Genomic DNA, 57,671 nt, shown 5'->3' on the forward strand with positions numbered 1-57,671 from the left:
ACGTTTACGTACAAAAGAAGGTAAAGAATTATATGGAAAGCGAAAAATAGAGGTGGAACCTGTATTTGGTCATATTAAATACAATCGTTTCTTCCAACGTTTTTCCTTGCGGGGCCTTTCTAAAAATCGACTAGAATGGGGTCTTATTTGTGTTGCCCATAATTTACGGAAATGGACAACAACAGCCCAATTAAAAGCGAAAAACCCCAATCATAAGTAGAAAACCCATTGTTTTTCTACTTATGATTGGGGTTTTTATCCATATACAGGAAAAATAAAAGAAGTTGTCTCCAAAAGTTCGTTTTTAACGACCTTTTGGGACAACCTCTTTTTTATTTGATTAATTTACCTAATACGGGTAATCGTTGAATCTTATCACCGAGAATATGTGAAGCAAGTCCACTTGTTAATACGAATAAAAGGTAAACAATCCCTCCTGCAGCGCCACATATAACGACAATGAGAAGTGATTCGATATAAGATTGTCCAGGAATTAAACATGTTAAAATTGCTTTTAATGCAATTACAACAGCAGACATTGCTGCGGAGTAAATTGTAATAAGAAATACTGTTTTTGCTGTCTCACTAATTTTAAATTTCGCAAACTTAACGATGCAGTACAACATAATACTATTTGAAACGAGGTATCCAAGAATAGTTCCAAGTACAGCACCGTGTCCGCCAAATAAATGTAAGAGCGGTGTATTTACTACAACTTTAACGAGAATCCCGGCTGAGAATGCAATCATTGTTTTTCTTTGATAATCGATTCCTTGTAAAATAGCTGCTGAAACTGTGAAAATCGCACTTAATATAGCAGACGGTGCGAATGAAATTAAATATTGTGATCCACCAAGTGCAATTTCAGGATTTACATAAACCATACGGAATGCATCGTAAGCGATACTAGCAAGACCGAATGCAGCCGGGATCGTGAAGAATAACAAGACTTGAAATATCTTTGAAATTTGTTCTTGTAATTCTTCTAATTTCCCGCTTGTATAAGATTTCGTTATAGCCGGAATGATCGTTAAGGAGAATCCAGTTGCAAGTGAAGCTGGAATCATAATTAACTTTTGGGCATAGTTCGTTATATAAGCGAAAACTGCATTTGCTGTTTCTAACGGCTCTCCCATCGCTCTAAGGACATCAGCTACAGTATATTGATCTACTAACGTGTAAAGTGGAATTGCGATGCCGACAAATACAATTGGGATTGCATAGCGAAGTAATTCTATATAAATATTTTTTAATGGGATATTCGATGCTCTTGATTTTAATTCACCTTCGGGAGGTTTTAACCCATTATATTTTTTCCAGTACATCATTAAAATAGAGACGCTTGCAAGTGCTCCGATAACAGCTCCAAACGTAGCAACTGCAACTGAAGAAGCTACTGAACCCCCTAATAATTTTGAGACGATGAAGCTACCAACTAAAATGAAAACAACACGTGCAATTTGTTCCACGACTTGAGAAACAGCACTTGGTTTCATATGTTGAAAACCTTGGAAATAACCACGTGTAACACTCATAGCTGGTACGATAATAAGTGCAAAACTTAATGCTCGCATCGTAAGTGTTACGTCAGCGATAAATTGTGGATCTGGCGTTTTCGAGCGAATAATAAATTGTGATATGTACGGTGCTCCAATAAATAAAATTAAAAATCCTAAAAAGCCCATAAACAACATTAATTTTACACTAGAATTGTATAATTTTTTGCTTGTACTATAATCACCAAGCGCATTATGCTTTGCAACGAATTTGGAAACGGCAATAGGAATACCCGCTGTTGAAAAGCTTAATAAAATACCGTACCAAGAGTATGCATATCCATATAAAGCAACCCCTTGCGTTCCAACTAGTAATTGAAAAGGGAAGAAGTATATAAAACCTAATATACGTGAAATCATTGTGGCCCCGCTTAATAAAGCAGTTCCTTTTAAAACTTTTGACGTAGACAAAATTCTTTCCTCCTACTCTTGCTGTCTTGCATTCATCGTATACTACTATAAACCTGCTAGGGAAGTTAATACAGTATAAACCATAAATGTTCTAATACTATTCATTTAAAAGTCATATTTTGAATTTTTAAATAGAATGTAATACATAAAAATTCAAAATATAAGTTGACACTATTTTTAATGTATGATAAAAATGATAGTAATCAATTCGGAAAATAATATTTGGGCAATGAAAGGGTATAGTAGTGAATATCTCCCTATTTCAGAGAGCTGATGGTTGGTGTGAATCAGTATATAGATTATTCATGAAGTTCGTCCTGGAGCATCTTTCATAAATCTCACATTATGAGGAAATGAAAGACGGTAGTTTATACCGTTATCAAATAAAGTGGTGAAGATTGTTTCACAACTAGGGTGGTACCGCGATATTTATCGTCCCTACGTATTTACGTAGGGACGTTTTTTATTTAGGTCTTACTTTGTTGTGGCTTCATAACTAGGGTGGTACCGCGATATTTTATCGTCCCTACGTATTTGCGTAGGGGCGTTTTTTATTTAGGTCCTAACTTTGTTGTATCTTCATAACTAGGGTGGTACCGCGATATTTTTGTCGTCCCTACGTATTTACGTAGGGGCGTTTTTTATTAGTAGAGAGGAAGTGAACGTATTAGAAAAGAGTGTGGATAGAACAATATAAATACCGAATTGTAAAACAGAAAAAGATAAAGAGAGGAGATTAACAAATGAATTCACAGCAATGGACATCGAAATTAGGTTTCGTATTAGCTGCGGCAGGTTCAGCGATTGGTCTAGGGGCAATTTGGAAGTTCCCGTATATGGCCGGAATTGGAGGGGGCGGCGCGTTCTTCCTTATTTTCATCGGTTTCACATTATTAATTGGTTTACCGCTATTATTAGCTGAATTCGTAATTGGAAGAAGTACACAAAAAGAGGCTGTTGATGCGTATAGAGAAATCGCACCAAAAACATTATGGCCATGGTTAGGGAAATTAGGGATTGTAACTTGTTTCATATTACTTTCTTTCTACAGTGTTGTAGGAGGCTGGATTTTATTATATTTATGGAATGCAATTACAGGTAGACTATGGGAAGGAAATGGCGCATACGAAGCTACGTTTGGTGAAATCATTTCCAATCCGTATTTAGCCGTTGGATCACAGCTATTATTCATCCTTATTACTATTTTTATCGTAAGTAAAGGTGTACAAAATGGTGTTGAAAAAGTAAATAAATATTTCATGCCAGCACTATTCGTTTTATTCTTTGTATTAATCGTTCGTGCACTTACGTTAGATGGTGCTGGAGAAGGCGTTCGTTTCTTCTTACAACCTGATTTCTCACATGTAACATCAGAAGTTATTTTATATGCGATGGGACAATCGTTCTTCTCACTATCAGTCGGAGTAGCAGTAATGGTAACATATAGCTCATACTTACCGAAAGAAGAAAGTTTACCGCGTTCAGCATTTTCTATCGTAGCTTTAACGCTTGTGATTACATTACTTGCAGGACTTGCAATTTTCCCAGTAGTGTTCGCATTTGGAATGGAACCATCTCAAGGACCGGGACTATTATTTATCGTACTGCCAGCTATTTTCAGTAAAATGGCATTCGGAAAATTATTCTTCATCGTTTTCTTATTACTATTCTTCTTCGCTACTATTACATCAGCAATTTCGATGTTAGAAATTAGCGTTGCATCTTTAACTGCAAAAGGTAAAGGGAAACGTGAAAAAATGGCTTTAATCGTAGGATTACTAATCTTCGGTGTTGGAGTACCATCAGCATTATCATTTGGTATATTAAGTGACCTGAAAATTTTCGGAAAGACAGTCTTTGATTTAGCGGATTATGCAGTTAGTAACGTATTAATGCCACTTGGTGTTTTATTAGTTTCTATCTTTGTTCCTTTAAAAATGAAGAAAGATGTATTAATGAAAGAGCTTGGTGTAAGTAAAAATAAAGGCTATAAATTATTCGTATCATGGCTATTCTTACTTCGCTTCATCGCACCAATTGCGATTATTATCGTATTCTTAAATGTACTGGGCATTATTTAAACAGAAAGGTAGCGTATCATTGTATGATACGCTACCTTTCTTACTTTGTTCTTTTTTGTAGTTCGTTTACTGTTACGAACTGATAGCCCTTCTTAGATAAAGAGTCTAAAATACCTTCAATGGTCTGTAAACTTTCATTAGACTCATCATACATAGAGTGCAGTAAAATGATAGAACCTGGTTTTACATTTTTATTAACATATTCAATTTTATCAGCAGCAGATTTATAAAAAGTATCAGGTTCAAGATCCCATGTAATCGTTTCGATATTATTTTTATTTAAATAATATGGTAGTCCAATTAATTTTTTTCCATTAGGTGGTCTAAAATCAATTTCGCCTGTAAATCCTATTCGGCGGATTAATGAATTTGTTTTTTCTATTTCTTCTTTAATAAAAGAAGGTGTTTTAAAAACCATTCTGTTATGAGAATATGTATGGTTTCCAATTTGGTGTCCAGATTGTACGATAGATTCTCCAAACGATAGGTTTTTCTCTAATTCATTTCCAATTAAAAAGAAAGTAGCTTTTGCATTGTATGTATCTAGTAGCGGTAATATTTGTTTTACATTATTAGTAGGGCCATCATCAAAAGTTAAAGCAATCACCTTTTCATTTGTTTCTACTCTATTTGTTAAATCTCCAAATAATTGAAAGCTTCTTGCATTCATCAATTTGTATGTTCCGAATAATGCTACAGTAATAATGAATATTGTAAAGATTGTAATGATTTTTTTCTTCTTCATAACGCAACCTCACTATAGTTTTTGATTGGACTAAAAAGTATTATATCAAACTAAGTAATTTCATGCTTTAAAAAGGATGTGGATGCAAGGGGAAGGAATTTATCATATAATGTAATGAAAAAGGTATATTAGGAGGTGTTTACATGGCGATTATAATTCAATTGCCAGACACTGCAGCGTCTCATGCAAAGCCAAGTATGGAAACGGCGATACTTTGCGTGAGGTAGACAAGTAATATACAATTCATCGCCAAAATGAGCTTGTATCATTTTTTGTATTTGGCTTTGCACCTTATTGAAATGAACCATAAAAAATAAGGGGCGAGCAGAAATGAAATACGTAAAAGCTAAGGCAGTTTTACCAGAGAGTTTAATTACTGAAATTCAAAAGTATATACAAGGTGAAACAATTTACATTCCAAAACAAGAAACGAAACATTATAAATGGGGGACACGATCTGGAGGAAGAAAACAGTTAGATGAAAGAAACAAAGCCATTAAAGAAGCGTTTAAAAGTGGAATTGCTATTCATCAACTTGCAGAAGAGTATTTTCTTTCCGGAGAAACGATTAAAAAGATTGTGTATTCTAAATAAGAGGAAAAGAGTCTGATTCATATTACTTTGAATCAGACTCTTTTTGTTTTATATGTATTGGATATATGAGATGTGAACGGGCATGATAATAGAAAAAAATGTGCCGTTTTTTTATAAAATGGTATACAGAGCACTTGAAAAGTAGAAAGGTGAACATGTATGAATCATATTGGACAAATAACGATAGAGCTTTTAATTGGTTTCTTTGTTCTATTAATTGCTACAAAAATACTAGGGAAAACACAAATATCTCAGCTAACACCCTTTGATTTTATTTCTGCTATCGTCCTTGGTGAGCTCGTTGGAAATTCAATATATGACCCTAAAATTAAAGTGTGGTCTATTTTATATTCAGTATTTGTATGGGTAATTTTAATTTATACAATAGAAGTGATAACGCAAAAAATAAGAGGAACAAGAAAGTTTTTTGAAGGATATCCTTCCATTATTATCCGTAATGGAAAGATTGATCGTGAACAATTAAGTGTAAATCATTTGGACATTAACCAATTACAACAAATGCTTAGGCAACAAAAAGATATATTTTCAATCCGAGAAGTTGAATATATGATATTAGAACCTAACGGAAATATAAGTGTTCTGAAAAAAAGTAAATACGAATCTCCCACTATAAATGATTTAAGTTTAAAACATAAGCCTGTATACTTACCAATTTCATTAATTAGTGATGGAAAAGTAGTGAAAGATAATTTGAGAGAAGCGGGCTTTGATGAAGGATGGCTGTATAAGCAAATAAAGCAAAAAGGAATTACTAAATTTGAAGACGTATTATATGCGGAATGGAAAACAGATGATGGCTTCTTTTGTCAGGAAATGCAGCGGTAGAGAATAAGTGATGTATGTAATGTTTGTTTCTAAGTTATCTTTTACATATCAAAAAACGTAATCATTGTATACAATAAAACTAGATCAACAATTTGTATGGAGTGATAAAGATGGAAGCTTTTATTAGAAGTGATCAATACAATTTTATAAAATCACAAGCTTATATTTTAGCGAATGGGCATGCAACGGCAAATGATAGAGGGGTAATTCAAGCGTTAAAATCACTTGCGATTGAAAAGATACTACATGTATTTGAGAATTTAACGGATGAGCAGAAAGAGTTAATTGATACGGTATTAACAGTTCAAAATAGAGAAGATGCAGAATCGTTTTTAATGAAAATAAATCCGTATGTTATTCCGTTTCAGGAAGTTACAGCGCAAACATTAAAAAAACTATTTCCTAAAGCGAAAAAGTTAAAACTTCCTGATATGGAAGAAATAGATATGAAAGAAATATCTTATTTAAGCTGGATTGATAAAGGATCAAGCAGGAAATTTATTATAGCAAAAAATGATAAAAATAAGTTTGTTGGTCTGCAAGGAACGTTCCAAAGTTTAAATAAAAAGAGCATTTGTTCATTATGTCATGGGCATGAAGAAGTTGGGATGTTTTTAGTTGAAATTAAAGGTGATATACCAGGAACTTTCGTGAAAAAGGGAAACTATATTTGCAAAGATGGTGTAGCTTGTAATCATAATATGAAGTCACTTGATAAATTACATGATTTTATTGAGAGATTAAAGAAATAAAATGGAAGACCTCTAGCGCTTAAACTGGAGGTCTTTATTTTGGAAGAAGTAATAACAGGTTTCTTTTGTAGCTGTAGATTTATAAAAAAGTCAGGTCATTTATAATGAAATTTGATGAAAATATCTAATTGGACACGGTTGTTTATATGCAAGGAGGTAAACATGAATTATATTTCACCGAAAGAAGAGGTATTAAAAGTGAAACGGTGGCCTAAAGATACGATAGCAGCAGGTCGTGGTCATACCGTTGCTCTTAAATCGGATGGCACAGTTGTGGCAGTGGGGCGAAATAAAGAAGGAGAATGCAATGTAAGCAGTTGGTGTGAGATTGAAGCCGTCGTAGCGGGCAATGTTCATATGGCGACGAACACAGGTAATGCTCATACAATCGCTCTTAAAAGTAATAATACTGTGGAAGCGGTGGGATGGAATAAGCATGGTCAATGTGATGTGAACGACTGGCATAATATTGTAGTGGTAGCGGCTGGGTGGCGTCGTACCATTGGCCTTAAACTGGATGGAACGGTAATGGCAGTAGGGCGAAATAAAGAAGGAGAATGTAATGTAAGCAGCTGGCGAAATATTGTGGCTACGGCGGCGGGTGACTGGCATACAGTCGGTCTTAAAGTGGGCGGCACAGTGATGGGGGTGGGGAATAATCGATATGGACAATGCGATGTGAGCAGCTGGCGAGATATTGTAGCGGTAGCGGCTGGGTATCTTCATACTGTTGGCCTTAAAGGGGACGGCACAGTGATTGCAGTGGGGAATGATAAACATAACCAATGCGACGTAAGTGCCTGGCGAGGTATTGTAGCGATAGCAGCTGGTACGAATCATACAATCGGAATGAAATCAGACGGTACCGTTGTGGCGGTGGGATGGAATGAGTATGGTCAATGTAATATAAGTGATTGGCGAGATATTGTAGCAATAGCGGCTGGTTGTGCGCATACGGTCGGGTTGAAATTAGATGGCACGGTGGTAGCAGTAGGCGATAATACATATGGCCAATGCGATGTAGGTAGCTGGCGCAACATTCGATTGCCTGTTAAATAGTTAATTTACAATAAATCACTAGTAATATTATTCTATTTTAGGAGTAATTATGGAATAGGATATGTAGATAAGAATTCCTTTTAATAGAGGTTCGTATTCTTTTTTCGTAAAATGATTGTCTAAATGGAATTTTTGAACCAACTTTATTTCAAAGCTACAGTAGACGATATAAATAAAGTATAGGGGAGATAAAGGAATGTTAAAAAGGTTTTTACTTTCTTTACCGTATGTTTTACTTATATGTATCGTTCTCTACATAACGTACACAAATTCTTTTAGTTTTGGACAGATGTTATTAATTTCAATTGCAATTGGAATTATTGGTGGTTTTATTATAAGAATATGTAAGGATTTATTTACTTTTATCCAGTGGACAATTGAACAAAAGAAGTCTTGACTATGTTTAATTGTTACTAGGAGGGGATGGAATGAATCAGAAAAAGAGTAGGGTGAAAAACGAGATAGTACTTTGGGCATTAACAGCTGTTGTTTTTATCATTGTATGGTACTTTTATCAAAAATAAAAACGCATCGTACTAAAAAGCACGATGCGTTTTTATTATTTTTTTTGCCAATTTTCTTTTATAAAGTCTTCGCGGCCAGATTCTTTTTGCTCAGTAGCATATTTCTCTGGGTTCTTTTTATAGAAATGTTGATGGTATTCTTCAGCCTCATAAAAAGGTGCAGCTGGGCGAATTTCAGTTACGATTGGCTCTTTAAACATACCGCTTTCTCCAAGAGTTTGTTTTGATTTTTCAGCAAGCTCTTTTTGTGTTTCGGTATGATAAAAAATAGCGGTGCGATAAGATGGACCACGGTCAAAGAATTGTCCGCCATCATCAGTTGGATCGATTTGTGGCCAGTATAAATCTAGTAATTTTTTATATGGAAAAATAGAAGGGTCGAATGTAATTTGTACGACTTCTAAATGACCAGATGTACCAGCTTTAACTTGTTCATATGTTGGGTTTTCTACATGACCACCTGCATAGCCGGAAAGTACTTTATGAATACCAGGAAGTTCATCAAATGGCTTTACCATGCACCAAAAGCAACCGCCTGCGAAGGTTGCGAGTTCGTATGTTTTTTCGGACATTGCTGTAATCCTCCTAAATATATGTGTTTTATATAGTATTATACAAAAAATTTTATTGAGCAATAAAAAAGATTCAAAAATATATGTATTATTAAAAAAATCTTTAAAAAACATGTTGACAATGAAAAGAACAACGTCCTATAATACGTGTAACAAATAAAAGTTAATTAAGAATTTTCTAACTTTATATATTGTATATGCAAAGAAGAGGAAAGTAGATGATTATGATCGTTTCAGAGAGCTACTCCAAGGCTGTGAGAGTAGTAACAATCGAATCATTGAAGATCACCTCGGAGCATCGCTTGCGAAAGGGAAACTGAGTAGAGGGCGACGGCATCGTCTCCGGTAAAAGGACGGGGGTCTAATTGGACCTACAGAGCTTATATTTCGTGAGAAGTATAAGGAAGCTGAGTGGTAACGCGAAACTCTCGCCTCAGCAATCAAAGCTACTAAATTGTAGTAGTTGATTGCTGAGGCGAGAGTTTTTATTTTAAAAAATTGAATAAGAGAATGCGTAGAAGAGGAGAGTAAATGATAGGCATTGTTTCAGAGAGCTACCCCTAGGCTGTGAGGGTGGTAACAATCGAGTCTTTGAAGATCACCTCGGAGTACTACTTTTGAAACTAGTAAAAAGTAGCGGAGTTGTTTCCGATAGAAAAACAAAAGTCTAATTGGACTTGCAGAGCTTATATTTCGTGAGAAGTGTAAGGAAGCTGAGTGGTACCACGATTCCCTCGTCTCAGCAATGGATTGCTACAAGTATGTATGTAATCGATTGTTGAGACGAGTATATTTTTAAGAATTATATACTGAATATTCTGTTAAAAATCACTCATCTCAGCAATCGATATAGAAATGGATTGCAAAAATAGAGAGAAAAAGAGGAGCGATGTGAGATGGGAAACCAGTACATTTATATGAATGGGGAATTTGTAGAAAAAGAAAAGGCGGTTGTTTCAGTATATGATCACGGTTTTTTATACGGAGACGGTGTATTTGAAGGAATTCGTAGTTACGGTGGAAATGTATTTTGTTTAAAAGAACATGTAAAACGATTATATGAATCGGCAAAATCTATTTTACTTACAATCCCACTGACAGTTGAAGAAATGGAAGAAGCAGTTTTACATACACTTCAAAAAAACGAATACGCTGATGCTTACATTCGATTAATTGTCTCAAGAGGAAAAGGTGACTTAGGGCTCGATCCGAGAAGTTGTGTGAAACCGAGCGTTATTATCATTGCAGAACAATTAAAGTTATTCCCGCAAGAATTTTACGATAACGGACTAAGCGTTGTATCTGTTGCATCACGACGTAACACGCCAGATGCTTTAGACCCACGTATTAAGTCAATGAACTACTTAAATAACGTACTTGTAAAAATTGAAGCGGCACAAGCAGGAGTGCTAGAGGCACTTATGTTAAATCAGCAAGGATATGTTTGTGAAGGATCTGGAGACAATGTTTTTGTTGTGAAAGATGGAAAAGTGTTAACACCGCCTTCTTATTTAGGAGCACTAGAAGGTATTACGAGAAATAGTGTTATCGAGCTATGTGAGCGACTTAACATTCCATGTGAGGAAAGGCCATTTACTCGCCATGACGTATATGTAGCAGATGAAGTATTTTTAACGGGAACGGCAGCAGAATTAATTCCAGTTGTAAAAGTTGATTCAAGAGAAATTGGAGATGGGAAACCAGGAAGTGTAACAAAACAATTGACAGAGGAATTTAAAAAATTAACGAGAGAAAGAGGAGTACGTGTCCCCGGGCTGACGGAAAGCTTAGCATAAATAAAGAGAGGAGTTAATTGAAATGAAGCAGCAGTATACAGCGTATGAGAAGTTACAGTATGAAGAAATGACAGGCGCTGGGCACGTGATTCAATGTTTGAAGAAATTGGGTGTAACGACTGTTTTCGGTTATCCGGGTGGAGCGATTTTGCCAGTATACGATGCGTTATACGGAAGTGGTTTGAAGCACGTTTTAACTCGTCATGAACAAGCTGCCATTCATGCGGCAGAAGGATATGCGAGAGCTTCTGGAAAGGTCGGGGTAGTCTTTGCTACCTCTGGCCCAGGGGCGACAAATTTAGTTACGGGCTTAGCAGATGCTTATATGGATTCGATTCCTTTAGTTGTCATTACAGGGCAAGTTGCAACGCCTTTAATTGGTAAAGATGGATTTCAAGAAGCGGATGTTGTCGGAATTACAGTACCTGTTACGAAGCATAATTACCAAGTTCGTGATGTAAATCATGTATCACGAATTGTGCAAGAAGCTTTTTACATCGCCAAAAGCGGACGACCGGGACCAGTATTAATCGATATTCCAAAAGATGTTCAAAATGCAAAAGTCACCAGTTTCTTTAATGAAGAAGTTGATATTCCGGGGTACAAACCAGAACTCGTACCAGACAGCATGAAACTTAGAGAGGTGGCTAAAGCAATTTCAAAATCAAAACGTCCACTTCTTTATATTGGAGGAGGTGTCATTCATTCAGGTGGATCTGATGAACTAATCAAATTTGCAAGAGAAAATCGTATTCCAGTCGTGTCAACTTTAATGGGACTGGGTGCGTATCCGCCGGGAGATTCATTATTTTTAGGAATGCTCGGTATGCATGGAACGTACGCTGCAAACATGGCAGTAACAGAATGTGACTTATTACTTGCTTTAGGTGTTCGTTTTGATGACCGTGTAACAGGAAAATTAGAACTCTTTTCTCCGCATTCGAAAAAGGTACATATTGATATAGATCCTTCGGAGTTTCATAAAAATGTAACTGTGGAATATCCAGTTGTTGGAGATGTGAAAAAAGCGTTACACATGTTGTTACATATGCCGATTTGTACACAGACAGATGAATGGATTACGAAAACCGAGGAGTGGAAAGCGGAATACCCTCTTTCCTATAATCAAAAAGAAAGTGAGTTAAAACCACAGCATGTTATTAGCTTAGTAAGTGAATTAACGAATGGTGAAGCGATTGTTACGACAGAAGTAGGACAGCATCAAATGTGGGCTGCACATTTTTATAAAGCGAAAAACCCGCGGACTTTTCTAACATCAGGTGGATTAGGAACGATGGGATTTGGCTTCCCGGCGGCAGTTGGTGCTCAGCTTGCAAAAGAAGAAGAACTCGTCATTTGTATTGCGGGTGATGCTTCTTTTCAAATGAATATTCAAGAACTACAAACAATTGCTGAAAATAACATCCCTGTAAAAGTATTTATTATAAACAATAAATTTTTAGGGATGGTAAGGCAATGGCAAGAAATGTTTTATGAAAATCGATTATCAGAGTCGAAAATTGGATCGCCAGATTTTGTGAAAGTGGCAGAAGCTTATGGAGTGAAAGGGTTAAGAGCGACAAATTCAACTGAGGCGAAACAAGTGATGTTAGAAGCATTTGCTCATGAAGGACCTGTCGTAGTTGATTTTTGTGTAGAAGAAGGTGAAAACGTATTTCCGATGGTTCCACCAAATAAAGGGAATAACGAAATGATTATGAAGAGGTGGGAAGAATGAGTCATACTTTTTCACTCGTTATTCATAACGAGCCAAGCGTCTTATTACGTATAAGTGGGATTTTTGCTCGGCGTGGTTATTATATTTCTTCTTTACATTTAAACGAAAGAGATAATAATGGTGTTTCTGAAATGAAACTCACAGCAGTTTGTACTGAAAATGAAGCGACATTACTTGTTAGTCAGTTGAAAAAATTAATTGATGTACTACAAGTAAATACATTATAAGGAGTGTATGGAATATGAAAACGTATTATGAGAAAGATGCAAATGTAGATTTACTACAAGGGAAAACTGTTGCAGTAGTTGGCTATGGATCACAAGGTCATGCACAAGCGCAAAATTTACGTGATTCTGGTGTAGAAGTTGTAGTTGGTGTTCGTCCTGGTAAGTCGTATGAAGTAGCGAAAGCGGATGGATTTGAAGTAATGTCTGTATCAGAAGCGGTTCGAACCGCACAAGTTGTACAAATGTTACTGCCAGATGAACAGCAAGCTCATGTGTATAAAGCAGAGGTAGAAGAGAATCTTCGTGAAGGACAAATGTTACTTTTCTCACATGGATTTAACATTCACTTCGGCCAAATTAATCCGCCAAGTTACGTAGATGTAGCGATGGTCGCGCCAAAAAGTCCAGGTCATCTCGTTCGCCGTGTATTTCAAGAAGGAAATGGTGTTCCAGCATTAGTCGCAGTGCATCAAGATGCAACAGGCACAGCTTTACATGTAGCACTTGCGTATGCAAAAGCTGTAGGGTGTACACGTGCAGGTGTAATTGAAACGACATTCCAAGAAGAAACCGAAACGGATTTATTCGGAGAGCAAGCTGTACTTTGCGGAGGGGTAACTGCACTTGTGAAAGCTGGTTTTGAAACATTAACGGAAGGCGGATATCGCCCTGAAATTGCATACTTTGAATGTTTACATGAATTAAAGTTAATCGTTGATTTAATGTACGAAGGTGGTTTAACGAACATGCGCCATTCTATTTCAGATACGGCAGAGTTTGGGGATTATGTAACAGGATCGAGAATTGTTACAGATGAAACGAAGAAAGAGATGAAACGAGTACTTACAGAGATTCAGCAAGGCGAATTCGCGAAGAAATGGATTTTAGAAAATCAAGCAGGGCGTCCAACGTATAATGCGATGAAAAAAGCAGAACAAAATCATGGGTTAGAAAAAGTAGGAGCAGAGCTTCGTGAAATGATGAGCTGGATTCATGCACCGAAAGAATTAGTAAAGAAATAGAGTAAGAGAGTATAAATGAAAAATATGTAAGAGGGGATTTGACAAGATGAGAAGTGACATGATTAAAAAAGGTTTTGATAAAGCGCCGCATCGTAGTTTATTAAAAGCAACCGGTTTAAAAGATGAAGATTTTGATAAACCGTTTATAGCTATCTGTAATTCTTTTATTGAAATTATTCCAGGTCATAAGCACTTAAATGAGTTTGGGAAACTTGTTAAAGAAGCAGTGCGTGCAGCGGGTATGGTTCCATTTGAATTTAATACAATTGGAGTAGATGACGGTATTGCGATGGGGCATATTGGTATGCGTTATTCGCTTCCGAGTCGTGAAATTATTGCAGATTCAGTAGAAACGGTTGTAAATGCACACTGGTTTGACGGCATGATTTGTATCCCAAACTGTGACAAAATTACACCAGGTATGATGATGGCTGCACTACGTATTAATATTCCGACTGTGTTTGTTTCGGGCGGCCCGATGGCAGCAGGAAAAACATCTAAAGGAGAAGTTGTTGATCTGAGTTCCGTTTTTGAAGGAGTAGGAGCTTATCAATCTGGGAAAATTTCAGAAGAAGAATTAAAAGATATTGAAGATCATGGCTGTCCATCTTGTGGTTCTTGTTCCGGTATGTTTACAGCGAACTCTATGAACTGTTTATGTGAAGTATTAGGCTTAGCACTTCCTGGTAACGGGAGTATTTTAGCCATTGATCCAAGACGTGAGGAGTTAATTAAAGAAGCAGCAGAAAAATTAAAGATTTTAATTGAAAGAGATATTAAACCACGAGACATTGTAACGGAAGAAGCAATTGATGATGCGTTCGCGCTTGATATGGCGATGGGCGGCTCAACAAATACAGTGTTACATACACTAGCACTCGCACATGAGGCAGGACTAGATTATGAAATGAGCCGTATTGATGCCGTTTCAAGACGTGTACCACATTTATGTAAAGTAAGCCCTGCGTCCAATTGGCATATGGAAGATATTGATCGCGCGGGCGGGATTAGTGCCATTTTGAAAGAGATGAGCCGAAAAGAAGGGGTACTTCATTTAGATCGTATTACTGCTACGGGGCAAACATTAAGAGAAAACATTGCTCATGCAGAGATTAAAGATAAGGAAGTGATTCATTCTCTTGAAAATCCTCATAGTGAAGAAGGTGGATTACGTATATTAAAAGGAAACCTTGCGAAAGACGGAGCAGTTATTAAAAGCGGGGCAACTGAAGTAAAACGATTTGAAGGACCTTGTGTTATTTTTAATTCACAAGATGAGGCGCTTGCCGGCATTATGCTTGGGAAGGTTAAAAAAGGAGATGTAGTTGTTATTCGTTATGAAGGACCAAGAGGCGGTCCTGGTATGCCGGAAATGTTAGCACCAACGTCAGCAATTGCTGGCATGGGATTAGGTGCAGATGTTGCGCTATTAACGGATGGACGTTTCTCTGGAGCTTCACGTGGTATTTCAGTAGGACATATTTCGCCAGAAGCAGCTGCCGGCGGAACGATTGCACTTCTCAAGCAAGGGGATATCGTTTGTATCGATGTTGAGGAAAGAGTGTTAGAAGTAAGAGTTAGTGATGAAGAATTAGGTAAGCGTAAAAAAGAATGGAAACGACCAGAACCAAAAGTGAAAACGGGATGGCTTGGGCGCTACGCACAGATGGTAACGTCGGCGAATACAGGTGCAGTCTTAAAAGTCCCAAATTTTGATTGAGCCAATTTAAAAGAGATAAGGATGATATATAATGGTGCAAAAGGTAAAGGAGAGAGTGAAAATTGAAGATATCTTAATGGCTCATAATTGCATGAAGGATATCGTTATTAAAACACCGTTACAACGTGATACAGTTTTATCTGAGAAATATGATTGTGACGTTTATGTAAAACGAGAAGACTTACAATTGATTCGCTCTTTCAAAATTCGTGGTGCGTATAATCTAATTCAAAGTTTACCGAAAGTGCAATTACAAAACGGTGTTGTTTGTGCAAGTGCTGGTAATCATGCGCAAGGAGTAGCTTATACATGTAATTTATTGAAGATTCCGTCAAAAATTTTCATGCCGACGACGACACCTAAACAAAAAGTGTCACAAGTACAATTTTTCGGTGGTAATTTTGCGGAAATTGTATTAGTTGGTGATACATTTGATAGCTCTTTCCAAGAAGCACAGCGCTATTGTGAAAAAAATAGGATGACGTTTGTTCACCCATTTGATGATCCATATGTTATTGCTGGTCAAGGGACAGTCGCAGTTGAAATTATGCATGATATGGAGAAAACGGTTGATTATATCTTTACAGCAATTGGCGGTGGCGGATTAGCATCAGGAGTTGGTACATATGTGAAAGGTGTTAGTCCTGCTACAAAGATCATTGGTGTAGAGCCAATGGGAGCTGCATCTATGAAAGAGGCTTTTCTTCAAAATGAAAATGTCGCATTGGAGAAAATAGATAGTTTTGTTGATGGGGCAGCTGTTAAAAAGGTAGGAAAGTTAACATTTGAAACGTGTAAAGATGTAATTGATGATATTGTTTTAGTACCAGAAGGAAAGGTTTGTACAACGATTTTAGAACTGTATAAGAAAAATGCAATTGTAGCTGAACCAGCTGGTGCACTCTCTATTGCAGCGCTTGATTTATATAGAGATGAAATAAAAGGTAAAACCGTTGTATGTACGCTAAGTGGTGGGAATAATGATATTGATAGAATGCAAGAAATGAAAGAACGTTCTCTCATTTACGAAGGGTTAAAGCATTATTTTATCATTGAATTCCCACAGCGTTCAGGTGCGCTAAGAGAATTTCTTGATAAAGGATTAGGGCCAGAAGATGATATTACTCGCTTTGAGTATATTAAGAAACATAATAAGGAAAATGGTCCAGCATTAGTCGGGGTAGAGTTAAAACATAAAGAAGATTACGAGCAGTTAATTATCCGTTTTAAAGAAAATAATATTCAATTTATGGAGCTTAATAAAAATCCTGTTTTGTTTGATTTACTTATTTAATAGAAGGAAAGAGTTAGCATCCAAATCAAAAAGATAGATACAAGCGGGGAAATATAATGCTTGTTCTATCTTTTTTATAGTTAAACTAGATACTCATTAAATTCAAGAAGGATAAAGCTAGTTAACCAAAAAAATATTGCAATACGAATGATTACATACATAGTAAATTCAAAGGTAGTAAGCTTTCGTTCACGTTTTATTTTTTTTAGAAGTCTAACAGAGAAAAATGAACATAAAAGTAGAACGGCTATAGAAATTTTATAAATGTTTTCTAACAAACTTACATTTTCTAATAAATCTTTCAGCATATTCATCACCTCTTCTATAAAGTGTATTACAGAGAAATAGATTTTGAGCTGTCTAGTTCCGTTTGTTTTTTATGTTCCCTGTATCATCAATTTCTACATCAGTTGAAATTGTTTGTAAGTATTGTAGAGCTTTTCTCTTTTCCTCCTCATTCACAGGGGAAACTTGGTTGTTACGAATGGTGTAAGGATTGAATGACATTTGAACATCTTTTCCTTTAAAAGTTAAAGTTAAAACGCCAGTTTCAGCGCTTTTCCCACTCACATAACTTGGGAATAAAAAGTTACCTAATGAATAAGCGATAGGAACTTTATTATAATACTCAAATCCTTGTAACCAATGCGGGTGACTCCCGACAATCGCGTCAGCTCCTGCTTCAACCATTTTAGGTACATATTGTTTTTGGTATTCTACCGGACGATTTGATTTTTCAACGCCCCAATGCATATAGACGATTAAATAGTCTGCATCTTTCTTTTGCTCTTTAATTGTTTTTGTTACAAGATTTAAATCATATCCGTTGGCAACACCAGGTTTATTGTCACCAGCTATCCAATTCGTATCAGGCATAAATCGGACGAATGAAAGAAATTTGAACTTTTTCCCTTTTACAGTCATTTCTCGTGCTGTATATGCATCTTTTGCATTTTTCCCGGCTCCGATATAAGGGAACTTTAATTTTTCTACATGAGAGATTGTGTCTAGTAACCCCTCTTGACCATAATCAAGTGTATGGTTATTCCCAATATTTACGATGTCATATCCAGTGTTTTTTATAGCTTGAAGTGTGGATGGATCACTTTTAATCCAAAACAATTGTCCAGGTGCTTTCTTTTCTCTCGTTGTAAATGCTGACTCTAAATTAACGAAGGAAATATCAGCTTTTGTTATTTCTTCTTTTACATGCTGGAATGGATAGTCAGCCCCGTTTTTTTCGATTACCGGACGTAATTGCCAATCGAACATTGTATCACCAGAAAAGGTGAGTGTGATTTCCGGGTCTTCTATTTTCTTTTCACTTGTTGAAGCGGTTTTACTAGATTTGTTTTGCAAATCAGGTTTGTCTTTCGCTTTTGAAGTAAAAGAGTAGTTAATTAATAAAACAATTGGTGTAATGCAAAAGGCTATTAACAGAAATCGTTTTAGTAAAGTTTTCATAAATACCTTCCCTTTTGAGTTTATCCCGCAATTAAATTAGCAATGAGTCTACAAAAAGTAATTGGTTTATGTACAGATATAAAAAATGCGGTTTATGTATTGAAAAAATATTTGTTAATATTCTCAATATTAAGTTAACATATAGATAACCTGTAAATCAATGAATAAACCAAAATATAGAAATAAAGAATTCGAAGGGTGAAGAATGAGAAATGGTTATATTAGGAGCGGTTGTAAATGGGATTTGCATTATATTTGGTACTTTACTAGGTAAATTATTTAGTAGAATACCAGAAAGTATGAAGGGAACAATTATGCATGCAATCGGTTTAGCGGTTACTGTACTTGGACTTCAAATGGCATTGAAAAGTGAAAATTTTCTTGTTGTCATACTAAGTTTAGTAATTGGTACCGTCATCGGGGAATGGTTACAATTAGAGGGAAAGTTAAAACAGTTAGGAGATTGGCTAGAAAATAAAGTTGGATCGAAAGGGAAAGGGAGTATATCAGAAGGTTTTGTAACAGCTACTTTAATATTTGCAATTGGCGCGATGGGGATACTTGGTGCACTCGACAGCGGTATTCGTGGCAATCATGATATTTTATTTACAAAGGCAATTATCGATGGATTTATTTCTATTATATTAACGACAACTCTAGGGATTGGCGTAGTATTTTCAGCGATTCCAGTCATTTTATATGAAGGTGGCATTGCAGTTTTTGCAACACAAATTAATAGTTTGGTCCCGAAAGGATTAATGAATCAATTTATAGTAGAAATGACAGCTACAGGCGGTATTATGATAGCCGCTATTGGATTGAACTTACTGGGATTTATTAAAATTAAAGTTGCAAATTTACTTCCAGGTATATTAGTAGTTGGAATCATTGTTTCACTTATTTATAGTTACGGTTTAATAGTAAAGTAGGGGAGGGAGATACATATGGAGGAATTTCAATTTACAAAACGTGTGCATAACATATTGAAGAGTGCAGCAGAAGAGACAGAATGTAATATCATTCAACCAGTTCATTTATTTATTGGCATGTGTAAAGAAGGTACTGGCGTATGCAGCGAGTTGTATATGTATTTGTTTCGTAACGTGGGTACGGATTTTTTAGAAAAACTTTCATTACGAAAACAATATGATTTAACGGATCAAGATTATAAAAAAATAGGACAATATAAATTATCACATAAGACGCTAGAAATTTTACAAATAGCGAAGAAACGTATGGAACGTTTTCAACAAGCAATAATGAATGAAGGACATGTTATATATGCATTATTTCGTGTAAATCCAGTTGTTGAAAATGCACAGATGCAAAGAGATATATTACGTATTATAGCTGAGCCAAGAGATTTAGCAGTCGATTTAAAAGGTTTTGTTCCTATTTATAATGATTTAACTTGTACTGTTAGAAAGGCTAACGCTTCTGATTTTGAACAATTAGCAAGTTTTGTTGAAGCAGAATTTGGTGAACGGTGGTTACATTCGATAGAGTATGGATTTCGTACATATAAAGAAAATTCACCTATTTATATAGCGGAAAAAGAAGAAGTTATAGTAGGTTTTGCTTGTTATGATGTAGTGAGAGGAAAGAAAGGATTATTTGGTCCAATGGGTATAGCGAAACAAAATCGTGTAAAAGGTGTAGGGAGGCAATTGTTACATATTTGTTTACAGAGTATGAAGCAAGAAGGATATGAATATGCAATTATTGGACAAGCAGGTCCGATTGAGTTTTATGAAAGAACTTGTGATGCTCGTTTAATACCGATAGGGAATAAGTAACCAACTCCATATACGGGAGTTGGTTTTATTATGAAAATAATGTAGAGATGTAGTGATTCTTATTAGAAAATAGCGGGTTTTGTAGTAAATCTTACAAATAAAGCAAATTACTAAACTTTTTATAAGAAAGGGTGTAGAATGGGTATCTAAAGAAAGAAGGTGTGAAAATGGCCAGCTGGAAACGAAATTTAATGATTTGTTGGCTAGGTTGTTTTACCACTGCAGCCGGTATGAGTTTAGTAATTCCTTTTTTATCTTTTTATATTGAGGAATTAGGGGTGACTGGCACTTCTAGTATTGCACAGTGGTCAGGACTTGCATTTGGTGTAACATTTTTAATGGGTGCGATCGTATCACCAATATGGGGAAAGCTTGGTGATATACATGGACGGAAATTGATGCTAATTCGTGCTAGCCTTGGTATGGCGATTATTATGACGCTTATGGGGTTTGTAACGGATGTATATCAACTAGTCGCACTAAGATTTTTGATGGGAGCAGTATCTGGTTTCCTTTCAACAGCGATGACATTTATTGCAGCAGAAACTCCGAAAGAACATTCAGGTTGGGCAATTTCTACAATTTCAACCGGGGGCGTGAGCGGCTCATTACTTGGTCCATTACTTGGTGGATATTTGTCTGAGTTAATTGGAATGCGCCATGTTTTTCTTGTTACAGGAGCTTTTTTATTCCTTTCTTTTCTCATCGTTTTTTTCTTCCTACATGAAGAGAATCACTCCGCTCAAGCAAAAAAAGTACAACCGAAAAAAGTATGGACGATGGTTCCAGCGAAGCATTTAATTGTTAGTTTGTTTGTAACAACATTTATTATTCAACTTGCTAATATGTCTGTTCAACCAATTGTTACATTATACGTAAAAAATTTAGTAGGTCCTCATACTGCACATATTGAAACAATTGCGGGTGCAGTTATGTCAGCGACAGGGTTAGCAGTTATTTTGGCAGCACCAAGACTCGGACGATTATCAGATCAAATTGGTCCTCAAAAAACGTTAGTTGTAGCGTTGTTTGCTGCAGGAATTATTTTTATCCCGCAAGCATTTGTAACCTCAGCTTGGCAACTATTAATTCTTCGATTTTTATTAGGTATCGCACAAGCAGGATTATTACCTTCCGTACAAACTCTACTAAAACAACATACACCAACCCATGTAACGGGACGAATATTTGGGTATAATCAATCGTTTCAGTTTTTAGGAAATATGATTGGACCAGTACTTGGTGGACAAATTGCAGCACATGCAGGCTTCCAATATGTTTTCTTCTCTACATCATCACTATTATTTATTGCGTGCATTTGGGTTTATTTTCATAATAAGAACGAAGAGGTATCAGAGAAACGACATTTGGAAGTTAGTTAACTAGGTGAATGAAAAAGAAAAGGATGAAGCAATGATTGCTTCATCCTTTTTATTTAAAATTGGAGGCAAAGATAACTTAACGTACCAAGCTCGTAACTGCGGTGAATGACTTCACCACTATTTTCACCACTTCCCATAGCGATAAATAAAGGAACAAAATGCTCTGCTCTTGGTACTGCTAATTGTGCATGAGGGGCATTGTTCTCCCAATTAAATAATGCATCTTTATCAGTAGTCTGCATATGTTTAATAATCCAATCATCAAATTCAATTGCCCATTGTTCGGGTGTCGTTTGATTCCATTTCAAAGCTCGTAAGTTATGAACGGTAACACCGCTACCGATTATTAAAATATCTTCTTGTCCAAGTCCTTTAAGTGCTTCTCCAATCTTAAATTGCTCTTTTGCAGGAAGGAATGGATTGACTGAAATTTGGACGACAGGAATATTTGCTTCTGGATACATGCGGTGCAGAAGAGTCCATGAGCCATGATCTAAACCTCTCGTCATATTATGATGGACTGGAATACCTTTGTTTTTAAATTTTGTTTCTAACATAGATGCAATGTTAGAAGAACCTTTCGCACGATATTTGATTTCGTATAACTCAGGAGGAAAACCTCCAAAATCATAAATTGTTTCATATTCGTTATCTGATGAAGAAATCGTTAATGCTTCACTTTCCCAGTGAGCAGTGAAAATAACAATCGCTTTCGGTTTATATGTTTCTCCAAGTGTTTTTAAAAACCTTGTATAGTCTGTATCTTGAATAGCAAGCATCGGTGATCCATGTGCTAAAAATAATGATGGCATCATAATAGAAACCTCCCAAAAATATAATAGTTACTTTATGTAAGTAACTATATAATTTTATTTTAAGTTCGTCAACATAATAGTTATTGAGCTAATTGGAAGAGTGCGGCATTTGTCATAATGAAGGCAATTGCATATAATACATAATAAGAATAATGAATGGATATTCATTTTTTGAGATACATAATAGAGTTGGGAGCTGACGAAATGAACGTACAGGCAAGTTTCGTTACGGCAAAGGATGGATCAGAAATTTATTTACGTAAGTGGTTACCAGAAGGTGAACCGAAAGGGATTATTCAAATTGCACATGGTATGACAGAACATGCAGGCGTTTATACAGACTTTATTGATGCGTTATTAGAAGCGGGCTATGGTGTTTATGCGCATGATCATAAAGGTCATGGGAAAACGGTGAAGAGAGAAGAAGATTATGGTCATTTTAAACCCAATGTAGGTTGGAATGAGGCTGTATCTGATGTTATCTTTGTATCTGAAACGATAAGAAAAGAGCAGACATGCCCGTTATTTTTACTTGGACATAGTATGGGTTCTTTTTTATCAAGACGTGCTGTACAACTGAAAGGTGAATTATATGATGGATTCCTTATTTCAGGAACTGGTGGGAATCCAGGGTTTTTAGGAGTTATCGGGCATAAAGTAGCGACAATTGAGATGAAATTACGCGGGGAAAAAACGAAAAGTCCGATGCTAAATTTTTTATCTTTCGGAAACTTCAATTCACACTTTAAACCAAATCGTACAAAATTTGATTGGTTATCTTCAGATAATAATCAAGTAGATAAATATATTGCGGATCCGTTATGTGGATTCATTTGTACGACGAGTTTTTATCGAGAATTATTTTCTGGTGTATTAGAAGTAAATAAACTAGAAGAGTTCAAGAAAACACCGCAAAACCTTCCAATACATATTTTTTCAGGAAATCGTGATCCTGTTGGGGATATGGGGAAAGGCGTAAAAGAAGTATACGAGAATTATAAAAAATGTGGCGTGAAAGATGTAACACTGCGTTTATATGAAAATGGAAGACATGAAATGTTCCATGAAGTAAATAGAGAAGAAGTATTTAAAGATGTGATTTCGTGGTTAGAAGAACATAATAAATGAGAATGAAAGCTAAGTCCAGACTGTTTATAGTTTGGACTTTTTGTTTGTAGGTGTTGCAAGTATTTACTGATGTAGTGTTCATATCATTTTTACATATTTGAAGGTAGGTTATCTTCTATATAATTAAATAGATAGAAAGCCTTGTGCAAATGAGGAGATAAATGTATAAAATTAATAATCAAACTTTTTATAAAGCAACAGAGTCCATTCATAATAGTAGTATAATAGTGAATGAGGTGTTAATAGAATGGAAGATAAAACATTAGGTTTACTATTAGATGTTGTTGGGGAATTATTTTCAGATGAAATTTCAATTGCTGTATCGAATACGAAAGAATATATATACTATCGGCCAAGTAAACGAATTGATTTAAAGATTAGCGTAGGGGATCCTATTAAGGAAGGAACAATTGCTCATAAAGCAATGGTGACGAATCAAAAAACCTCTGAGTTTATGAATCGGGATGTTTTTGGTATTCCTTATCATGGTATGGCAGTGCCATTTTCAAACAATGGAAAGCTTGAAGGTTGCGTGACAGCTATTTACCCAGCTTTAACGGACGGAAAATCAGTCGTTACTTTAAAAACAACGGACGGCTGGATTCCGGTTACTTTTTCAAAAGTCATGTATTTAGAGGCGAAAGATAAAAAGACGTATGTAAATGCAGAAGAGTTAACAGGGACACATAAATACTCGTTACAAGAATTCGAATACTTACTTCCGAAAGATTCATTTATTAGATGCCACCGTTCCTTTATTGTAAATGTGAATCATATTAAAGCGATTTATCCTGATACGCATTCAACTTTTTTACTTTCTATGGATAATGGTGAAAGGGTACCAGTGAGTCAGTCATACGCTAGTTATTTTCGTAAGCTTCTAGGATTTTAAATTATTCTGCTTTAGAGGTTAGATTCGCTGTTTTGTCTGAATTTTTGCCATTGTATACTGAAATCCCTATTTAGATACTGTTAAAGTGTAAAATAATTATGAATATTCATAAGGAGAGGGATTACATATGGAGAATAATTTGGATAGAATTAGGGATGAACGTCTGAAAGATCGCGTAGTTACACCTGAAGAAGCAGCTTCATGGATTGAAAGTGGAATGACTTTAGGCTTAAGTGGGTTTACACGTGCAGGTGATGTAAAAGCAGTCCCATTTGCGCTTGTAAACCGAGTTAAGAATGATACATCTTTTAAAGTAAATGTTTATACTGGTGCCTCTTTAGGTTCTGATGTAGATAAATTATTTGCGGAAGCAGGAATTTTAGGGAAAAGATTGCCTTTCCAAGCTGATGCGACTATGCGAAAAGGAATTAATAACGGAGATTTTTTATTTGTGGACCAGCACTTATCTCATACATCAGAGTTACTTCGCGCTGACGTTATGGATGTAGATTTTGCTATTTTGGAAGCGGTTGCGATTACTGAAGATGGCATGATTATTCCAACAACTTCAATAGGAAATTCTTTAGCGTTTTCTTTAAATGCTAAGTCCATTATTATTGAAATGAATATGGCTCAATCCACGCAGTTAGAAGGACTGCATGATTTATATGAACCAGGTAAACAAGGAGAAAGACTTCCAATTCCGATTGTGAAAACGGATGATCGAATTGGAACGATTGGCATTCCAATCGATGTTGAAAAGGTGAAAGGGATTGTGTTTACGAACCAATTAGACTCACCATCGACAATTGTTCCTCCGGATGAAGAAACTGTTATTATGGCCCAGCATTTAATAGAGTTCCTTCGAAAAGAAGTCGAAGTAGGCCGATTAACAAATCGTTTAGCACCGTTACAATCAGGAATTGGCTCAGTGGCTAATGCTGTTCTTCATGGAATGTTAGATTCGGAGTTTGAAGATTTAGAAGTGTATTCTGAAGTTTTACAAGATGCGGTCTTTGATCTTATGGATGCTGGAAAAGTCAATTTTGCTTCATGCTGTTCAATCACACTCTCTGAGGAGAAAATGCAAAAAGTATTTTCCAACTTTGAAAAATATCGTGACAAATTAATGATGCGCCCGCAAGAGATTTCTAATCATCCTGAAATCATTCGTCGCCTCGGATTAATCTCGATTAATACTGCTTTAGAATTAGATATATACGGAAATGTGAACTCTACTCACGTTTTAGGCACAAAAATGATGAATGGTATCGGTGGTTCTGGTGATTTTGCGAGAAATGCTCGCCTAGCTATCTTTGTTACGAAATCGATTGCGAAAGGTGGCAACATTTCAAGTATCGTTCCTTTTGTTTCACATGTGGACCATACGGAACACGATGTAGATGTTATCGTCACTGAACAAGGGTATGTTGATCTAAGAGGACTGGCCCCAAGAGAAAGAGTGGAATTAATTATCGAGAATTGCGCACATCCAATGTATCGTGATCAGCTAAGAGCTTATTACGAAGAAGCTAAAACGAGAGGTGGACAAACTCCTCATGTTTTAGAAAAAGCTTTTTCTTGGCATATGAATTATGCTAAAAATGGAACAATGCTTGAAGCGGTAGTAGAAACTGTATAGGTGTGTATCGTTAGAAATAGTAAAACGAAAGATTGAGTTTGAAAAAATTTTAGAAGAAGAAAACGCCAACTTTCAAAGATGGCGTTTTTTTCTTTAAATACATTGTTACAGGCCGTACTGATTATAATAAAGATTTATGAAAATAAGAGGGTTTTTTAATTACTTTTCGAATCATTTTAATAGTTTACATATCGAAGGTGAGGAGAAAGAATCATGAAGATAAGAGAAGCGTTATTAAGTGAAGCAAATGAATTAAGTGAACTCGCACTACAATCAAAAGCGACGTGGGATTATAGTGAAGAATTCATAATTGCCTGTAAGGAAGATTTAACTATTACAGAAGAGTATATAAATAATAATTTTGTATATGTTTTTGAAAACGATAATACGAAGATTGGATTTTTCTCATTTTTACGTAATGATAAAGCTCTTGATTTCCTGTACATTCATCCTCGTTACAAAGGGAAAGGCTACGGGAAAATAATTTGGAAGTATGTAATAGAAAAAGCAAATGAACTAGGCTTAAAAAGTTTTACGATTGATAGTGATCCGAATGCAAAAGGATATTACTTGAAAATGGGCGCACAGTTAATTGGAGAGACACCATCAACGGTCTTTAAGGATCGTTTACTGCCTCTTTTGAAATATGATGTGTAAAACTATTAATAGTAGGGGAAGATTAGAGTGGATGATGTAAAGGAAAAAAGAATATATGAAGCATTAATAAGATCGTGGTCGATTGAAACAAGTTCAAAGTGGACGACTGAGAATCCAGCAAAGGGACAGTGTGGTGTAACGGCTTTGGTCGTTCAAGACATATACGGAGGAGAGATTAAAAAGACAAAAGTAAGAGAGGCGTGGCACTTTTATAACTTTATAGATGGACAGAGGTTTGATTTTACAGAGGCTCAATTTAATGAAAAACTGAATTATATGGATATAGAATCAAATCGAGAAGAAGCATTTGCAGATACAAATGAAAAACAATATTGCATGTTGAAGAAAAAGATAACGAAAGAATTGAAATTATCTTTTGACTCTTAATCTTTAATAAGTTACTATAATGGTGGTAACTTATTAAAGGGAACTTCATAGAGTTGAAAGGGGAAATACTTTTGAAAACAACTTATGTAAACGCTACAATCGTAACGATGAATGAACAAAATGAAGTGATAGAAAATGGATATATCATTGTAGAAAATGATCAAATTATAGATGTGAAGAGCGGAGAATTCGCTAATGATTTTGAAGTAGATGAAGTAATTGACATGAAAGGAAAATGGGTTTTACCAGGGCTTGTCAATACACATACACACGTTGTAATGAGTCTCTTAAGAGGTATTGGTGATGATATGTTATTACAGCCGTGGCTTGAGACAAGAATTTGGCCACTTGAAAGTCAATTTACTCCAGAACTTGCGGTTGCTAGTACGGAATTAGGATTACTTGAAATGGTGAAAAGTGGTACAACATCTTTCTCTGATATGTTTAATCCAATTGGAGTAGATCAAGATGCAATTATGGAAACGGTATCAAGGAGCGGGATGCGAGCTGCTGTTTCAAGAACTTTATTTAGCTTCGGAACGAAAGAGGATGAAAAGAAAGCAATTGAAGAAGCTGAGAAATATGTGAAGCGTTACTATAACGAAAGTGGTATGTTAACTACGATGGTTGCACCGCATAGTCCATATACATGCAGTACAGAACTGTTAGAAGAGTGTGCACGTATTGCAGTAGAAAATCAAACGATGGTTCATATTCACCTTTCCGAAACAGAGCGTGAAGTACGTGATATTGAAGCGCAGTACGGAAAACGTCCAGTAGAATATGCGGCAAGTTGCGGATTGTTTAAACGACCAACAGTGATTGCACACGGTGTAGTATTAAATGACAATGAGCGTGCATTTTTAGCGGAACATGACGTTCGAGTAGCTCATAATCCGAATAGTAATTTAAAACTAGGGTCTGGTATAGCGAATGTAAAAGCGATGTTAGAAGCAGGAATGAAAGTAGGAATTGCAACAGATAGTGTTGCATCTAACAATAATTTAGATATGTTTGAAGAAATGCGCATAGCGACTTTACTACAAAAAGGTATTCACCAAGATGCAACAGCGTTACCGGTTGAAACAGCTCTTACACTTGCAACTAAAGGAGCGGCTGAAGTAATCGGCATGAAACAAACAGGATCACTTGAGGTTGGAAAGTGCGCTGATTTCATTACAATTGATCCGTCTAATAAGCCTCATTTACAACCAGCAGATGAAGTATTATCGCATCTTGTATATGCTGCTAGTGGAAAAGATATAAGCGATGTAATCATTAACGGAAAACGTGTCGTTTGGAATGGCGAATGTAAAACGTTAGATGAAGAGCGTATTATATTTGAAGCGAGTCGTTATAAACGAGGTTTGCAAAGATAGATAATTGAAAAAGCTATCCTTTTTTTAAAAGGATAGCTTTTTTTCTTGAACGAATAAATATTCAAAAGAATGTCGCATCTTTCTGTTCATATTTCTGCTATAATATATAACGCTTTATAATATTTTATATTTAAGGAGAACAACTCATGAAGCGAAAGAAGAGCCATTTAATGGTAATGGCACTTGTTACATCTTTATTATTAACAGCTTGTAATAATAAGGAAAATAAAAGTGATAAAGAGGCAAAAAAACAAGTATTAAATGTAACAGTATCAGAAGAAATTCCTTCTCTTGATACAGCGAAAACGATGGATGGTACGTCAGCGCACGTTATGCAGAACATATTTGAAGGGTTGTATGTATTAGATGATCAAGATCAGCCTATTCCAGCGGTAGCAAAATCGTTTAAAAGAAGTGAAGATGGTAAAAAATATACATTTGATTTGCGTAAAGATGCAAAATGGTCAAATGGAGACAGTGTGACAGCAAATGATTTTCTGTTTGCATGGAAACGTGCAATTAATCCTGAAACAGCGTCTCAATATGCGTACATGCTCTTTTACGTGAAAAATGCAAAAGAGGTAAATAAGGGAACAATGCCTCTTGATGAATTTGGGGTTAAAGTTATAAATGATTATAAGTTAGAAGTGGAACTCGAACAGCCAATCCCGTATTTTTTACAGCTGTTAGCACTACCTATTTACTTACCACAGCATGAATCATTTTTGAAAGAACAAGGAAAGAATTATGCATTAGAACCTAGTAATCTCATATATAATGGGCCATTTGTATTAGAGAAATGGAAGCATGAACAAGAGTTTCAATTAAAGAAAAATGCTACATATTGGGATGAAAAGAAAGTGAAATTAGACGAGATAAACTTTCAAATTGTAAAGGATACAATGACCGCTGTTAATTTATACGAAGCTGGTAATTTGGACCGGGTGCCTATTAATTCTCAATTTGTAGACAAGTATAAAGGGCATAAGGAGTTACATATGTCGAGCGAACCTGCAATTGCTATGCTACGTTTTAATGAAAAAAATAGTGCGTTAGCAAATAAGAAAGTGCGTCAGGCTATTTCATTCGCGTTAAATAAAGAGGATTTCGTTACTCATTTTATTAATAACGGAGCAAAACCTGCAAGTGGACTTGTACCAGCTGGTCATATAAATGAAGAGACTGGTAAAGATTTTAGAAGAGAAAACGGAAATCTTTCTTCATATGATTTGCAAAATGCGAAAAAGATTTGGGAAGAAGCGAAAAAAGAGCTTGGGGTAGAACAAGTAAACCTCGAGTTATTAACGTTTGAACAAGATAATGCAAAACGTATGGCAGAATATATAAAAGGTGATTTAGAAAAGCATTTGCAAGGACTAACGATACAAATTAAACAACAGCCATTTAAGCAAAAATTACAGTTAGAACAAATAGGAGATTACGATATAACTATGGCAAATTGGGGACCTGACTATAAAGACCCAATTAGTTATTTAGAACTCTTTACGACGAGTAATCCGAATAACAAAATGAATTATTCTAATTCTCGTTACGATGAATTAATAAAGAAAGCAAAAACTGATCTCGTACTAGAACCAGAGAAACGATGGGGAGCATTGCTAGAAGCTGAGCAGGTATTATTAGAAGATGCAGCTGTAGCGCCGCTGTATCATATTGGTTCAGCATATGTACAAAAGGATTACGTAAAGGGAATTGAAAAGCATCAATTTGGTGGTGTTTATACTTATAAGAATGCTTATATCGCTAATGAATAAATACAAAAAACCTTACTTTTTAAAAGTAAGGTTTTTTACAGAGGAGCAGGGAAATCCTTTGGTAGTGTTCCTAGCATATAAAGAAGGGAAGTGCAAAATTGTAGTTACACATTCATAAGAAGTTGCAACAAATACTATTGAGCAGTTTGTTTAAGTAAAAAGAAGAATAGAAATATAGCATACAAGGAATAAGGGAATGTAGTACAAATCAGTATACAAGCATTTTCTTTCTGTAACTATGTTTGTTTTTAATTATATAAAAAAAATATTAGATTATATATTTTGTCCTTGGTATACTTAAAAGGTAATTTGGGGTATTAAGATGAATTGATAGAGGTGTGTGTGTGGAATTATTTGAGTATTATAAAAAAAGGGGACGGTTTAAGTGTTTAATTGGGACAGTGATTTTTCTCTTTGGATTATATTGTCTGTATAATAGTTGGGGTGATGTTAATTGGGGAGAAATAATATTTATGGTTATAGCTTCGTTTGTTTTTGGGGGAATTGGATTTTGGCAATTAAGAAAAGGGAACTTATTAGAAGAGAATATAGCTAAAAATGATTTGAAGTTTTGGGATATTGATACTTATGTTTTACTAGAATTACCTCAAAATAATAAACATTACGGTTTATATACTCCCGATGGGGCCTATATAGTAGGAACAACTATGGTTTCAACTGATATAATTTCTTCAAAATTACCTTTTTTAAAAAACAAGCAAGTTATTGGATTGGAAGCAAAGGATGGGGAAATTCTTGCATATTTTCATAGTAAAGTTGAAAACTATGATTGGGCTATTTATGACTCAAATTATAATTGTGTAGGTATGTTTAAAGAAAATATGATACAAGGATTTGGAATGGTACGTGGTTCTTTAATGAATGAAAAAGAGATAAGACTTTCTGAAGTAGAAGTTGAATTTGATTTTTTCGAAACTTCTTTTCGTACAATGGATAACCGGATATTAATAAACTGTAAAAGAGGATATATGCCTTTGGAATGGAGCGAAAGATTCGGATTAAATGTACCTATTATTAAATTAGGTAATAATATTTCTAATGCTGAAAAGATATTTGGTTTAGGGGTTCTTTTCTACATTTTAGAAACAATTAAAGTAAGAAAGAGTAGGATTTTTAATGATTAGAGTTTCAAAAATTATTTAAAAAAGAAATTGAAGAAAAGCAGTGATTCTTTTTAGGTGTTGGTGTTTTTGAAATAGTTAAAGAATGAATCTTAATTCACATATACATAAAAAAGGGGAATTTCTATGAAATCATTACGTTTATTTATGATTCTCACTCTTGTTGTATTGTTAAGTGCATGCAATACAGCAACACAAGTCACAAAGGTTCAAAAAAATGGCGAAACGACTTTAAAAATTGGTTCGTTGCAAGGGTATTACGATGTGCAAACGGTTAAAGCTGAAAAAGGAAATGTGGAAATTCCTTATGAAGCAGCCGTTGAGGAAGGTACGATTTTATTGCAAGTTACAAAAGATGATAAGGTTATTTATGAAGAAGAAGTTACTTCTCAAAAAGAAGGTTTGCTTTCTTTTGAAGCGCCAAAATCCGGATCATATGATTTAATTGTACGCGTGAAGGGTGAAAAAGAGAAAGCGAAAGAAATTCAAGTACATACTAAGCTATGAAAAAACGGCAAGTGGAGTGCACCCGCTTGCCGTTTCCATTTTCGGTTGATTCTATCACAACATATGTTTATCAATGTAAGAAGTGATCCGCTGAGTCTTACTGTTTATTCCACCGAAATTCTTGATGAAGTTAAAATAAGAGATGGACAAAAGAAAGTGTTACAAACTTGATAACTCTTTTTTACAAGAGAAAAAGACTGGGTTTGATACGTTTGTATTTGAAAGAGTTCTAGATGGTAAAGGGAGGCATAAGGTGAGGGTCTTTTTAGAGAAGGTGCCCAGACTTTACTACAGATATTGATTATAAATGGGGGTAAATAAGTTGAAAAACGTTGAGATTCTAAATAAATACATTGAAGGGTTTTCCGATACTCTCCCTACGTGGTTAAAGTATTTAATTGAGGCAGAGGAGATACATCAAAACTATGAGAATGTACAAGTACTTGGAACATTAAAAACAGATGCGGTGTTGTACTATGTACACCGTACGCTACAAGTGTTAGATGGACTGCCTTTAGATGAAGAAGCGTATCGTATTATTGAAAAGGTACTAACGTATAGTGAACTTGCAAAGGTAGGATCTTTAAAACAGCGGGAGCAATGGAAGAAAAAAGGGATTAATCTATTCGTACATAACGAGGGTTCTGCTGATATCTTTAGTGATATTCAGTTTATTGAACGTGTAGAGACAAACTTAAACTCTACTGAGTATTTGTTTATTCGAGATTTAATTAGAACACATGGATTAATCGGGCAGTATATACGCGGGGAGGCTCGTTTGGACTCTCATGTTGATTTAATTAACACATATAAAGAAGAATACGGAGACGTTAGGTTAAAGGAGATTCTATACTATCTTAACCAATGTATTATTGAAGGTGTATCAAAAGCTTTGTGGAGTGAAGTGAAGAACGATGTGAAGATTACAATTGATGGCCTGTTTGATGGTTATATGGAGCCATTTACTTCTCGTATACATAGACTCACGCCAAAACATAAGGAGTCGGTATTTGAAAAAGATATAATTATGGGAAGCGAGAAGAGTGACGTTCAAACATTCTTATCCGATAAGGATTTGTGGTATGTAGAACCGTCTATGCATGCTCTTAGCTTCGAGGATATTTGGACAGTGTTTGTTATGTTAAAGAATGAGATAGGCACTAGAAAGGTTCAGCATATACATTTCGAGAAATTGATGCAGCAGTTGCACTATGATTTCAAAGGCGAGAAAAAGGACAACGTATATCGTAAGCGGGTTATTGAGAAGTATCTACGGGAGTACCGTGAGAATGAGAAGCCGAATACAACGCATGTTTCTTTTAAGGTTAAAGTCGATGAAGATATGAAAACTGCGTATGTGTCGTTTCAGTTTTCTGCTGTAGGTGAGGCGTTAATTACCTTCTGTGTAGAGGCAGAAAAGATAGATATGATGCATGCTCGGGCAAATGTGCTGCTGTTTGATTTCTTCGGGTTACGAAAGGATGCATATGATAGATTCCATAACGAAGAAGTGTATCTAGAGCATATGAATAGCTCAGCTGATGATAAACGAATTATTCTTGATTATATAAAGGGAGATACGATTGTAGATGTCGGAGCCGGTGGCGGTGTCATGTTAGACATGATCGAAGAAGAGACCGAGGATAAACGAATCTACGGTATCGATATTTCTGAAAACGTAATTGATACGTTGAAAAAGAAGAAGCAGAACGAGGGGCGTTCTTGGTACGTCATTAAAGGGGATGCAATCAACTTAAGCAGCTCGTTTGAAAAAGAATCGGTTGATACGATTGTATATTCTTCTATCCTTCATGAGCTGTTCTCTTATATCGAGTATGAAGGTAAGAAATTCAATCATGAAGTAATTAAAAAGGGGCTGCAGAGTGCCTATGAGGTGTTAAAACCTGGAGGTCGTATTATCATTCGTGATGGTATCATGACCGAAGATAAAACGTTAATGCGTGTGATTCATTTTAAAGATGCAGGCGGAATGAAGTTCTTAGAGCAGTATGCCCATGAATTTAAGGGGCGTATAATCCAGTATGAGGTACTTGCAGACAATACAGTCAAAATGTCTGTTAACGATGCAATGGAGTTCTTATATACGTATACATGGGGCGAGGATTCCTTCGTTCACGAGGTGCAAGAGCAGTTTGGAATATTTACGCCAAACGAATATAAGGACTTCGTAAAGGGTATCTTTGGAGATAAAGTAAACATCGTTCAAGCTATGAACTATTTACAGGATGGATATACACAACATCTTAGCGAGAAAATCGAGTTTAAAGATGAGTCTGGGAATGCTGTTGCGCTACCGGATAGTACATTCTTTATGGTTTTAGAAAAGAGGTAATGATGTTGGAAAACTTTAAAAATATAATTTTAAGAAACTTAATTTAATAGTCTGCAGTTAAAGAGCGTATTTTTAGAGTAATGAAAAATTCCTAAATTCTTAACTTTATACCGAGAAACATATCCAAGTGGGTTATTGCCGATTAAAACCGGGAATATTAGAACAAATTCGCTAGCTGAAATCTATCGAAACTCCCCTGTTTTTCAAAATCTTCGTAATCCTGACAAGTATAAGGGAAAGTGTGGTGTTTGTGAGTTTCGATATGTTTGTGGGGGATCTCGTTCTAGAGCATATGCAATGACGGGGGATTATATGGAAAGTGAGCCTTTCTGCGTATACGTACCAAAAGCATTGCGAAAACAGAAAAAGAACATAAAAAAAGGGACATGAGTAAAAGCATACTCATAGCCCTTCTTTAATGTTTTATAATGGAGAGTACTTCGCATCCTTCATTAAAAATTCACTACCTATATCTGCTGTATTGAAACAAGTTTTTTACACATGTATTCTATTAAACCGATTTTAATAAAGAATAAAAATTCGTATCATAAGGAATGTCATCTTGATACATATAATTTTTTAGAACGCCTTCTTTTTCAAATCCTAATTTTAATAGCACTTTATTAGAAGCTTCATTTTCAAGAAATACAATTGCCCCAATACGCTTTAAATGAATGGTATGGAAACCGTATGATATAACTTCAGAAACAGCTTCAGTTGCATATCCTTTTCCCCAGTGTTCAGGTAAAAAGGCATAACTTAAATTGGCCCGTTTATGCTCAGAAGACCAATCGTGAAAACCGATGGTACCAATGAGTTCTTTTTTGTCCTTTAATTCAATTCCCCATTTTATACCGCTTCTTGCATTGTAACTCAGTTTAAAGTTATGAATGACTTGTTTCACTTGATCAATATCTTGTAATGGTTTTTGGCCATAATAGCGCAGTACGTCAGTATTAGAGAAGCATTGTAGTATACTCGGTGCATCTTCTTCAGTAAGTTCTCTTAAAATGAGTCGGTCGGTTTTCAATATAGGAAACATGCTTTCACTCCATTTCTTTTGAAACTAGAATGTGTTGTTATTATATAATCTAGTCTGAAAATAAAGATTATTCAAGAGGGAAGTACGGTTTTAATTTGTGATAAAATTGATTGTGGAATATATTTCAAAAAGAGGTTTGTATATGGTGAAAAACTCAATTTTAATTGTAGATGATGATCAAGATATTGTTCGATTTGTTAATGCGAATTTAATGCAAGAAGGTTTTAAAGTTTTAAGTGCTCATAACGGAGAAGAGGCTTTAAAAATCATAAATAATAACAGTATTCAACTTGCTATTTTGGATATTATGATGCCACAAATGGATGGGATAGAATTGTGCAGAAGGATTAGAGAGAAACATAGTTTACCAATTATGTTTTTAAGCGCAAAATCATCGGACGTAGATAAGGTAATAGGATTTAGTACGGGAGCAGATGATTATATTGTGAAGCCGTTTAGTACAATTGAATTTATAGCGAGAGTGAAAGCTCAATTAAGAAGGTATACATATTTCAATCAAAATGCTGTCCAAGTAATAGAAAAGAAAATAAGTATTAGAGGTTTAGAAATAGATGAAGTGTCTAGAACAGTAATGTTATACGGAGAAATAATCAATCTTACGAAAACTGAATATGATATTTTGTACTTAATGGCGGCTGCGAAGAATCGTGTTTTTACTATTGAAGAAATATATGAAAGCGTTTGGAAAGAAAGGGCTTATGAAAGCAATAATACAGTAATGGTTCATATCGCAAGATTAAGAAATAAAATTGAAGAGAATCCAAAAGAACCGAAGTTTATTCAAAATGTTTGGGGAGTCGGATATAAAATTGAAGATTAAATTATTACAAGGCATTAGAGCTAAGTTTTTTATCGCATTCATATGTAGCATCTTATTAGCGACTGTAAGTATAATAGTGTTTCAAATTTTGGTTGGAAATATATATAGTCAGGTTAATGTTTTAGAGGAAAAATATTCATTTTTATATTTTATAGTTTTTTTGATTTTTACTACAACATACTTTGCATTCATGACAAAAACGCTGATGAAAAGGTTGTCTCAAATTAACAAGAACGTGAAAGAATTATGCCAAATGCGATAATGTCGACATTTGAATACAGTAATCATTTTCCATTTATTGAGGAGGAAGAAGAGTTTATAAAATTTGTTGAAAGCACGGTCTGTCATGTAAATGGATGATGAAAATCTATAATTTAAAAAGAAGAAGGCTGTCTTCAACAAAAATTTGAGACAGCCTTCTTTTTTCATTATCCTACAAACGTTTGATACAGTAAGAAAATATTTAAAATGATAACAAGTATAGCAATGATCCAAGCGATTAAGGTTGTTATACGGTAGTTAACGAGCGCACCCATAATTTTTTTATTACTTGTAAACATAATAAGTGGTACTAACGCAAAGGCAATACCGAACGATAAGACAACTTGACTCATGACTAGAGCGTAAGTTGGATTTACGCCTAAAGCGATAATAACTAATGGTGGAATCATTGTAATAAATCGGCGTAAGTATAACGGAATATGCATTCGAATGAAACCTTGCATAATAATATCACCTGACATTGTACCGACAGAAGAGCTAGATAGTCCTGCTGATAAGAGACCAATTCCAAATAAAGCAGCTGATACAGGGCCCACTAAAGTACTGAACTGGTTAAAAGCAACATCAAGATCTTCGACATGCAAGCCGTTTTTAAAGAATAGTGCAGCAGCAACAATTAACATACTTGCATTAATTGCTCCAGCGATAACCATTGCAATAATGATATCAATAAACTCGAAGCGGAAAATCTTTTTCTTTTGTTCATCATTTGTTCCGACTACGCGGCGTTGCGTTAAGGCGGAATGTAAATAGATTGCGTGCGGCATAACTGTCGCCCCTAAAATTCCGGCTGCAAGTAATATACTGTCTACACCTTGGAATTTTGGAATAAATAGTCCTGAAAGCAAAGGGCTTAATTCCGGTTTTGCATAAAAGACTTGTACACCAAAAGCGATAACAACGATAAAAATCATTCCTGTTATAATCGCTTCTAATGGACGGAAGCCTCTACGTTGAAATTCGAGAATAATAAATGATCCAGCAGCTGTAATTAAAGCAGCTGGTAACATTGGAATTCCAAATAATAAATACAATCCGAGTGCTGCCCCGATAAATTCAGCTAAATCAGTCGCCATAATAACGAGTTCACCTTGTATCCATAAGCCGATGGAAACAGGTTTTGGGAAGTTTTCTCGAGCAATTTCAGGAAGGTTTCTACCTGTAGCGATTCCTAATTTAGCTGATAAAGTTTGGATTAATACAGCCATTAAATTAGAAGCGAGAATTACCCAGAGTAATAAATATCCGTATTGTGATCCAGCGGCAATATTTGTCGCGAAATTGCCAGGGTCAATATAAGCGACTGAAGCAATAAAAGCAGGACCTAGGAATGGTAATAGTCTTTTTAATCCTTTCGTTTGTCCGCTTAATGCTAAATGCGCTGATTGAACAGTTGTACTTTGAGAAGGGACATGTTCATCTTTTGATATATCTTTATTCATAGTCGTTTTCCCCTTTAAAATGTTAACATAATGAAATTATTGTAAGTATTCTTATTGTTTATTTCAATACATTTAAATGTATTAGATGATATTTTTATTTGAACATAAATGTTTCCTTAGTGCAAATTATATGTCTTTATACAATGAATGGTGTAGCGTTATTAAAAATTGGGAGTTTATGGTGTGATGACGTGGGGAAACATAATGAATTAAAGGGCTGTTTTTGAAATTTATGTGAAAATAAAGCCGATAATACAGCATATTAATTGATGGAATTGCATTTGTATGATATATAATATATTGGGATTACAACATAACCATAGTGTTTTGGTGTGTAATCTTGTTTTTTTATTTTTGTTAACTGATAGAAAATAGTATAAAGAGAAGAAAATGGGATTCATTTTCTTATTATATATGTTTTGATATGAACGTTAACTTATACATGATTTTAAAAATTAGATAGGTGGTAGAAATACATTGGCAACTACAAAACCATACAGAGTATTACTATATTACATGTACACAACAATTGAAAACCCAGAAGAATTCGCGGCAGAGCATTTAGAATTTTGTAATTCACTTGAGTTAAAGGGAAGAATCCTTGTAGCTAAAGAAGGTATTAACGGAACTTGTTCTGGTACTGTAGAACAAACAGAGAAATACATGGAAGCTATGAACAACGATCCACGTTTTGACGGTATCGTATTTAAAATAGATGAAGCTGATGGTCATGCATTCAAGAAAATGCACGTGCGTCCTCGTCCAGAGTTAGTTACACTTCGTTTAGAAGATGACATTAACCCACACGAAATCACTGGTAAGTATTTAGAGCCAAAAGATTTTTATGAAGCAATGAAACAAGAAGATACAGTTATCATTGATGCACGAAATGATTATGAATTTGATTTAGGTCACTTCAAAGGTGCGATTAAACCTGATATCGAATCATTCCGTGAATTACCAGATTGGATTCGCGAAAATAAAGAAGTACTTGAGGGCAAAAAGATTTTAACGTATTGTACAGGCGGAATTCGTTGTGAGAAGTTTTCTGGTTGGTTAGTTCGTGAAGGTTATGAAGATGTAAGTCAGCTTCACGGCGGTATTGTAACGTACGGAAAAGACCCAGAAGTACAAGGTGAGCTTTGGGATGGACAATGTTACGTGTTCGATGAGCGTATCGCTGTACCAGTAAACCAAAAAGAACATGTTATCGTTGGTAAAGACCACTTTACAGGTGAACCTTGTGAGCGCTATGTAAACTGTGCAAATCCAGAATGTAACAAGAAAATTTTATGTTCTGAAGAAAACGAAGCGAAATATTTACGTGCATGTTCTCACGAATGCCGTGTAAGCCCACGTAACCGCTACGTAATACAACATGAATTAACGGAAGAACAAGTAGCTGCTGCATTAGAGAAAATCGAAGCAGGGAAGTAAGCTATAATAGTGTAAAAAAGTACTCCAAACTAAAATTTGGAGTACTTTTTTATGTGTGTTTTTGTCAGTTTTTGTCGGTAAGTCGATATATCTTAAAAATCGCTGATATATTTTGAGTTGCGCTGATATATTTGAAAAATCGCTGATATATTTTGAGTTGCGCTGATATAATCGAAAAATCGCCGATAAAAATTTCATTTACTGAAACGTGCACTGCGTATTTGTAATTTGAAAATAACCTTCTTTACTTCTCCTCGTCTTTCTCTCTCACAGCAGAAAGTACAGTTTGTTTTACCCATGCTTTTCTTCGTTTATGTTGTAGACTCCATTGGTATAAACTTTGCGCACCTAAAATAAGTGAAATGACGATGCCGCTAATTGCTATTAAAAGTGCGAAAAATTCAAGTGGCGATGAGATTTTGTTTGAATCGGTGTTTCTTAACAAATCAATCATAGTAAAACCTAACATTTGGCCTACTACAGAGTAGAGCGTTAAAATTAATAATAAAAGGCTATCTTTTTTAGAGGCGACATTTTCTTGATATTTAAACAAACTATCAAGATTTTGTTTTGCATTCGAGTATAGTATCTCGATGTTAAAAAGCTTTCTTAAGCGGAAGAAAATATCTTCACTCTGTGATTGGGATACTAGCTCTAAAGAAAAGTAATTCGCCGTAAACGAATTAATTGAATAAATTAATTTCTCTATTTCATTTGTATCTTGTTCTATGTTTAATTCAGCATAAGCGTTTGCCATTTTCAATAAAACAATTTTATGAAATAGATTTAACAATAAAGCGTAATAAAACTCCCCATACATTTGACTCGCAAGTTTAGTAAATTCGCGTTCTCCTTCATTTGTTACACATGTGAATATATGTTCTTCCATTATGAAATAGCGATTCGGAGCCCATCTTTGGTAAGCGTGTTGTTTTAAATAATCATGAATATAAGGCAGATTATATGCACTCACATATGCCTTGCCATCACTTGTTAACCCGGAAAGACTAGAAGTACGATAAACATCCACTTCATTCAGTTCCATATCTTCTTTTATAGATAATAAAGTTTGTACGTACATTCGCTGATCTTCAAAGAAAGGAAAGGTTTGAAAGTAAGAACTTCTTAATCTCTTCTTCTCAAAGAAATCTGTTATGCCATGAAATAAATAACCAAAAATGAATCTTTCCACTTGGGAATACTTTTTTCCATTACATTCAATACAAATAGTCTCGTTTGTATCATTTTTAGTTTCAAGTACACGGAAACGGGCCGCAAATTCAATTGCTTCTGATAATGTTATGTTTGGAGCGGTTTCTACTTCTGTCCGAATTGTTAAGAAGCCAAGCTCATAAGGACAAAGTGTTACGTCAATAGAATGAATGTTGAATGGAACGGAAATAAGATTTGTTGTTAAATGTCCAGTTAAGTTAAGGTCTTTAGAATAGCGCTGTAACCCCTTTTGATGCTCTGAATGAGGAAATAAAATTTTATTTGTAAATGAAAGATAGTATGCTTCCATATTTTGATGTGAAACTTGAAACTTTCCATAGTATGTATTTTCATTTTCAAGATGATCGAGTCGAAAAGGGCGAAAGTCATTTTTCTGTAAGAAAGGGAACATATTTTGTTCATACCCAGTTTTAAAAGAAAACGGGAATATAAATTGAAATATAGCTGTTGTTACATCTTTTTCTTCAATTGTTTGTATTGCCTCCATTTACATTGTTTCCTTTCCATATATGCTATAAAAACAACATGCCCAAATTTATTTGAAAATAACCACTGTTTTATACTTGATTAAGAATGAAAATTCAGCTTATTTAGTAGGGGACATGTATAATGTTATGTATACTAAAAGTTATAAATTGATATTTTAAAAAGGGGGATGTTGTATGCGGATTTTAGTATTAGGAGCTGGTGGCGTTGGAGGCTTTTTTGGAGGTCGCTTAGTAGAAAAGGGAGAAGAGGTTACGTTTCTTGTTCGCAGTAAAAGGAAAAAACAATTGGAGGAAAGAGGACTTGTAATCCGCAGTGTTAACGGGGATTTTTCCTTTCAACCAAATTTAATAACGAAAGAAGATCAAACTGCTCCATTTGATGTCATTTTATTTTCAACAAAAGCGTATCACTTAAACGAGGCAATTCAAGATGTGAAGCCTTTTGTAGGTGAAAACACTGTGATTATTCCATTGTTAAATGGTATCGCTCATGTATCACTATTACAAAAGGAATTCGGTGAGGAAAAAGTAATTGGCGGTTTATGCTTTATCGAGACGACTTTAAACGATCAAGGAGAAATTGTACAAACTAGCGCTGCCAACAGACTTGTGTTTGGAGAAATGAAGTCTCAAGATTCAGAGAGAATAAAGCATATTTCTAAAGCATTTGCAGGTACGAAATCTAGTTTTATTTTAAGTGAAAACATTATGCAAGATATGTGGCATAAATATTTATTTATTACTGTAATGTCGGGTGTGACGACATTAATGCGGGCACCGATAGGACCGATTCGTGAAAGCGAAGGTGGACGCGATTTTATCCAAAACTTATTTGAAGAATGTGTACAAATTATGAGATGTGTAGGAGCGCCAATTAAAGATGATATTGCCGAGGAACATATGAAAACAATTGATAAAATTTCGTATAATATGAAGTCATCGATGCAGCGTGATATGGAAAAAAGTTCGTCTATTGAAGCGAAGCACTTACAAGGATACTTACTAGATGTAGCAGAACAATTTTCTATAGAAGTACCATTATTAGGAGCAGTATATCAAAATTTGAAAGTGTATGAAGAAATGACCTTTAACAAATCAGCAATACAATTGGATGTATGAAAAAATAAAAAAGAAAGCAATATATAAGTGTATTGCTTTCTTTTTTTATGACAAATCATTTATTTCTTTTTGTTCTATCTGTCAAATTTATTTCCTGTTCACGTTTACCGTATAATTGATTAATTTCATTTGCTAATGCATCTAAATAGGAATCGGAAAAAATAGGCTTCTTTTCTTTAGACATATAGGTCTCCTTTATTGATTTTTTAGTATTCATTATGTATATTTACCGGCGGATTATGCGCAATCATTTTAATTTTTTCTTTTTCAAAATTTTTGTTTACATTTTGAAAATAAAGGAGTATTATAATCCACAGTTTCAATTTTCTAAATCGCTGAAACCGCATGGTACGGGGGACCCGTTCTTATGGATTAGTTCTTAATCCAATGGGGTGAATCCTTGAAAAAGGTAGGGCTACTCATAGGCCCGAATCCGACAGCTAACCTCGTAAGCGTTATATTGAGAAGGAAGGTGGAGCTTGTGCGACAAAAAAAATAATGTCTACAAGTCTATTTCGTTATGGCTTGTAGACATTTTTTGTTTTCTGAAGAAATCGTTTATCCGCTATAACTAGCAGAAAAGTTCGTACAAAATTATTGGAGAGTGGACAGCAGTGGTTTCATCTATTAAAAGATTTTTAATTGGAAGACCGTTAAAATCAACAGAGCTTGGAGAACAGAAGCTTAATAAAACGAAAGCTTTAGCTATTTTATCTTCTGACGCATTGTCATCAGTTGCTTACGGTCCAGAGCAAATTTTAATTGCTTTAGCAGGTGTTGGAGCGATCGCTTATTGGTATTCCATTCCGATCGCTGTTGGGGTATTAGTATTATTGACGGCCCTTATTTTATCTTATCGTCAAATTATTTTTGCTTATCCGCATGGCGGGGGCGCGTATGTTGTATCAAAAGAAAATTTAGGGATGAATCCAGGCTTAATTGCTGGAGGATCTTTATTAGTTGACTATATTTTAACTGTTGCAGTAAGTGTGTCTGCAGGTACAGATGCGCTCACATCTGCTTTTCCTAGTTTACATGCACATAATGTAATCATTGCGATTATATTTGTTATATTTATTACCATCTTAAATTTAAGAGGTGTAACGGAATCAGCTTCCGTTTTAGCATATCCTGTTTATTTATTCGTTTTGGCACTATTTATATTAATTGGTGTAGGGATATACAATATTTTAACGGGGCACGTGTCACCAACTTTACACACGCCGATTGGAACACCAGTTGCAGGGATTAGTTTGTTTTTACTGTTACGAGCATTTGCATCAGGAAGTTCTGCTTTAACAGGTGTTGAAGCAATTTCAAACGCAATTCCAAACTTTAAAGATCCTGCACCTAACAATGCAGCGAAAACATTACTTGCAATGGGTGCATTACTTGCAGTTTTATTTTCAGGAATTGTGTTCTTAGCTTATTATTACGGAATTTCCCCAAGTAAAGAAGTAACAGTTGTTTCACAAATTGCTGAACAAACATTTGGACGTAATTTCATGTACTATTTTATACAAGGTACAACAGCTTTAATATTAATCCTTGCTGCTAACACAGGCTATTCTGCATTTCCACTATTAGCAGTTAACCTTGCAAAAGACAAATTTATACCGAGAATGTTTACGATAAGAGGAGACCGTCTAGGTTATTCAAATGGTATTATTATACTTGGAATTGCATCAATTATTTTAATTGTAGCTTTCCAAGGACAAACGGAACATTTAATCCCGTTATATGCAGTAGGCGTATTTATTCCATTTACCCTTTCTCAAAGTGGTATGGTATTAAAATGGCTTCGTGAAAAACCGGAAGGATGGGCTTTACGATTAACGGTCAATTTAATTGGTGCAGTCATTAGTTTTATCGTAATGAGTATGTTCTTTTTAACTAAGTTCGCACAAGTTTGGTCAATCCTTATTTTCTTACCTGTTATTATCTTCTTGTTCCACCGAATTAAGAAGCATTATGATGCAGTAGGAGACCAACTAAGTTTAAAAACTTGTGAACGGATTGTTCCGATTGAAGGAAATGTAATTGTCGTTCCTGTAGCTGGTATGACACATGTGGTAGAAAACTCATTGAACTATGCAAAGTCTCTTTCAGCAGATCAAGTTATCGCTGTATATGTTGCTTTTGACAGAGAAGAGGAAAAGAAATTTGAAGAGAAATGGAAGAAGTGGCAACCTGAAGTAAGACTTGTTACCTTACATTCTCATTATAGAAGTATTATTCAACCGCTAACAAAGTTTATTGATACAGTGCAATATAAAGCGAGTGAATCAAATTACCGTGTTACTGTCGTTATACCACAGTTCATTCCGAAAAAAGGTTGGCATAACATTCTTCATAATCAGTCTAGCTTACTCATTCGTGCGTATTTACTCTATAAAAGAAATGTTGTTATTACGACAGTTCCATATCATTTGAAAAAGTAAGAAGATTTTTTAAGGATAGCTTCATGAAAGTGAAGCTATCCTTTTTGTGTATACACTATGCATAATTGCATACGAGCCTTAAAGTTATATTGATATAACTTTTGTATCTGTAAATAAGTAGAGGTTTTTGTTGTGATATATGGATATTTCAATTGAAAAAGTGAAGAGGATTATATTTTGGAATAAGGACAATAAAGCTTGAAAATAAAGGGAATGAAAATACTTCTTTACGTTATATAAATAGCTGTGTTTAAATGACCTTACAGTACAAAACTTACATGAAAACAAAACGAAATTTCATATTTACGTACGTTTTTTAGTTTATGATGAATAATATTTTTATGTAATATATTCACTGTGTGAATGTGGAAATGGCTATAAAATAGAAATTTTATACAATATTATTCATACTAATCACATATGAAAAAATAATAAAATGTTTTGTGACGATAAGTAAGTACTGTAGCAATACGAGAGAGGTGGTTCATACATGGATTGCGGTGAGAACGTTCTCTATTTTAACCATCTCAAATTATGGGTAAGAAAATAGAATAATAAAATGCGATAGTAATAGTTGCTAATACATAGGAGGAGTTAAAGTGAAAAAGACTTTAATTACAGGGTTATTGGTTACAGCAGTATCTACGAGTTGTTTTATTCCTGTAAGCGCTTACGCTGAGGAGGGGCAAACAGAAGTGAAAACAGTATATGCACAAAATGTAATTGCTCCAAATACATTATCGAATTCAATTAGAATGTTAGGATCACAATCACCACTTATACAAGCATATGGATTAGTTATTTTACAACAGCCAGACATTAAGGTGAACGCGATGAGTAGTTTGACGAATCATCAAAAATTTGCAAAGGCAAATGTAAGAGAGTGGATTGATGAATATAATCCGAAGTTAATCGACTTAAATCAAGAGATGATGAGGTATAGTACTAGATTTAATAGCTATTATAGTAAGCTCTATGAACTAGCAGAAAACGTAAATGAAAATGAACAGGCAAAAGCAGATTTTACAGGCGCATATGGAAAATTACAATTGCAAGTACAAAGCATACAAGAGAGTATGGAGCAAGATTTATTAGAGCTAAATCGATTTAAAACAGTATTAGACAAAGATAGTAATAACTTATCGATAAAGGCTGATGAAGCAATAAAAACACTACAAGGATCAAGTGGAGATATTGTGAAGTTAAGAGAAGATATTAAAAGAATTCAAGGGGAAATTCAAGCTGAACTAACTACTATATTGAATAGACCTCAAGAAATTATTAAAGGTTCTATTAATATCGGTAAACAAGTATTTACAATTACAAATCAAACTGCACAAACGAAAACAATTGATTTCGTTTCTATCGGTACTTTAAGTAATGAAATTGTAAATGCTGCCGATAGTCAAACGAGGGAAGCAGCTCTTCGCATTCAGCAAAAGCAAAAAGAGCTATTGCCACTTATTCAAAAATTATCACAAACTGAAGCAGAGGCGACTCAAATTACATTCGTTGAAGATCAAGTAAGTAGCTTTACAGAACTAATTGATCGTCAAATTACAACATTAGAAACGTTGTTAACGGATTGGAAAGTTTTAAACAATAATATGATCCAAATTCAAAAAAATGTTGAAGAAGGCACATATACAGATAGTAGTTTACTACAAAAACATTTCAACCAAATTAAAAAAGTAAGTGATGAAATGAATAAACAAACGAATCAATTTGAAGATTACGTTACAAACGTTGAAGTACATTAAAAATAAGTAACGATATAGGGAGAGAAGAAAAATGACAAAAAAACCTTATAAAGTAATGGCTCTATCAGCACTTATGGCAGTATTTGCAGCAGGAAACATGATGCCAGCTCATACGTATGCAGCTGAAAGTACAGTGAAACAAGCTCCAGTTCATGCGGTAGCAAAAGCTTATAATGACTATGAGGAATACTCATTAGGACCAGAAGGCCTAAAAGATGCAATGGAAAGAACAGGTTCAAACGCTTTAGTAATGGATCTGTACGCTTTAACAATTATTAAACAAGGTAATGTTAACTTTGGAAATGTATCGTCTGTTGATGCTGCTTTAAAAGGAAAAGTGATTCAGCACCAGGATACAGCTAGAGGAAATGCGAAGCAATGGTTAGATGTATTAAAGCCACAGCTTATTTCAACGAATCAAAATATCATTAATTACAATACGAAATTCCAAAACTATTATGATACTTTAGTTGCTGCGGTTGATGCAAAAGATAAAGCGACGCTTACGAAAGGATTAACTAGATTATCAAGTAGTATTAATGAAAATAAAGCGCAAGTAGATCAGTTAGTAGAAGACTTAAAGAAATTCCGAAATAAAATGACGTCGGATACGCAAAACTTTAAGGGTGATGCAAATCAAATTACATCTATTTTAGCTAGTCAAGACGCTGGAATTCCGCTATTGCAAAATCAAATTACAACGTACAATGAAGCAATTAGTAAATATAATGCAATTATTATCGGTTCATCAGTTGCGACAGCTCTAGGGCCAATTGCAATTATCGGTGGTGCAGTAGTTATTGCTACAGGTGCAGGAACGCCGTTAGGAGTGGCGTTAATTGCAGGTGGTACAGCAGCTGTAGGCGGTGGTACAGCTGGAATCGTATTAGCAAAAAAGGAGCTTGATAATGCACAAGCTGAAATTCAAAAAATAACAGGACAAGTTACAACTGCTCAATTAGAGGTAGCAGGATTAACAAACATTAAAACACAAACAGAGTATTTAACAAATACAATTGATACTGCAATTACAGCGTTGCAAAACATTTCAAACCAATGGTACACAATGGGGTCAAAATACAATTCTTTACTTCAAAATGTAGATTCAATTAGTCCGAATGACCTTGTTTTCATTAAAGAAGATTTAAACATTGCGAAAGATAGCTGGAAAAACATTAAAGACTATGCAGAAAAAATTTATGCTGAAGATATTAAAGTAGTAGATACGAAAAAAGCATAATCGAATACGAATCGTTAGGGCGTTAAGTGTTGATGAATGATTTGAAGCTCCTGTTCAGTTGTGAGCAGGAGCTTTTGATATCCTTATAAAGAAAACAGGTGAAAAGTATGCAGAAACGATTTTATAAAAAATGTCTTTTAACGTTAATGATTGCTGGGGTGGCAACGAGTAATGCATTTCCTTTACATCCTTTTGCAGCAGAACAAAATGTAAAGGTGCTACAAGAAAATGTGAAAAACTATTCTCTTGGACCAGCTGGATTCCAAGATGTAATGGCACAAACGACATCAAGCATGTTTGCAATGGATTCATATGCAAAATTAATTCAAAATCAACAAGAGACGGATTTGAGTAAAATAAGTTCGATTAATAGTGAGTTTAAAGGAAATATGATTCAGCACCAACGAGATGCAAAAATTAACGCGGCGTATTGGTTAGATCATATGAAGCCGCAAATTATGAAAACGGATCAAAATATTATTAATTACAATAATACTTTTCAAGGGTATTATAATAGCATGCTAACTGCGATTGATCAAAAAGATAGCGTAAAGTTAAAAGCGGATTTAGAAAAATTGTATGCGGATATTGTAAAGAATCAAAATGAGGTAGATGTATTATTAGGAGATTTGAAAGCCTTTCGCGATAGAATGGCGAAAGATACAAATAGTTTCAAAGAGGATACAAATCAGTTAACAGCGATATTGGCAAGTACGAATGCGGGTATTCCAGCTCTAGAGCAACAAATAAATACATATAACGATTCGATTAAAAAGAGTAATGATATGGTTATTGCTGGTGGCGTACTTTGCGTAGCTCTAATAACATGTCTTGCTGGCGGACCGATGATTGCGGTTGCGAAAAAAGATATCGCAAATGCAGAACGAGAAATCGCTAATTTAAAAGATAGAATTTCTGGAGCGCAAGCAGAAGTCGCAATTTTAACAGATGTAAAAAATAAAACAACAAATATGACTGAAACGATTGATGCAGCAATTACAGCACTGCAAAACATATCAAATCAATGGTATACAGTAGGGGCAAAATATAATAACTTATTACAAAACGTAAAAGGAATTACTCCTGAAGAGTTTACGTTTATAAAAGAAGATTTACATACAGCAAAAGATAGCTGGAAAGACGTAAAAGATTATACAGAAAAATTACATGAAGGCGTGGCAAAATAACCAGTGGACTAGTTCCGCTGGTTATTTTTTATCACGTTTTTTGTAAGAGTTGAACTTGTAATTTTATATATAAGTTTTCATGTGTTTTATCAATGTGGCTTTAGGGCAATGTTTAGCTAAATTGATACTAATAACATAAATAAATTTCTGATCAAGTCTTTTATATTTAATGTTTTAATGAAAAAAGCTATACTGTAAGCAAAACTAAAAATTGGAAAGGAAATACTAGAACATGGAAAATTATCTATTATTTATCCTTACAGCAATGTTAATCATAATGATGCCTGGTCCTGGTTTTGCACTAGTTACAAAAAATACTATCTCGCATGGTAAAAGTGGTGGGATAAAGACAGTTTTAGGAACGATATCTGGAATGATGATTCATACAATAATGGCTACGTTAGGACTCTCTGCTATTCTAATGAAATTTGCTATGTTATTTACATTTATAAAATGTGCTGGGGCTTTTTATTTAATTTACTTAGCTGTAAAGTCAATTAAAAGTGCCTTACATAAAAAAGAAGATATGTCAGGTCCAATAGAAATGGACTCTAAGAATATTGGGGCAATTAAAAGCTTTAGACAAGGATTTACTACGGCAATTTTAAATCCAAAAACTACTGTGTTCTTCCTTAGTTTTTTACCTCAATTTATTGTAAGTAATCAAAATCATTTCCTCCAATTTCTTTTATTAGGAGTCACATTTACGACTTTGACCGCAATATGGTATTTGCTTTATATCTCGCTAATACGTCAATTAAGAACTTTTTTAAGAAAAGAACGAGTGAACCGTATAATGGAGGGTATTACGGGCGCAGTATTATTAGTATTTGGGGTTAGATTATTTTTCCAAAAATAAATATGTAGATAAAACGAGAAATAAAAAAGGAGGTTATTTCTCGTTTTATTTACTTATATACGTACAGCTGTACCACTTACCGCAACCATTAACATTCCATCACGAACAACTTCGTAATCTACGTCAATACCAACGATAGCGTTCGCACCTTTTTGTTTTGCAAGTTCTTTCATTTCATCCATCGCAATATCACGTGCTTCTTTTAGCTTATTTTCATAAGCACCAGCACGCCCACCGACAACATCACGAACTGAAGCCAATACATCGCGTACAATGTTTGCACCCATAATAGCTTCACCATTTACAATATCAATATACTCAATAATTTCTTTACCTTGAATTCCAGAAGTTGTTGTTACAATCATGACTGACACTCTCCTAATATTTTATAATTTTTGATTAGCTTTCTTATGTCATAGAAAAAGTAGTTCTGGTGCCAAAAATGCTTGATAGAAAGATAGAATATTTTTGGCATCAGAAACAAGTCTAGTTTCTTACAGAATGAAACCAAGGCAATTGTTTAATATATGTATCGCTATAACATATGCAATGGATCTTTTAGAAATAAGATAAGCCGCAGTAAGTATCAACGATCCAGGTAAATAAATAGCAATATCCGAAAGTTGGTTCGTATGAAGAAGTGTAAAAATCATAATCGAAATGATAGATGCAATAGCAGTACCAATATGGTAAGAAAAACGATTTATTAATATGTGGCGAAACACAATTTCTTCAAGTATTGGACCCAGAATACCGAATACAAGCAATGTAAATACAAGAGGTACCTCTGCACCCGTTTCAAGGAGCTGCTCTTGGTTCTCTGGCTGACCAGTTGCTAGAAAATGCATAACAGACTGTTCCGCAATTACTGTAAATAAAACTACCATAGGAATGCTTACTATTTTTAGAATTGTCTTCTCTTTGAAATAAGTAAAACTTTCAATAATTTCTTTCCTAAAGTAAATGATTCCTACAATAGCAGGTACAGTAAAACCGATGGCACTAAGAACAAATTCTGATTCAACTAAATTGACATTAGCTAAAAGTGATATGCCAAATAGTATGTACAAGCCAATTTGAAATGGTACAAACAGTGTAAAGATTATTAGCATAATGATTTCTTTTTTATTCATTTTTATAAAGTTCACTGTAGTGCCCCCATAATTAAATTACCTATAATTTTTGATTTTTCTTTCTGCATAACGCTCTCCTTCTAAATATATTTATATAATATTCTAAACCGGACGGTTCGGTCTGAATCGAAATCTAATGATACTACAAGTTTCTAATTTTTTAAACCCTTTTTATAAAGTATTAACAAAATCAAAATGGAAAAAAATCAAATATATTTATATTTCAGTTGCTTTGTTACAATTTAATTCCAGTAATCATTAATGGTTAATCTTTTATAGAATGAAGTGAAAGTGGGAGTAGTTCAAACACTTTAGCTAAACATATTAATAAAAATTATATATAATAATCATATGTCTATACGTTAAAATTAACTATATATTTTTAGACCTCTACGATTTTAGATAAAATTAGTTGTATAATATGACTGAATTAAACAATTGGTCATATTATTTTGACAGAAAATTCACTTAAAATATATAGGTAATATAATTTGATTAACTTCTTTTCAAACTGTATTGTTTGAGGTTTCCATAAGATAGGGATTGATAAGATATTTCAGTTCCAAACTTATTTATACTTATAATAAAAAAATACCTGAGATATTAAGCTCGTTTTTATTAGGAGGATTACAAAGCATGACTAAAGTTGATAAGGTTAAAGAAAAAATTATTGAAACATCTTTATATTTATTTAATACTAATGGGATAACTCGCACATCCATCCAGGATATAATGACAGCTACTGAACTACCTAAAGGATCTATTTATCGTAGATTCAAAAGTAAAGAAGAAATTGTCCTTGCTGCCTACGACAAAAGTGGTGAGATTATGTGGAGTCATTTTCATAAAGCAATGGAAAATAAAAAGACAGCAATTGATAAAATTCTTGCAATTTTCCTTGTATATCAAGATGCAGCTAATAATCCTCCTATTGCTGGAGGCTGTCCATTACTTAATAGTGCCATTGAAAGTACTGGGGTATTTCCAGAATTACAAAAAGCAGCAGCAAAAGGTTATGATGATACAGTAATGTTAATGGCTTCTCTCATAAAAGAAGGAATAGAGAAACAAGAATTTAAAGAAGATATAGAGGTTATATCACTCGCTTCCTTTCTTGCATCTTCAATGGAGGGGGCTATTATGGCAAGTCGAGTATCTAACGATAATATACACCATCATTATTTTATTGAACAAATAAAACATCATCTTTTCTCTTATTCTAAATAAGTGAGAACTTGCAGTGTTTTCATTCAACTTTTATAGACTTAAATTGAATAAATACCCCTTATAAACAGGATTTTCTGTTTATAAGGGGTATTTGAATAGTTTTTAGATGATGTTTCATGTTTCTTATTGAGCTTGTAAATCTACACAATAAGGTTTCATTGTATATAATACGTAGAATAGAAGTTCAGTTAGATAAAATTCGGTAGTCGAATTTTTTTGCATAAAGCTGTATAATGCTTGTAACGAAAAGGAAATGCAGGAAAGGATATGTAATGAGTTACTATGGATAAAGATAAACAACAATTAAGTGTCGAAGTTGCGAGATTATATTATCAATCAGATTATAGTCAGCAAGAAATTGCAAATAAATTAAATATTTCAAGACCGACAATCTCTAGATTATTAAAGTACGCGAAAGAAAAAGGATTTGTCCAAATTAGTATAGCCGATCCATTTGCTGATTTAGATAACGTTGGAAATTTACTGAAAGAAAAGTACAACTTGTTAGAGGCACATGTCGTATTTTCACCAGTTCCAGAATATGCAACGATTACAGAATATATAAGTAAATATGCTGCTGAGTATATGGAAAAGACAGTTAAAAACGGTGATATCGTTGGTGTAAGCTGGGGAATGACGATGTATGAAATCGCTAGAAAAATTGTACCGCAACATGTAAAAGGTGTAGAAGTTGTCCAGCTAAAAGGTGGTATTAGTCATTCGAGTGTAAATACATATGCGAATGAGACGATAGCTTTATTTGCAGATGCTTTTCAAACGACGCCACGAAATCTACCTCTTCCAGTTATATTTGATAATGCAGTGACAAAAGAATTAGTAGAGCAGGATCGACATATTCATCACATTATTGAAATGGGGAAACAAGCGAATATTGCAGTTTTCACTGTAGGAACAGTGCGAGACGAAGCGCTATTATTCCGATTAGGTTATTTCGATAAGGATGAAACAAGTTTACTCAAAAAACAATCGGTCGGTGACATTTGTTCACGTTTCTTTGATGGAGACGGAAATATTAGTAGCGAAGAAATTAATAAGCGTACAATTGGAATTGAGTTAGAGGAACTGAAATTAAAGAAACGCTCTATTTTAGTTGCAGGTGGTAATAGAAAAATAAAAGCAATTGATGGTGCGTTACGTGGCGGGTATGCAAATGTATTAATTATCGATCAGCATACAGCAAAAGAACTGTTGCATTATGAAAAAGGTTAGAAATAAAAGGCGTTCTCAAGATGTTAATTTTGAGAACGCCTTTTATTTTGTTATGTATGAATATGTATGAATGATAGGAGTCTTTTTTGAACACAAATTGCCTTTTTAAAAATAATTATGGATATGGAGATACATACTACCATTGTTAACATAAAAAAATTGATTATATATGAAGTGTTCTTTGTTAGAATGCGCTTTATTTACTGCAAGAAAATTCCTTTTTAAAAAGAATGAACAAAATTTCAAAAGTGTATTTACATTTGTTCAACTAAGAGTTAGAATGAAGTTGTTAAAAGATATGAGGAGTGAAGATAATGAATATTGCAAAGTTAATTGACCATACAATTTTAAAAGCTAATACTACAAAAGAAGATGTTATGAAAGTAATCGAAGAAGCAAAGGAATATAAATTCGCTTCTGTTTGTATTAATCCTACATGGGTAAAGCTAGCTGCTGAAGAACTAGCTGGACATGATGTAGATGTTTGTACTGTAATCGGTTTCCCATTAGGAGCAAGCACTACTGAAACAAAAGCTTTCGAAACAAAAGATGCTATCGCAAAAGGAGCAACGGAAGTTGATATGGTAATCAACGTAGGTGCTTTAAAAGATGGCGACAACGAACTTGTTGAAAAAGACATTTATGAAGTAGTACAAGCAGCAAAAGGAAAAGCTCTTGTAAAAGTAATCATTGAAACTTGCCTATTAACAGATGAAGAGAAAGTACGCGCTTGTGAATTATCAGTAAAAGCTGGTGCTGATTTCGTAAAAACTTCAACTGGATTCTCAACGGGTGGAGCAACTGCTGAAGATATCGCATTAATGCGCAAAACAGTAGGACCAAACGTTGGTGTAAAAGCATCTGGTGGCGTTCGTACACGTGAAGATGCAGACAAAATGGTAGCGGCTGGAGCTTCTCGCGTTGGAGCAAGTGCTAGTGTTGCAATCGTATTAAATGATGCAAAAGGTGCTACAGATAACTACTAATCATTAATGAAGTCAAAAGCAATAGATACACAAAGTAAAGTGTATCTATTGCTTTAACAATTGAAAAGAATGTAAGCGGATACGGATGGGAGGAGACGGCTTATGAAATACTTAATTGGTATTTTTGGCCTCGTATTGATTTTAGGTATCGCTTGGCTTGCTAGTAATGATAGAAAGAAAGTCAAATATCGCCCAATCATAACGATGGTTATATTACAATTCATTTTGGGATTTTTATTATTAAATACAAGTATAGGGAATATATTAATTAGCGGAATAGCAGATGGTTTTGGAGAGCTCTTAAAATATGCCGCTGACGGTGTGAATTTCGTATTTGGTGGATTAGTAAATCAAAAAGAGTTTTCGTTCTTTTTAAGTGTATTAATGCCAATCGTATTTATATCAGCCTTAATAGGTATTTTGCAGCACATTAAAGTATTACCTATTATTGTGAAATCTATCGGTCTAGCATTAAGTAAAGTAAATGGAATGGGGAAACTAGAATCATATAACGCTGTTGCATCTGCGATTTTAGGACAATCTGAAGTATTTATTTCAGTTAAGAAACAATTAGGGTTATTGCCAGAGAAAAGAATGTATACATTATGTGCATCAGCAATGTCTACCGTTTCTATGTCTATCGTTGGATCATATATGGTGTTATTAAAACCACAATATGTTGTAACAGCTTTAGTGCTTAACTTATTCGGCGGCTTCATCATTGCTTCTATCATTAACCCGTATGAAGTTACTGAGGAAGAAGATATGTTAGAAGTACAAGAAGAAGAGAAGAAGACCTTCTTTGAAGTATTAGGGGAATACATTATTGATGGATTTAAAGTTGCGATTACAGTAGCAGCTATGTTAATTGGTTTCGTAGCTCTTATCGCATTCATTAATGCAGTATTTAAAGGTGTAATCGGTATTTCATTCCAAGAAATTCTTGGTTATGTATTTGCACCATTTGCATTTATTATGGGTGTACCTTGGCATGAAGCAGTTAATGCTGGAAATATTATGGCAACAAAATTAGTATCAAATGAATTTGTCGCTATGACAGATTTAGCACAAGGAAACTTTAATTTCTCAGATAGAACGACAGCGATTATATCTGTATTCTTAGTTTCATTTGCAAACTTCTCCTCAATTGGAATTATTGCAGGGGCAGTTAAGAGCTTAAATGAAAAGCAAGGGAATGTAGTCGCAAGATTTGGCTTGAAATTACTTTTCGGTGCAACATTAGTAAGTTTCTTATCAGCAACAATCGTAGGCTTATTATTTTAATAGATTCATATCATATAAAAAGGAATGGTGATTGTAATGAGAATGGTAGATATTATTGCGAAAAAACGTGACGGTAAAGAATTAACGACTGAAGAAATCAAATTCTTTATTAATGGATATACAAACGGAAGTATTCCTGATTATCAAGTGAGTGCACTTGCAATGGCAATCTTCTTTAAAGATATGACAGATCGTGAGCGTGCAGATTTAACGATGGCAATGGTGGAGTCTGGAGAAACGATCGACTTATCAGCAATTGAAGGAATTAAAGTAGACAAACATTCAACTGGCGGTGTTGGTGATACAACAACATTAGTATTAGGACCATTAGTAGCTGCTTTAGATGTACCAGTAGCAAAAATGTCTGGTCGTGGTTTAGGACATACGGGCGGAACAATTGATAAATTAGAAGCGGTAGAAGGATTCCACGTTGAAATTACGAAAGAGCAGTTCATTGATATTGTAAACCGTGACAAAGTAGCTGTTATTGGACAAACAGGAAACTTAACACCTGCAGATAAAAAAATCTATGCATTACGCGATGTAACAGGAACGGTTAACTCAATTCCTTTAATCGCAAGTTCAATTATGAGTAAAAAAATTGCAGCTGGTGCTGACGCAATCGTACTTGATGTAAAAACAGGTGCTGGCGCATTTATGAAAACAGAAGAAGATGCAAAAGAATTAGCGCATGCAATGGTACGTATCGGAAATAATGTAGGACGTCAAACTATGGCTGTTATTTCAGATATGTCACAACCACTTGGTTTTGCAATTGGTAACGCTCTAGAAGTGAAAGAAGCGATTGATACGTTAAAAGGTGAAGGTCCAGAAGATTTAACAGAATTAGTACTCGTATTAGGAAGTCAGATGGTCGTACTTGCGAAAAAAGCAAATACATTAGAAGAAGCTCGTGAAATGCTAATTGAAGTGATGAAGAACGGAAAAGCAACTGAGAAGTTTAAAGAGTTCTTAAGCAATCAAGGCGGAGATAGCTCAATTGTAGACAATCCAGAAAAAATGCCACAAGCGAAGTATGTAATTGATGTACCTGCTAAAACTTCAGGTGTTATTTCTAACATTGTTGCAGATGAAATCGGTATCGCAGCTATGCTACTTGGTGCTGGCCGTGCAACGAAAGAAGACGAAATTGATTTAGCGGTAGGACTAATGTTACGTAAAAAAGTGGGCGATGCAGTAAAAGAAGGCGAGCCATTCGTAACAATCTATGCAAATCGCGAAAATGTAGAAGATGTAAAAGCTAAAATTTATGAGAACATTTCTATCGCTGAAACAGCAGAGGCTCCTAAATTAGTGCATACAGTTATTACTGACTAATCATAAGTACACTTACTTTGAGGAGGAAATAATATGGATAAGAAAAAATATATTGAAGAAGCAAATAAGATGTTAGCAAAAGCATATATTCCGTATTCAAAATTTCCTGTTGGTGCAGCGTTAGTTACGAAAGAAGGTAAAATCTATACTGGTTGTAATATAGAAAATGCTTCTTACGGCTTATGTAACTGTGCAGAAAGAACAGCGATCTTTAAAGCAGTATCAGAAGGGGAACGAGATTTTAGTTACTTAGTTATTACAGGAGAAACGGACGGACCGATTTCACCGTGCGGTGCTTGTAGACAAGTAATTGCTGAATTCTGTGATCCGAAAATGCCTGTATTATTAACGAATGTAAAAGGTGATGAAAAAGAAGTGACTGTTGAGCAGTTACTGCCAGGTGCTTTCTCAATAGAAGATTTAAAATAAATAAAAAAGTCATTCTACAATTATTATTTTGAAGTGACCCCTAAAAGTTAGACACGGTTATTTCATTAGGCAGCTTGATAAAAGTGAGTCCGGTATTGTACCGGGCTCATTTTTAATTTTGCCTTAATCCGTTTCGTATTATAATAATCTATATATTTTTCTAATTCTATTTTGAAATGCTCTACACTTTCAAATTCTTTTATGTAGAGAAATTCAGACTTCATGATGCCAAAGAAATTCTCCATTACTGCGTTGTCGTAACAGTTGCCTTTACGAGACATACTTTGTACGATACCTCTTTCTTGTAATGCGTGACGGTACTGTTTCATTTGATAATGCCAACCTTGATCTGAATGCATCAATAATTGGTGACTTTCAGGTAAACGTTCTAATGCTGTCTCTAACATTTCTGAAACA

53 protein-coding genes, 3 pseudogenes, 1 riboswitch and 3 other annotated features (1 of these 60 running past the window's edge) are annotated in these 57,671 nt (G+C 34.7%); of the genes and pseudogenes, 43 read left to right on the top strand and 13 right to left on the bottom strand.

What is annotated here, in order from left to right; translation table 11 throughout:
* On the top strand, nt 1–220 hold a 220-nt coding region (locus ACTFSI_RS09215), incomplete at its 5' end, for a transposase (protein WP_440045351.1).
* Nucleotides 221–332: 112 nt separating this feature from the next.
* Here the strand turns inward: ACTFSI_RS09215 and ACTFSI_RS09220 are convergent.
* Entirely contained in the window at nt 333–1,967 is a 1,635-nt protein-coding gene (locus ACTFSI_RS09220) for a putative polysaccharide biosynthesis protein (RefSeq protein WP_440045352.1), read from the bottom strand.
* A gap of 220 nt (nt 1,968–2,187) precedes the next feature.
* Nucleotides 2,188–2,410, top strand: a binding site (T-box leader).
* A gap of 300 nt (nt 2,411–2,710) precedes the next feature.
* Between ACTFSI_RS09220 and ACTFSI_RS09225 the strand changes: the two genes are divergently transcribed.
* Nucleotides 2,711–4,048: a sodium-dependent transporter gene (locus ACTFSI_RS09225; RefSeq protein WP_440045353.1), complete on the top strand. Its 1,338-nt coding sequence runs from the start codon at nt 2,711–2,713 to the stop codon at nt 4,046–4,048.
* A gap of 40 nt (nt 4,049–4,088) precedes the next feature.
* On the opposite strand, the gene ACTFSI_RS09230 is transcribed toward ACTFSI_RS09225, so the two are convergent.
* Nucleotides 4,089–4,793, bottom strand: a complete 705-nt coding sequence (locus ACTFSI_RS09230) for a polysaccharide deacetylase family protein (protein WP_440045354.1) — start codon at nt 4,791–4,793, stop codon at nt 4,089–4,091.
* A 330-nt stretch (nt 4,794–5,123) separates the two neighbouring features.
* Here ACTFSI_RS09230 and ACTFSI_RS09235 point away from each other — a divergent pair, with 330 nt between their 5' ends.
* The 5 genes from ACTFSI_RS09235 to ACTFSI_RS09255 all read left to right on the top strand — a co-directional run bounded on the left by ACTFSI_RS09235 (nt 5,124) and on the right by ACTFSI_RS09255 (nt 8,441).
* Nucleotides 5,124–5,387, top strand: a complete 264-nt coding sequence (locus ACTFSI_RS09235; RefSeq protein ID WP_000878319.1) for a CD3324 family protein — start codon at nt 5,124–5,126, stop codon at nt 5,385–5,387.
* Between the two features lie 159 nt (nt 5,388–5,546).
* Complete coding sequence (locus ACTFSI_RS09240; protein ID WP_001015529.1) at nt 5,547–6,233, top strand: DUF421 domain-containing protein; 687 nt, start codon at nt 5,547–5,549, stop codon at nt 6,231–6,233.
* A 110-nt stretch (nt 6,234–6,343) separates the two neighbouring features.
* Nucleotides 6,344–6,985: a FusB/FusC family EF-G-binding protein gene (locus ACTFSI_RS09245; RefSeq protein WP_000387087.1), complete on the top strand. Its 642-nt coding sequence runs from the start codon at nt 6,344–6,346 to the stop codon at nt 6,983–6,985.
* 162 nt (nt 6,986–7,147) lie between these two features.
* Nucleotides 7,148–8,044 carry an RCC1 domain-containing protein gene (locus tag ACTFSI_RS09250; RefSeq protein WP_440045355.1) on the top strand — a complete coding sequence of 299 codons (897 nt, stop codon included), beginning with the start codon at nt 7,148–7,150 and terminating at the stop codon, nt 8,042–8,044.
* Nucleotides 8,045–8,240: 196 nt separating this feature from the next.
* The gene (locus ACTFSI_RS09255) at nt 8,241–8,441 is read left to right on the top strand and encodes a hypothetical protein (RefSeq protein ID WP_000919322.1); all 201 of its coding nucleotides are present in this window, start codon (nt 8,241–8,243) and stop codon (nt 8,439–8,441) included.
* Between the two features lie 162 nt (nt 8,442–8,603).
* Here the strand turns inward: ACTFSI_RS09255 and msrA are convergent, their stop codons facing one another.
* Entirely contained in the window at nt 8,604–9,140 is a 537-nt protein-coding gene (gene msrA, locus ACTFSI_RS09260) for a peptide-methionine (S)-S-oxide reductase MsrA (RefSeq protein ID WP_098298634.1), read from the bottom strand.
* A 193-nt stretch (nt 9,141–9,333) separates the two neighbouring features.
* Nucleotides 9,334–9,579, top strand: a binding site (T-box leader).
* Between the two features lie 67 nt (nt 9,580–9,646).
* Nucleotides 9,647–9,885 (top strand) — a binding site (T-box leader).
* Between the two features lie 151 nt (nt 9,886–10,036).
* Here msrA and ilvE point away from each other — a divergent pair.
* Genes ilvE through ilvA form a run of 6 tightly spaced genes read left to right on the top strand, consistent with a single transcriptional unit; the run spans nt 10,037 to nt 16,937 of the window.
* A complete protein-coding gene (gene ilvE, locus ACTFSI_RS09265) occupies nt 10,037–10,936 on the top strand; it encodes a branched-chain-amino-acid transaminase (protein WP_138322178.1) in 900 nt (299 codons plus the stop codon).
* Between the two features lie 22 nt (nt 10,937–10,958).
* Entirely contained in the window at nt 10,959–12,674 is a 1,716-nt protein-coding gene (gene ilvB, locus ACTFSI_RS09270) for an acetolactate synthase large subunit (protein WP_138322177.1), read from the top strand.
* Complete coding sequence (locus ACTFSI_RS09275) at nt 12,671–12,901, top strand: ACT domain-containing protein (protein WP_000019911.1); 231 nt, start codon at nt 12,671–12,673, stop codon at nt 12,899–12,901. The genes ilvB and ACTFSI_RS09275 overlap by 4 nt, the downstream gene beginning before the upstream one ends.
* A 14-nt stretch (nt 12,902–12,915) precedes the next feature.
* The gene (gene ilvC / locus ACTFSI_RS09280; protein ID WP_000861125.1) at nt 12,916–13,923 is read left to right on the top strand and encodes a ketol-acid reductoisomerase; all 1,008 of its coding nucleotides are present in this window, start codon (nt 12,916–12,918) and stop codon (nt 13,921–13,923) included.
* Nucleotides 13,924–13,969: 46 nt separating this feature from the next.
* Nucleotides 13,970–15,643 (top strand): dihydroxy-acid dehydratase, encoded by a 1,674-nt coding sequence (ilvD, locus tag ACTFSI_RS09285; protein WP_138322176.1) that lies wholly within the window; start codon nt 13,970–13,972, stop codon nt 15,641–15,643.
* Nucleotides 15,644–15,674: 31 nt separating this feature from the next.
* Nucleotides 15,675–16,937 (top strand): threonine ammonia-lyase IlvA, encoded by a 1,263-nt coding sequence (gene ilvA, locus ACTFSI_RS09290; protein ID WP_138322175.1) that lies wholly within the window; start codon nt 15,675–15,677, stop codon nt 16,935–16,937.
* A gap of 80 nt (nt 16,938–17,017) precedes the next feature.
* Here ilvA and ACTFSI_RS09295 read toward each other — a convergent pair whose 3' ends face one another.
* Complete coding sequence (locus ACTFSI_RS09295; RefSeq protein ID WP_138322174.1) at nt 17,018–17,245, bottom strand: hypothetical protein; 228 nt, start codon at nt 17,243–17,245, stop codon at nt 17,018–17,020.
* Between the two features lie 52 nt (nt 17,246–17,297).
* Nucleotides 17,298–18,401: a CapA family protein gene (locus tag ACTFSI_RS09300; protein ID WP_138322173.1), complete on the bottom strand. Its 1,104-nt coding sequence runs from the start codon at nt 18,399–18,401 to the stop codon at nt 17,298–17,300.
* Between the two features lie 212 nt (nt 18,402–18,613).
* Here ACTFSI_RS09300 and ACTFSI_RS09305 point away from each other — a divergent pair, with 212 nt between their 5' ends.
* The 3 genes from ACTFSI_RS09305 to ACTFSI_RS09315 all read left to right on the top strand — a co-directional run bounded on the left by ACTFSI_RS09305 (nt 18,614) and on the right by ACTFSI_RS09315 (nt 21,579).
* The gene (locus tag ACTFSI_RS09305) at nt 18,614–19,330 is read left to right on the top strand and encodes a DUF554 domain-containing protein (protein WP_000236045.1); all 717 of its coding nucleotides are present in this window, start codon (nt 18,614–18,616) and stop codon (nt 19,328–19,330) included.
* 15 nt (nt 19,331–19,345) lie between these two features.
* Nucleotides 19,346–20,197, top strand: a complete 852-nt coding sequence (locus ACTFSI_RS09310) for a GNAT family N-acetyltransferase (protein ID WP_000390882.1) — start codon at nt 19,346–19,348, stop codon at nt 20,195–20,197.
* A 167-nt stretch (nt 20,198–20,364) separates the two neighbouring features.
* Nucleotides 20,365–21,579 carry a multidrug efflux MFS transporter gene (locus ACTFSI_RS09315; protein WP_000179305.1) on the top strand — a complete coding sequence of 405 codons (1,215 nt, stop codon included), beginning with the start codon at nt 20,365–20,367 and terminating at the stop codon, nt 21,577–21,579.
* A 53-nt stretch (nt 21,580–21,632) separates the two neighbouring features.
* On the opposite strand, the gene ACTFSI_RS09320 is transcribed toward ACTFSI_RS09315, so the two are convergent.
* On the bottom strand, nt 21,633–22,394 hold the full coding sequence (locus ACTFSI_RS09320) for a DODA-type extradiol aromatic ring-opening family dioxygenase (protein ID WP_000982887.1): 762 nt from the start codon (nt 22,392–22,394) through the stop codon (nt 21,633–21,635).
* 204 nt (nt 22,395–22,598) lie between these two features.
* On the opposite strand from ACTFSI_RS09320, the gene ACTFSI_RS09325 reads away from it, so the two are divergent.
* The 11 genes and pseudogenes from ACTFSI_RS09325 to ACTFSI_RS09375 form a co-directional block, all read left to right on the top strand.
* Entirely contained in the window at nt 22,599–23,522 is a 924-nt protein-coding gene (locus ACTFSI_RS09325; protein WP_001102550.1) for an alpha/beta hydrolase, read from the top strand.
* Between the two features lie 247 nt (nt 23,523–23,769).
* Nucleotides 23,770–24,414, top strand: a complete 645-nt coding sequence (locus ACTFSI_RS09330) for a LytTR family DNA-binding domain-containing protein (RefSeq protein WP_440045356.1) — start codon at nt 23,770–23,772, stop codon at nt 24,412–24,414.
* A gap of 127 nt (nt 24,415–24,541) precedes the next feature.
* Complete coding sequence (locus ACTFSI_RS09335) at nt 24,542–26,056, top strand: acetyl-CoA hydrolase/transferase family protein (RefSeq protein WP_000429781.1); 1,515 nt, start codon at nt 24,542–24,544, stop codon at nt 26,054–26,056.
* A 213-nt stretch (nt 26,057–26,269) separates the two neighbouring features.
* Nucleotides 26,270–26,713: a GNAT family N-acetyltransferase gene (locus tag ACTFSI_RS09340; protein WP_000701903.1), complete on the top strand. Its 444-nt coding sequence runs from the start codon at nt 26,270–26,272 to the stop codon at nt 26,711–26,713.
* Between the two features lie 27 nt (nt 26,714–26,740).
* Nucleotides 26,741–27,100 (top strand): YunG family protein, encoded by a 360-nt coding sequence (locus tag ACTFSI_RS09345; protein WP_000342916.1) that lies wholly within the window; start codon nt 26,741–26,743, stop codon nt 27,098–27,100.
* 53 nt (nt 27,101–27,153) lie between these two features.
* Nucleotides 27,154–28,479, top strand: coding sequence for a bifunctional S-methyl-5'-thioadenosine deaminase/S-adenosylhomocysteine deaminase (locus ACTFSI_RS09350; RefSeq protein ID WP_142237735.1), 1,326 nt, complete (start codon nt 27,154–27,156; stop codon nt 28,477–28,479).
* A 146-nt stretch (nt 28,480–28,625) separates the two neighbouring features.
* Complete coding sequence (locus ACTFSI_RS09355) at nt 28,626–30,254, top strand: peptide ABC transporter substrate-binding protein (protein ID WP_440045357.1); 1,629 nt, start codon at nt 28,626–28,628, stop codon at nt 30,252–30,254.
* 344 nt (nt 30,255–30,598) lie between these two features.
* Nucleotides 30,599–31,399 carry an ABC transporter ATP-binding protein gene (locus ACTFSI_RS09360; RefSeq protein WP_440045358.1) on the top strand — a complete coding sequence of 267 codons (801 nt, stop codon included), beginning with the start codon at nt 30,599–30,601 and terminating at the stop codon, nt 31,397–31,399.
* Between the two features lie 123 nt (nt 31,400–31,522).
* Nucleotides 31,523–31,903: a BA_1872 family lipoprotein gene (locus ACTFSI_RS09365; protein WP_044790445.1), complete on the top strand. Its 381-nt coding sequence runs from the start codon at nt 31,523–31,525 to the stop codon at nt 31,901–31,903.
* Nucleotides 31,904–32,210: 307 nt separating this feature from the next.
* Nucleotides 32,211–34,256 carry a class I SAM-dependent methyltransferase gene (locus ACTFSI_RS09370; protein WP_080776368.1) on the top strand — a complete coding sequence of 682 codons (2,046 nt, stop codon included), beginning with the start codon at nt 32,211–32,213 and terminating at the stop codon, nt 34,254–34,256.
* A 117-nt stretch (nt 34,257–34,373) separates the two neighbouring features.
* Nucleotides 34,374–34,646: pseudogene (locus tag ACTFSI_RS09375) on the top strand (SPASM domain-containing protein); the annotation flags it as partial.
* A 121-nt stretch (nt 34,647–34,767) separates the two neighbouring features.
* Here ACTFSI_RS09375 and ACTFSI_RS09380 read toward each other — a convergent pair.
* A complete protein-coding gene (locus tag ACTFSI_RS09380; protein ID WP_000483984.1) occupies nt 34,768–35,298 on the bottom strand; it encodes a GNAT family N-acetyltransferase in 531 nt (176 codons plus the stop codon).
* A 142-nt stretch (nt 35,299–35,440) separates the two neighbouring features.
* Here ACTFSI_RS09380 and ACTFSI_RS09385 point away from each other — a divergent pair, with 142 nt between their 5' ends.
* From ACTFSI_RS09385 to ACTFSI_RS09395, 3 genes and pseudogenes are all read left to right on the top strand, one after another.
* Nucleotides 35,441–36,139, top strand: coding sequence for a response regulator transcription factor (locus tag ACTFSI_RS09385; protein WP_000240426.1), 699 nt, complete (start codon nt 35,441–35,443; stop codon nt 36,137–36,139).
* Nucleotides 36,129–36,386 (top strand): annotated as a pseudogene (locus ACTFSI_RS09390) (sensor histidine kinase); the annotation flags it as partial. The gene ACTFSI_RS09385 and the pseudogene ACTFSI_RS09390, both read left to right, overlap by 11 nt.
* Nucleotides 36,371–36,499 (top strand): annotated as a pseudogene (locus tag ACTFSI_RS09395) (alpha/beta fold hydrolase); the annotation flags it as partial. The pseudogenes ACTFSI_RS09390 and ACTFSI_RS09395, both read left to right, overlap by 16 nt.
* 68 nt (nt 36,500–36,567) lie before the next feature.
* On the opposite strand, the gene ACTFSI_RS09400 reads toward ACTFSI_RS09395, so the two are convergent.
* Nucleotides 36,568–37,863, bottom strand: coding sequence for an Nramp family divalent metal transporter (locus ACTFSI_RS09400; protein WP_138322167.1), 1,296 nt, complete (start codon nt 37,861–37,863; stop codon nt 36,568–36,570).
* A gap of 477 nt (nt 37,864–38,340) precedes the next feature.
* Here ACTFSI_RS09400 and trhO point away from each other — a divergent pair, with 477 nt between their 5' ends.
* On the top strand, nt 38,341–39,300 hold the full coding sequence (gene trhO, locus ACTFSI_RS09405; RefSeq protein ID WP_000246229.1) for an oxygen-dependent tRNA uridine(34) hydroxylase TrhO: 960 nt from the start codon (nt 38,341–38,343) through the stop codon (nt 39,298–39,300).
* Nucleotides 39,301–39,544: 244 nt separating this feature from the next.
* Here the strand turns inward: trhO and ACTFSI_RS09410 are convergent, their stop codons facing one another.
* Nucleotides 39,545–41,020, bottom strand: a complete 1,476-nt coding sequence (locus ACTFSI_RS09410; RefSeq protein WP_138322166.1) for a hypothetical protein — start codon at nt 41,018–41,020, stop codon at nt 39,545–39,547.
* A gap of 175 nt (nt 41,021–41,195) precedes the next feature.
* On the opposite strand from ACTFSI_RS09410, the gene panE reads away from it, so the two are divergent.
* Entirely contained in the window at nt 41,196–42,140 is a 945-nt protein-coding gene (panE, locus tag ACTFSI_RS09415) for a 2-dehydropantoate 2-reductase (protein WP_138322165.1), read from the top strand.
* A gap of 55 nt (nt 42,141–42,195) precedes the next feature.
* Here the strand turns inward: panE and ACTFSI_RS09420 are convergent, their stop codons facing one another.
* On the bottom strand, nt 42,196–42,324 hold the full coding sequence (locus ACTFSI_RS09420; RefSeq protein ID WP_000031869.1) for a hypothetical protein: 129 nt from the start codon (nt 42,322–42,324) through the stop codon (nt 42,196–42,198).
* 139 nt (nt 42,325–42,463) lie between these two features.
* Nucleotides 42,464–42,610, top strand: a riboswitch (cyclic di-AMP (ydaO/yuaA leader).
* Nucleotides 42,611–42,754: 144 nt separating this feature from the next.
* Here ACTFSI_RS09420 and ACTFSI_RS09425 point away from each other — a divergent pair.
* The 5 genes from ACTFSI_RS09425 (at nt 42,755) to ACTFSI_RS09445 (ending at nt 49,627) form a co-directional block, all read left to right on the top strand.
* Nucleotides 42,755–44,581, top strand: coding sequence for an APC family permease (locus tag ACTFSI_RS09425; RefSeq protein ID WP_000254896.1), 1,827 nt, complete (start codon nt 42,755–42,757; stop codon nt 44,579–44,581).
* Nucleotides 44,582–45,180: 599 nt separating this feature from the next.
* The gene (gene nheA, locus ACTFSI_RS09430; RefSeq protein WP_044790436.1) at nt 45,181–46,341 is read left to right on the top strand and encodes a non-hemolytic enterotoxin NHE subunit A; all 1,161 of its coding nucleotides are present in this window, start codon (nt 45,181–45,183) and stop codon (nt 46,339–46,341) included.
* A gap of 31 nt (nt 46,342–46,372) precedes the next feature.
* Nucleotides 46,373–47,581 (top strand): non-hemolytic enterotoxin NHE subunit B, encoded by a 1,209-nt coding sequence (gene nheB / locus ACTFSI_RS09435; protein WP_000162993.1) that lies wholly within the window; start codon nt 46,373–46,375, stop codon nt 47,579–47,581.
* A 107-nt stretch (nt 47,582–47,688) separates the two neighbouring features.
* Nucleotides 47,689–48,768: a non-hemolytic enterotoxin NHE subunit C gene (nheC, locus tag ACTFSI_RS09440; protein ID WP_001172005.1), complete on the top strand. Its 1,080-nt coding sequence runs from the start codon at nt 47,689–47,691 to the stop codon at nt 48,766–48,768.
* Nucleotides 48,769–49,000: 232 nt separating this feature from the next.
* Nucleotides 49,001–49,627, top strand: a complete 627-nt coding sequence (locus ACTFSI_RS09445) for a LysE family translocator (RefSeq protein WP_138322164.1) — start codon at nt 49,001–49,003, stop codon at nt 49,625–49,627.
* A 53-nt stretch (nt 49,628–49,680) separates the two neighbouring features.
* On the opposite strand, the gene ACTFSI_RS09450 is transcribed toward ACTFSI_RS09445, so the two are convergent.
* Nucleotides 49,681–49,992, bottom strand: a complete 312-nt coding sequence (locus tag ACTFSI_RS09450; RefSeq protein ID WP_042515349.1) for a heavy metal-binding domain-containing protein — start codon at nt 49,990–49,992, stop codon at nt 49,681–49,683.
* Nucleotides 49,993–50,121: 129 nt separating this feature from the next.
* Nucleotides 50,122–50,775 carry a CPBP family intramembrane glutamic endopeptidase gene (locus ACTFSI_RS09455; protein WP_042515348.1) on the bottom strand — a complete coding sequence of 218 codons (654 nt, stop codon included), beginning with the start codon at nt 50,773–50,775 and terminating at the stop codon, nt 50,122–50,124.
* A gap of 621 nt (nt 50,776–51,396) precedes the next feature.
* On the opposite strand from ACTFSI_RS09455, the gene ACTFSI_RS09460 reads away from it, so the two are divergent.
* The 6 genes from ACTFSI_RS09460 (at nt 51,397) to ACTFSI_RS09485 (ending at nt 57,254) form a co-directional block, all read left to right on the top strand.
* Nucleotides 51,397–51,987 carry a TetR/AcrR family transcriptional regulator gene (locus ACTFSI_RS09460; RefSeq protein ID WP_042515347.1) on the top strand — a complete coding sequence of 197 codons (591 nt, stop codon included), beginning with the start codon at nt 51,397–51,399 and terminating at the stop codon, nt 51,985–51,987.
* Between the two features lie 282 nt (nt 51,988–52,269).
* Nucleotides 52,270–53,217 (top strand): sugar-binding transcriptional regulator, encoded by a 948-nt coding sequence (locus ACTFSI_RS09465; RefSeq protein WP_000356570.1) that lies wholly within the window; start codon nt 52,270–52,272, stop codon nt 53,215–53,217.
* A 314-nt stretch (nt 53,218–53,531) separates the two neighbouring features.
* Nucleotides 53,532–54,203 (top strand): deoxyribose-phosphate aldolase, encoded by a 672-nt coding sequence (gene deoC, locus ACTFSI_RS09470; protein ID WP_001017445.1) that lies wholly within the window; start codon nt 53,532–53,534, stop codon nt 54,201–54,203.
* A 102-nt stretch (nt 54,204–54,305) separates the two neighbouring features.
* Nucleotides 54,306–55,487: a NupC/NupG family nucleoside CNT transporter gene (locus tag ACTFSI_RS09475; RefSeq protein ID WP_000876168.1), complete on the top strand. Its 1,182-nt coding sequence runs from the start codon at nt 54,306–54,308 to the stop codon at nt 55,485–55,487.
* Nucleotides 55,488–55,523: 36 nt separating this feature from the next.
* Nucleotides 55,524–56,825, top strand: a complete 1,302-nt coding sequence (locus ACTFSI_RS09480) for a pyrimidine-nucleoside phosphorylase (RefSeq protein ID WP_029440896.1) — start codon at nt 55,524–55,526, stop codon at nt 56,823–56,825.
* A gap of 33 nt (nt 56,826–56,858) precedes the next feature.
* Nucleotides 56,859–57,254, top strand: coding sequence for a cytidine deaminase (locus tag ACTFSI_RS09485; RefSeq protein ID WP_000358520.1), 396 nt, complete (start codon nt 56,859–56,861; stop codon nt 57,252–57,254).
* Between the two features lie 65 nt (nt 57,255–57,319).
* Here ACTFSI_RS09485 and ACTFSI_RS09490 read toward each other — a convergent pair.
* Nucleotides 57,320–57,671, bottom strand: a protein-coding gene (locus tag ACTFSI_RS09490) for an IS3 family transposase (protein WP_130983619.1); it runs 1,006 nt beyond the window's last position. Within the gene, nt 57,320–57,671 belong to an annotated coding region that runs on past the window's edge; the region does not span the whole gene.

The sequence above is a fragment of the Bacillus cereus group sp. MYBK101-2 genome (assembly GCF_051918845.1).
GTDB lineage: Bacteria > Bacillota > Bacilli > Bacillales > Bacillaceae_G > Bacillus_A > Bacillus_A paranthracis.

Bases quoted from the DNA above. Each gene is read 5' to 3' on its own strand.
- ACTFSI_RS09225 (WP_440045353.1), top strand. From the start codon at position 2,711: ATGAATTCACAGCAATGGACATCGAAATTAGGTTTCGTATTAGCTGCG.
- ACTFSI_RS09230 (WP_440045354.1), bottom strand. From the start codon at position 4,793: ATGAAGAAGAAAAAAATCATTACAATCTTTACAATATTCATTATTACT.
- ACTFSI_RS09235 (WP_000878319.1), top strand. From the start codon at position 5,124: ATGAAATACGTAAAAGCTAAGGCAGTTTTACCAGAGAGTTTAATTACT.
- ACTFSI_RS09240 (WP_001015529.1), top strand. From the start codon at position 5,547: ATGAATCATATTGGACAAATAACGATAGAGCTTTTAATTGGTTTCTTT.
- ACTFSI_RS09245 (WP_000387087.1), top strand. From the start codon at position 6,344: ATGGAAGCTTTTATTAGAAGTGATCAATACAATTTTATAAAATCACAA.
- ACTFSI_RS09250 (WP_440045355.1), top strand. From the start codon at position 7,148: ATGAATTATATTTCACCGAAAGAAGAGGTATTAAAAGTGAAACGGTGG.
- ACTFSI_RS09255 (WP_000919322.1), top strand. From the start codon at position 8,241: ATGTTAAAAAGGTTTTTACTTTCTTTACCGTATGTTTTACTTATATGT.
- msrA (WP_098298634.1), bottom strand. From the start codon at position 9,140: ATGTCCGAAAAAACATACGAACTCGCAACCTTCGCAGGCGGTTGCTTT.
- ilvE (WP_138322178.1), top strand. From the start codon at position 10,037: ATGGGAAACCAGTACATTTATATGAATGGGGAATTTGTAGAAAAAGAA.
- ilvB (WP_138322177.1), top strand. From the start codon at position 10,959: ATGAAGCAGCAGTATACAGCGTATGAGAAGTTACAGTATGAAGAAATG.
- ACTFSI_RS09275 (WP_000019911.1), top strand. From the start codon at position 12,671: ATGAGTCATACTTTTTCACTCGTTATTCATAACGAGCCAAGCGTCTTA.
- ilvC (WP_000861125.1), top strand. From the start codon at position 12,916: ATGAAAACGTATTATGAGAAAGATGCAAATGTAGATTTACTACAAGGG.
- ilvD (WP_138322176.1), top strand. From the start codon at position 13,970: ATGAGAAGTGACATGATTAAAAAAGGTTTTGATAAAGCGCCGCATCGT.
- ilvA (WP_138322175.1), top strand. From the start codon at position 15,675: ATGGTGCAAAAGGTAAAGGAGAGAGTGAAAATTGAAGATATCTTAATG.
- ACTFSI_RS09295 (WP_138322174.1), bottom strand. From the start codon at position 17,245: ATGCTGAAAGATTTATTAGAAAATGTAAGTTTGTTAGAAAACATTTAT.
- ACTFSI_RS09300 (WP_138322173.1), bottom strand. From the start codon at position 18,401: ATGAAAACTTTACTAAAACGATTTCTGTTAATAGCCTTTTGCATTACA.
- ACTFSI_RS09305 (WP_000236045.1), top strand. From the start codon at position 18,614: ATGGTTATATTAGGAGCGGTTGTAAATGGGATTTGCATTATATTTGGT.
- ACTFSI_RS09310 (WP_000390882.1), top strand. From the start codon at position 19,346: ATGGAGGAATTTCAATTTACAAAACGTGTGCATAACATATTGAAGAGT.
- ACTFSI_RS09315 (WP_000179305.1), top strand. From the start codon at position 20,365: ATGGCCAGCTGGAAACGAAATTTAATGATTTGTTGGCTAGGTTGTTTT.
- ACTFSI_RS09320 (WP_000982887.1), bottom strand. From the start codon at position 22,394: ATGATGCCATCATTATTTTTAGCACATGGATCACCGATGCTTGCTATT.
- ACTFSI_RS09325 (WP_001102550.1), top strand. From the start codon at position 22,599: ATGAACGTACAGGCAAGTTTCGTTACGGCAAAGGATGGATCAGAAATT.
- ACTFSI_RS09330 (WP_440045356.1), top strand. From the start codon at position 23,770: ATGGAAGATAAAACATTAGGTTTACTATTAGATGTTGTTGGGGAATTA.
- ACTFSI_RS09335 (WP_000429781.1), top strand. From the start codon at position 24,542: ATGGAGAATAATTTGGATAGAATTAGGGATGAACGTCTGAAAGATCGC.
- ACTFSI_RS09340 (WP_000701903.1), top strand. From the start codon at position 26,270: ATGAAGATAAGAGAAGCGTTATTAAGTGAAGCAAATGAATTAAGTGAA.
- ACTFSI_RS09355 (WP_440045357.1), top strand. From the start codon at position 28,626: ATGAAGCGAAAGAAGAGCCATTTAATGGTAATGGCACTTGTTACATCT.
- ACTFSI_RS09365 (WP_044790445.1), top strand. From the start codon at position 31,523: ATGAAATCATTACGTTTATTTATGATTCTCACTCTTGTTGTATTGTTA.
- ACTFSI_RS09370 (WP_080776368.1), top strand. From the start codon at position 32,211: ATGGGGGTAAATAAGTTGAAAAACGTTGAGATTCTAAATAAATACATT.
- ACTFSI_RS09380 (WP_000483984.1), bottom strand. From the start codon at position 35,298: ATGTTTCCTATATTGAAAACCGACCGACTCATTTTAAGAGAACTTACT.
- ACTFSI_RS09385 (WP_000240426.1), top strand. From the start codon at position 35,441: ATGGTGAAAAACTCAATTTTAATTGTAGATGATGATCAAGATATTGTT.
- ACTFSI_RS09400 (WP_138322167.1), bottom strand. From the start codon at position 37,863: ATGAATAAAGATATATCAAAAGATGAACATGTCCCTTCTCAAAGTACA.
- ACTFSI_RS09410 (WP_138322166.1), bottom strand. From the start codon at position 41,020: ATGGAGGCAATACAAACAATTGAAGAAAAAGATGTAACAACAGCTATA.
- panE (WP_138322165.1), top strand. From the start codon at position 41,196: ATGCGGATTTTAGTATTAGGAGCTGGTGGCGTTGGAGGCTTTTTTGGA.
- ACTFSI_RS09420 (WP_000031869.1), bottom strand. From the start codon at position 42,324: ATGTCTAAAGAAAAGAAGCCTATTTTTTCCGATTCCTATTTAGATGCA.
- nheB (WP_000162993.1), top strand. From the start codon at position 46,373: ATGACAAAAAAACCTTATAAAGTAATGGCTCTATCAGCACTTATGGCA.
- nheC (WP_001172005.1), top strand. From the start codon at position 47,689: ATGCAGAAACGATTTTATAAAAAATGTCTTTTAACGTTAATGATTGCT.
- ACTFSI_RS09445 (WP_138322164.1), top strand. From the start codon at position 49,001: ATGGAAAATTATCTATTATTTATCCTTACAGCAATGTTAATCATAATG.
- ACTFSI_RS09450 (WP_042515349.1), bottom strand. From the start codon at position 49,992: ATGATTGTAACAACAACTTCTGGAATTCAAGGTAAAGAAATTATTGAG.
- ACTFSI_RS09460 (WP_042515347.1), top strand. From the start codon at position 51,397: ATGACTAAAGTTGATAAGGTTAAAGAAAAAATTATTGAAACATCTTTA.
- ACTFSI_RS09465 (WP_000356570.1), top strand. From the start codon at position 52,270: ATGGATAAAGATAAACAACAATTAAGTGTCGAAGTTGCGAGATTATAT.
- deoC (WP_001017445.1), top strand. From the start codon at position 53,532: ATGAATATTGCAAAGTTAATTGACCATACAATTTTAAAAGCTAATACT.
- ACTFSI_RS09475 (WP_000876168.1), top strand. From the start codon at position 54,306: ATGAAATACTTAATTGGTATTTTTGGCCTCGTATTGATTTTAGGTATC.
- ACTFSI_RS09480 (WP_029440896.1), top strand. From the start codon at position 55,524: ATGAGAATGGTAGATATTATTGCGAAAAAACGTGACGGTAAAGAATTA.
- ACTFSI_RS09485 (WP_000358520.1), top strand. From the start codon at position 56,859: ATGGATAAGAAAAAATATATTGAAGAAGCAAATAAGATGTTAGCAAAA.